Genomic DNA, 51,077 nt, shown 5'->3' with positions numbered 1-51,077 from the left:
TTCCTCTACCCGCCCATACCCCATTCTATTCATTTCTCCTGGGGGGGGTGGGGGGGGGGGGCCCCCCCCCCCCCCCCCCCGCGGGGCCCCCCCCCCCCCCCCCCCCCCCCCCCCCCCCCCCCTTGATTTTTCAAGCTGTTGAATTAACTCCCGGCTTCGTCGGAATATTCCTACATATTCCTACATTGTCGATCTGTAGATTTCGATCTCCCCTGAATGTGCAAACTTCGCGGTACTTAAACGAGGAGGGCACATGAAACTTGAGAGGTTGAATGCTATGAGTTTTCGTCAATTATTTGCTTTTACGCCCTTGGTCCGTGCCTTGAAGTTTGCCTGCATTGTACCGGGTGCCTTGCTTGCTCACTCCGCTGTCGCAGCAGTGGTCGAGACAGAATTTACCGTCACTGACGACACGCCGCTTGATTATTATTCGGTGAACCCGGGCGCCATCTTGAACGTCATCGGCGAGGGTGCGCGCACCGAGGAAATTAGTGCAATATTTGCCAGCGTCAATATCAACGGTGGCAGTGTTATCGCGCCCACCAATATCGGTAGCACCCCCGCGCTACGCTTGGTAAACAGCACTGCCACTATCAACAATGCCAACATTACTGCGAGCAAAGGCACGGGGTTGCAGTTGGTGCGTGAAGACGACCTTGCCAGCGGTTCGACAGCGCAGGTATTCGCCAGCCAGATCAAAGGCCACGCTGTCGGTGCCTGGCTGACGCGCTACAGTGAACTCTCGCTGTTGGGCTCGCAGGTAACGGCCAGTGCCGCAAATGGCCAGGGCATCCGCTTGTTCAATGGTACGGTAGCGGCTACCGATAGCCAGATTAGCGGCGGTGAAAACGGTGTCTTCATCGCTGACGAATCGGCACAGGCCCATAGCGCAGGCGCAGTGCTGACGCTGAACAACAGTATTGTCAAAGGCGAAAGTGGCGCAGCCATCCTGGTCGACGGCGCCAACGCCCAGATCAATCTCGGCAATGCCAGTCAACTGATTGGTGGCAACGGCAATATGCTCGAGGTCATGCAGGGCGGCAGTGCGCAACTGACTGTCGACAGCAGTGCGCTGAGTGGCAATATTCTGCTCAAGGACAATAGCAGTGCGCAACTGACTGTCGACAACAGTGCGCTGAGTGGCAATATTCTGCTCAAGGACAATAGCAGTGCACAACTGACTCTCGACAGGAGTGAGCTGAGTGGCAATATTCTGCTCAATGACAACAGCAGTGCGCAGGTCAACTTGAGTCAGTCCAGCCTGATTGGTGATGTTCTTGCAGAGGCGGGCGCCGATGCCAAAGTCACCCTTGCCAATGCTTCGCAACTGACCGGTAACCTTAACAATGTGGCTCGCCTGGATATCAACAGCGGTGCCAACTGGACCTTGACCGGCAGCAACCAGGTTGATGCGCTCGCCCTTTCCGGCGGCCATGTTACTTTCGGCGCCCCGGGCGAGTTCTATCGCCTGGACGTCAACGAACTGTCCGGCAATGGCACTTTCCACATGACCGCCGACTTCGTTACTGGCGAAGGCGATCGCCTCAATGTTACCGGCGAGGCCAAGGGCGAGCACCAACTGGCCATCAGCGCCAGTGGCAACGAAGCGGCGGTCGAGCGCCTGACCGTGGTCACCACCCAGGGTGGCGATGCCCAGTTCAGCTTGCTCAATGGCCCGGTCGACCTGGGTGCGTTTTCCTATGGCCTGGTTCAGGAAGGGAATGACTGGCACCTGGATGCAGAGACTAAGACCATCAGCCCAGGTACCCGGTCGGTGATGGCATTGTTCAACACTGCCCCGACCATCTGGTATGGCGAGCTGTCGTCGTTGCGTACCCGCATGGGCGAGCTGCGCTACAACGAGGGTAAAAGCGGGGCCTGGAGCCGCGCCTACGGCAGTAAGTACAACGTCGCGGATGCCTCGGGCACCGGCTACAAGCAAACCCAGCAAGGCTTTACCCTGGGCGCCGATGCCCAGGTGGGCGACAGCCAATGGCTGGTGGGTGTGCTGGCCGGCCACAGCAGTTCCGACCTGGACCTGAGCCGTGGTACCAGCGGTACGGTCGACAGCTACTACGCCGGTGCCTACACCACCTGGCTGGACCAGGACAGCGGTTACTACTTTGATGCGGTAGCCAAGGTCAACCGCTTCGATAACAAGTCCAAGGTGGCCATGAGCGATGGCACGCAGTCCAAGGGCAACTACAAGACCAACGGCGTGGGTGCTTCGGCTGAGTTCGGTCGCCACATCAAGCTCGATGATGGCTACTTCGTTGAACCCTTCGCCCAGGTGGCGGCGGTGAGTATCCAGGGCAAGTCCTATGACCTGGACAACGGTCTGAAGGCCGAGGGTGACCGGACGATGTCGGTGCTGGGTAAGGCCGGTGCCACGGTCGGGCGTAACTTCGACCTGGGCGAGGGACGTTTTGCCCAACCGTACCTGCGTGCCGCCGCAGTGCACGAGTTCGCCAAGAACAACAAGGTCAAGGTCAACGACAACGTGTTCAACAATGACCTGTCCGGTTCGCGTGCCGAGCTCGGTGCCGGTATCGCCGTATCGCTGTCCGAGCGCCTGCAGGTGCATGCCGACCTCGACTACAGCAATGGCGACAAGATCGAGAAGCCGTTCGGTGCCAGTGTTGGCGTACGCTTCACCTGGTAAGCGGACAATGAAAAAGAGGAAGCCTAGGCTTCCTCTTTTTTTTTGCGGGCGTGGGTCAATCGCAGCGTTTGTCCCAATGCCTGAACAAGGGTTCAGCCAGAAACAGCACGAACAGCAAACGCATCACCTGCAGCGCCGTCACCAGCGGTACCGACAATTGCAGGGTTTGCGCAGTCAGGCTCATTTCGGCGATGCCGCCGGGCATCATGCCCAGGGTCAGCGAACGCAGGTCGAGGTTGGTCATCACGCTGAGCACGCAGGCGGCGATGCCGGCAATCAGCATGGTCAAGGCCGTGGCGATCAGGGTGCGGCCAAGAAACGACGGCGCACGCCGGAAGAACGCGCGGTTGAAGTGACACCCCAGGCCACTGCCGATCAACCACTGGCCGATCTGGCTGGCGCCATCGGGCAGGGCAACCTGCAGGTTGGCGCTGACACTGGCCACAGCTGCCACCAGCAACGGGCCGAACAGCCAGGGATTGGGCTGCCTCAAACGTTGCCAGCCCAGGGCCAGCACTATGCCCAGTGGACAGATCAGCAACAGCCAGCCCCAGTCGACGCTACCGGTATGGGTCAGTGGTACACCATTGCCGAGCAGGAACTTGAACAGTGCCGGTACGCACAGCACCACTGCCAGTACCCGCAAGCTCTGTGCCGCGGCCACCTGGCTGAGTACCGCGCCGTTACGCGCGCCGAGGTTGACCATCTCCCCGGAGCCACCTGGCATGCTGGAAAAGAACGCGGTCGCCCGGTCTTCACCGGTACGGCGCAGCAACCACACCCCGACCACACTGGACAGGCTGGTGATCAGCGCGCCGCAGAAGATCAAGCCGAAGTTGCTCGCCACCTGCTCGACCACCGCCGGGGTGAAATGCAAACCGATACCGATGCCGATGATCCACTGCCCGCACTTGCGCCCGCCAGGGATCTCGCTCAGTTGCCAGGGCGTCAGGCAGCGCACCAGGATGATCGCCAGCAACGAGCCGACCATCCACGGCAGCGGCCAGCCGACCTTGCTTGCGAGAAACCCGCCCGCCAGACCGACCAGCCCGGTGGCCCAGCACAGCTTCGATGGCCTGTCAGACATCGGCCAGGGCACGCCGCTGGGCACTGCGCTTGCGCCAGATGCGCAGCACCGGCAGCAGCAACATGGCAATGGTCAGGGCCCAGACGCTGGCCGTGATCGGGCTGGACCAGAGGATATCCAGGGCACCGTTGGAGATCGACAGCGCACGGCGCAGGTTCTGCTCCATCAGCCCGCCGAGGATGAAGCCGAGCAGGATCGGCGACAGCGGGAAGTCCAGCTTGCGCAGGATGTAGCCGAAGATGCCGATGCCGATCATCAGGAACAGGTCGAAGGTGGTGGCATGCACCGCATAGACGCCGATCGCGGTGATGATCGCGATGAAGGGCACCAGGGCCCAGTTCGGTACCGCCAGAATGCGGGTGAAAAGGCGGATCATCGGGATGTTGAGGATCACCAGCATGATGTTGGCGATGAACAACGAAGCGATCAGGCCCCAGACGATGTCCGGTTGCTGCTCGAACAGCATCGGCCCCGGGGTGATGTTGTACAACGACAAGGCCCCGATCATCACGGCGGTGGTGCCCGACCCCGGCACACCCAGGGTCAGCATCGGTACCAGCGCGCCGCAGGCTTCGGCGCCGATGGCGGTTTCCGGGGCGGCGAGGCCGCGTTTGTCACCCTTGCCGAAGGTGCCGCTGGGGCCGGCGATACGTTTTTCGGTCATGTAGGCCACGGCGCTGGACAGGGTCGCACCGGCTCCGGGGAGCACGCCCATGATAAAACCGAGCACACCGCAGCGAATATTCACTGCAAAGACCGAAGCGGCTTCCTTGAAGTTGAACAGCATGCGCCCGGTGGCTTTGACCGCTTCGTGACCGTGGTGGGTTTTTTCCAGCAGCAGCAGGATTTCGCTGATGGAGAACAGGCCTAGCACCAGCACCACGAACTGGATGCCGTCGGCCAGGTGCACGCTGTCACCGGTGAAACGGTAGACACCGCTGTTGGCGTCGATACCGACACAGGACAGGAACAGGCCGATCAAGGCTGCAATGAAGGTCTTGAGCGGCCGGTCGCCGGCCATGCCGCCGAGACAGACAATGGCAAACACCATGAGCACGAAATACTCGGCGGGCCCGAAGGCTATCGCCCATTTCGCCAGTAGCGGCGCGAACAGGACCATGCCGCAGGTGGCAATGAAGGCGCCAATGAACGAGCTCCAGGCCGACAGCGACAGCGCCACACCGGCCAGGCCCTGGCGCGCCATGGGGTAGCCGTCGAGGGTGGTCATGACCGTGGCGGCTTCGCCGGGAATATTGAGCAGGATCGAACTGATCCGGCCGCCGTACTCGCAACCCAGGTACACCGCCGCCAGCAGGATCAGGGCCGACTCCGGTGGCAGGCCGAGGGCGAAGGCAATCGGGATCAGCAGGGCCACGCCGTTGATCGGGCCCAGGCCGGGCAACAGGCCGACCACGGTGCCGATCAGGGTGCCGGTCAGGGCGGTGACCAGGTTGTAGGGGGTCAGGGCGACGCCGAAGCCCTGGCTCAGATAGCTGAAGGTATCCATGTCAATTCTCCAGAACGTCGAGCAGGCCGAGGGGCAGGGGGACTTCCATGACGCGGTCGAACAGCCAGTACAGGGACAGGCTGGTCAAGACGATGATCACCACACTGGGCAGCCAGCGGCCGCCATACAGGCGCGCCATGGGTACGCCGATCAGAATGCCGCTGAGAATGAAGCCCAGGGGTTCGAAGGTGGCGGCGAAGACCAGCAGCAAGGCCACGCAGATCACGATCTTGTTCAGGGTGGCGCGGTCGAGTTCCGGCTCGTCGTCCTTGCGCACGATGGGCGTCGGGCGAAAGGCCAGGTACAGCAAGCCGCTGGCCATCAGGCCGAGCATCAGCAAGGGAAAGGCGCGGGGGCCGATCGGTTCGTAGGAGAAGGCGGCCTGGTAGGGCCAGGCCATCACCATCAGGGCGGTGCAGAGCGCCAGCAGGAACAAGGCAAAGATACGTTGCAGGATCATTCGGGGAATCCTCTTTTCGCGGGACGAGCCCGCTCCTACAGGGATTTCACCTGTAGGAGCGGGCTTGCCCCGCGATGCGCTTAGGAAGGTTTAAGGCTTATTGAATCAGCCCGAATTCCCTGGCCAGGGCCTTGTAGTCCGCGACCTGCTTCTTCACGTAGGTGTCCAGCTCTTTGCCGGTCATGGCAAAGGGGAACAGTTCGCGCTGGTCACGCAACTTGGCGAACTCGTCCGACGCCAGCAGCTTGTCGAACGAATCCTTCCACCAGTTGTATTCCTCGTCCGTGACCTTCGGCCCCATGTAGAAGCCGCGCACCACCGGCCAGACGATGTCGTAACCCTGTTCCTTGGCGGTCGGGATGTCTTTCATGGTCGGCTCGTCAATGCGCTGCTCGGCGAACACCGCCAGCAGGCGCATGTCACCGCTAAGGATGTGCGGCATGGAGTCGGAAATGTCGGTACTGCCCACCTGGATGTGGCCGCCGAGCAAGGCCGTGGCGATCTCGCCGCCGCCTTCCAGGGCCACGTAGCGCAGGTCGCGCGGGTTGATCCCGGCGGCCTTGGCGATCAGCGCGGTCTGCATCCAGTCCTGGCTGCCGACGGTGCCACCGGAGCCGATGACCACCTTGCTCGGGTCTTTCTTCAAGGCCGCAACCAGGTCATCGAGCGTCTTGTAGGGGGAGTCGCTTTTCACCGCGATGGCGCCATAGCTGGTGCCGACCGCCGCCAACCAGCGCACGGCGTTCTCATCGAAACGGCCGAACTTGCCCTGGGCCAGGTTCAACAACGAGCCGCTGGACCAGGCCACCAGGGTCCCGGCGTCGGCCGGACGCTGGGCGACCACGGCGTTGTAGGCCACGGCACCGACACCGCCTGGCATGTAGGTCACGCGCATGGGTTTGCTGAGGATCTTCTCGTTGACCAGGGCGCTTTGCACCAGTTTGCACGTCAGGTCGAAGCCGCCGCCGGGGGAGGCCGGGGCGATGCATTCAGGGCGTTTGGGCTCGGCGGCCAGGACGTTGCCGGCTAGCAGCAGGCAACCGGTGGCGAGGGCAATGCGGCGCAGTGAAAAGGTCATCGTCTATCTCCGTGAGCATTATTGTTATCGGGGATTACCACAATGCAAGGCTGTAACTCACCAGCAGTCGGACTTCGTCGGCATCGCGGGCGAAGCTGGAGCGGTAGGTGGCGTTGCGCAGGCGCACGGCGACGTTTTTCAGGGCGCCACTTTGCACCACATACTTGAACTCGGTGTTGCGTTCCCACTCCTTGCCTTCGCCGCCATTGGCCAGGCTGACGTTGTCGCCATTGACGTAGCGGGTCATGAAGGTCAGGCCGGGAATGCCCAGCTTGGCGAAGTCGTAGTCGTAGCGGGCCTGCCAGGAACGCTCGTCGGCACCGGCAAAGTCGTTGATTTGCAGGAAGTTGACCAGGTACGGGTCGGAGCCGTCGACATAGGGGAAGGCGGTATCACCGGACATGTGCTGGTAGCCGGCGCTGAACTTGTGGCCCAGCAGGCCATAGCTGAGCATGCCGTTGAGCGAGGTGTTGTCGATGTCGCCGCCGCGCGCCTGGCCCTGGTCGTCGCTGAAGGCCATGCGCAGGTCGGCACCGAAGGTGCCGGGGCCCCAGGGCTGGGAGGCGATCATGCCGACGAAGTGCTGGCGGTAGACATCATCGAGCTGGGCGAAGTGGTAGCTTGCGGTAATCTTGTCGGTGAACTTGTAGTCCACACCGGCTATGTCGAAGTGGTTGCCAGCAACGGTGCCGAGGAAGCGACCGTTCTTGTTGTTCAGGGCGATGTCTTCGTTGTTGGTGTCGTCGCGGTCCTTGGCCTTTTCCAGGCGTCCGCCGGTGAAGGTCAGGTTCTTGATTTCACCGGAGGTCAGCAGGCCGCCTTCGAAGGTCTGCGGCAGGATGCGGCCGTCGTTGGGGCGCAGGGTCGGCAGTTCCGGAATCAGGGTGCCGATCTTCAGCTCGGTTTCCGAGAACTTGATCTTGCCGGTCAGGCCGAGCTTGGAGTATTCGTCGGCGGCGTATCCGTCATCGTGGGTCGGCAGCAGGCCCGTGCCGGTGCGGTCGGGGCTGGAGTCGAGCTTGATGCCGAGCATCCCCAGGGCATCGAGACCAAAACCTACGGGGCCTTCGGTATAGCCCGACTCGAAGTTGAGCATGAACCCCTGGGCCCACTCGTCGCGCTTGGATTGTTGCGCACTGGTGCCGTCGCGAAAGTCGCGGTTGAAGTACATGTTGCGGGTTTCGAAGGTCGCCTTGCTGTCATCGAAGAAGGCGGCCTGGCTCAGCGGCGCGACCCCGGCAAGGGCGAGGGCTCCGGCAACGGCGGTCTGGCGGGAAGGCGAGCGTCGGGTAGGCGCAAGCGCCTGGGGCTGTGTGGACAGCATCGTGGAGAGACTCCGTTATTGTTCTTATTAGTTCGAACCTTGAAGGCTCGGTGGTACGGCAAGCAGAGTGAGCCGTGAGTGGATGCTAGGGGCTCAACCTTTCGCTAACCTTTCAACAGCTTTTGATTGATTCGAAGGCTTCACAGGCGGGCTGTCGGCTGTACACTCCGCGCCATTGACCGCGACGCGACCTTGGAGAAATCGATGCGTGTGCTGCTCGTCGAAGACCATCTGCAGCTGGCCGAAAGCGTGGCCCAGGCCCTTAAAAGCACCGGCTTGACCGTTGATGTGCTGCACGATGGCGTGGCCGCCGACCTGGCCCTGGCCAGCGAGGAATACGCCGTGGCGGTGCTCGATGTGGGCTTGCCACGCATGGACGGTTTCGAGGTGCTGGCGCGCCTGCGGGCCCGGGGCAAGACCCTGCCGGTGCTGATGCTGACCGCGCGCAGCGACGTCAAGGACCGTGTCCATGGCCTGAACCTGGGTGCCGACGATTACCTGGCCAAACCGTTCGAACTGACCGAGCTGGAGGCCCGGGTCAAGGCCCTGCTGCGCCGCAGCGTGCTCGGCGGCGAGCGCCAGCAGCGCTGCGGTCCGCTGGTCTATGACCTGGACACCCGGCGCTTCACCCTGGGCGACGAGTTGATGACCCTTACCTCACGCGAGCAGGCCGTGCTCGAAGCCCTGATCGCCCGTCCGGGGCGGGTGATGAGCAAGGAGCAGCTGGCGGCCCAGGTGTTCGGCCTGGATGAGGAAGCCAGTGCCGATGCCATCGAGATCTACATCCACCGCCTGCGCAAGAAGCTCGATGGCCATGCGGTGGCCATCGTCACCTTCAGGGGGCTCGGCTACCTGCTCGAGCACCGCGATGCGTGACAGTGGCAGCCTGCGCGGGCGGCTGCTGTGGAACCTGGCGCTTCTGCTGGTGGTGCTGATGCTGGCCAGCGGCCTGAGTGCCTATTGGAACGGCCGTGAGGCCGCCGACACCGCCTATGACCGTACCCTGCTGGCGTCTGCGCGAACCATCGCCGCCGGCCTGTCCCAGCGCGACGGCACCCTCAGTGCCGATGTGCCGTACGTGGCCCTGGACACCTTCGCCTACGACAGTGCCGGGCGCATCTACTACCAGGTCAACGATATCCATCAACGGCTGATCTCCGGCTACGAGAACCTGCCCGCACCGCCGCCCGGCACACCACGCACCGACGACTACCCGGCCCTGGCGCGCTTCTACGATGCCCGCTACCTGGGCCAGGACGTGCGTGTGGTGAGCCTGCTCAAGGCGGTCAGCGAGCCGAACATGAACGGCATGGCCGAGATTCGCGTGGCCGAGACCGAGGAGGCGCGGGTGCGCATGGCCCGCAGCCTGATGGCCGATACCCTGTTGCGCCTGGGCATGCTGGCGCTGGGGGCGTTGATGCTGGTGTGGTTCGCGGTCAGCGCCGCGTTGCGTCCGCTGGAGCGTCTGCGCAGTGCCGTGGAGGAGCGTCAGCCCGATGACCTGCGGTCATTGCCGGTGGTCGAAGTGCAGCGTGAACTGAGCCCGCTGGTGCGGGCGTTGAACCATTTCACCGAGCGCCTGCGCGAGCAGTTCGAGCGCCAGGCGCAATTCATTGCCGAGGCCGCCCACGAACTGCGCACGCCCCTGGCGGCGCTCAAGGCCCGGGTCGAACTGGGCTTGCGTTCCAATGAGCCACAGGTCTGGCGCGACACCCTGGAGTCGGCGGCCCAGGGCACCGATCGCCTGACCCACCTGGCCAACCAGTTGCTGTCGCTGGCGCGGGTGGAAAACGGCGCGCGCGCCATCGCCGAAGGCGGCGCCCAATTGCTCGACCTCAGCCAGCTGGCCCGCGAGCTGGGCATGGCCATGGCGCCACTGGCCTATGCCCGTGGCGTGTCGTTGGCGCTTGAAGCCGAAATGCCGGTGCATGTCCGTGGCGAACCGACCTTGCTCAACGAGTTGCTCAGCAACCTGGTGGACAACGCCCTGGCCCATACGCCCAAGGGCGGTAATGTGATCCTGCGGGTCAGTGCGCCAGGAACGCTGGAGGTCGAGGACGATGGCCCGGGTATCCCCGAACATGAACGCGAACGGGTGTTCGAGCGCTTCTATCGGCGCGGTCCCCAAGGCACCGGCCTGGGCCTGGCCATCGTCGGCGAAATCTGCCGCGCCCACCTGGCGCAGATCAGCCTGCACGACGGCGAGCGTGGCGGTCTGAAGGTGCGGGTGAGCTTCAGCGTCGACTAGCGGAACAAGGCGCGGGCATTGAGCAGCTCGCAGGCTTCCAGCTCGGTGCCGGTCGGCAACCCCAGATGGCGGTAGGCCGGCAGCGCCGCCAGTGGCCGCGTCGGGCCGGTGGTGGGGCTCAGGGCGCGGGCGATCTGGACGATATCGACGTAGTCGACGCGCGCCGTGCCGCGGTCCAGGTCCTGGACCAGGCCGGGCAGCCTGACCAGTTGTTCCGGAAATTCCCAACTGCCGAGAATCTTGTCGCCCAGGGTCGGGTGGATCTGGTCGATGACGTAGTTCAGGCATACCGGGTCGGAGAGCAGTTCATTGTGCTCTTCGGCGTAGATCAGGATCGGCAGCACGCCGATCTGGTGCACCAGGCCGGCCAGGGCGCCCTGGTCGGGCTTGAGCTGGGTGTAGCGTCGGCAGAGTTCGTAGCTGATACCTGCCACTTCCAGGCTGGCGGTCCAGACTTCGCGCATCTTCTTTTCCACAACCTCCGAGCGGGCGTGGAAAATCTGCTCGATCACCAGGCCAATGGCCAGGTTGCAACTGTAGTTGATGCCCAGGCGGGTGATGGCGGTCTGCAGGTCGGTGACTTCGACCGTGGCGCGCAGCAGGGGACTGTTGACCACCTTGATCAGTCGCGCCGAGAGGGCGGCATCACGGCCGATGACCTTGCTCAGGGTGCTGACGCTGATCTCGCTGTCTTCAGCGGCCTCGCGGATGCTCAGGGCTACCTCCGGCAAGGTCGGCAGTACCAGGTCATCGTTATCGATGGCAGACAGCAACTGGGTCTGGACCATCTCGGCCAGCTTGTTCATCGGGTATCTCTAACACAATTCAAGGAGCGCCCCGGCGTTCGGTACACCGGGGCAGGGGGCTGGCTCAGCGCTGGATTTCGCGATCGCGGTCCAGTTCGTAGGGCAGATCCAGCAGGGTCAGGCCCAGGCCATCGGGGCTGCCCAGGTGCAGGTTGTTGTCCTCCACGGCGTCGGCGGTCAATACCGCCAGCAGTTCGCAACCGTTTGCGCTGCGGGCGGCCAGGACCACTTCACCCACGGAAGAACCGTGGGTCGGCGAGAAGATCTCGGTACCCGGTTCGGGCACTGTGTCGCTGGCCAGGGCCACGCGGTACTGGCGGCGCTTGAGCTTGCCCAGGTACTGCATGCGCGCGACGATTTCCTGCCCGGTGTAGCAGCCTTTCTTGAAGCTGACACCGCCAACGGCCTGCAGGTTGATCATCTGCGGAATGAACAGCTCGCGGGTCTGGGCCATGACCTGGCCGATGCCGGCCCGGATCTGCCCCAGCAGCCAGTCGTTCAGTGCGCCCAGGGGCAGGTGTGCGGCCAGTTTTTCTTGCACGGCGGCGGCCTGCTCGGCGGGCACCCACAACTCGATGCGACCGGTGGACACCAGGATGGCGATCAGTCCCTCATGGCGGGTGACGCCGTCGATCTGTGCCGGCGCTTCAAGCCCCAGTGCCGACAGGGCTGCCTGGCCCTCGCTCAGGCCAAAACGCACCCAGGCGTCGCTGTCATCGGTCAGCTTGGCCTTGGAGAACACCGCATATTTTTTCAGGTCCGCCAGCTGTGCTTCGAGCAGCTCGCGGGCCATGGCCAGCAGGAAGCCGTCGGTCTCGGGCAGGATGCGAAAGCTCGATTGCATGCGACCCTTGACCATGCAACGGGCGCCAAGGCTGCTGGTGCTGTCACCCAGGTAGTTGATGTTGCAGGTCAGCTGGCCTTGCAGGAACTTGCCGGCGTCCGAGCCGCGGACGGCGAGGACGCCTTCGTGGGAAAGGGTGCAGAAAAAAGCGGAGTCGGCCATGGGTCATCGCAGGGTAGTAAGACTGGCTGCCATGATAGAGCGCCACCGGCAAAATAGGTAGTTGAGTAAAGGCCTCTGTCATTTTTTGCGCAGATGTCCGGACCAACGTCGCGTGTCCCCCGGGCGCTGGCTCTGTATACTGGCGGCCTATTTTAGGAGGGCTTCATGGTCGAACAAACTGAACTCAACCGGCTCTTTTGGCACAGCCGCCGCGGCATGCTCGAGCTGGACGTACTGCTGGTCCCGTTCAGCGCGGAGGTCTACCCGACCCTGAGCCAGGAAGATCGTGACCTGTACAAGCGTTTGCTCAGCTGCGAAGACCAGGACATGTTCGGCTGGTTCATGGAACGCAGCGAGTCCGAAGACCCGGAGCTGCAGCGCATGGTTCGCATCATCCTGGACCGTGTCCAGCCCAAGTGACCGCTTCGAATGCCGCTGGCAAGGCTCGAACAGCCTGCTGGCGGTCTACCTGGCCAGCCTGGCGCTGGCCTTGCTTGCACTGACGCTTCTCCAAGTGCCTGGCTGGATGCGCCTGTCGGGCGTTAGCGTGTGCTTGCTGCATGCTGGCTGGATGATTCCCCGGCGTATCCTGCTCACTCATTCCCAGGCCATCAGCGGTTTGCGTCGGGATGCCGGCGGCTGGCAGTTGTTCAGCCGGGCGCAGGGTTGGCAAGCGGTGCAGCTGCGTCCCGACAGCCTGGCCTTGCCGGGCCTGGTCGTGCTGCGCTACCGCCGTCCCGGGCGTTTCTGGAGTGAGGGCCTGTGCATCGCTCATGACGCGCTGGAACCGGTACAACACCGGCGCCTGCGCGTGCGCCTGAAGTTCAGTCGACGTAGGTGGGCGGCTGCAGGATAGTGTCGCGGGCCTCGTCGAGCATGCCCGGGTAGTCCAGGGTGTAATGCAGGCCGCGGCTTTCCTTGCGCTGCATGGCTGAACGGATCATCAACTCGGCCACCTGGGCCAGGTTGCGCAACTCGATCAGGTCGCGGCTGACCTTGTAGTTGCTGTAGAACTCGTCGATTTCGTCCAGCAGCAGGCGCACCCGGTGCTCGGCGCGCTGCAGGCGCTTGCTGGTGCGCACGATACCCACGTAGTCCCACATGAAACGCCGCAACTCGTCCCAGTTGTGGGCGATGATCACGTCTTCGTCCGAATCGGTGACTTGGCTTGCGTCCCAGCAAGGCAGGGCCTTGGGCATGCTCACCTGGTCCAGGTGGGCTTCGATGTCGGCCGCTGCGGCGCGGCCATAGACGAAGCATTCGAGCAGCGAATTGCTGGCCATGCGGTTGGCACCGTGCAGGCCGGTGAAGCTGGTCTCTCCAATGGCGTACAGGCCGGGCACGTCGGTATGGCCACGGTCGTCGACCATGACCCCGCCACAGGTGTAGTGGGCGGCGGGTACCACCGGGATGGCCTGGCGGGTGATGTCGATGCCGAAGGTCAGGCAGCGCTCATACACGGTGGGGAAATGGCTTTTGATGAAGTCGGCGGGTTTATGGCTGATGTCCAGGTACACGCAGTCCACACCCAGGCGCTTCATCTCGTGGTCGATGGCGCGGGCGACGATATCGCGCGGCGCCAGTTCTTCACGGGGGTCGAAACGCGGCATGAAACGTTCGCCGTTGGGCAGGCGCAGCAGGGCGCCTTCGCCGCGCAAGGCCTCGGTGACCAGGAAGCTCTTGGCCTGGGGGTGGTACAGGCACGTCGGGTGGAACTGGTTGAACTCAAGGTTGGCCACCCGGCAGCCCGCGCGCCAGGCCATGGCGATGCCGTCGCCGCAGGCACCGTCGGGGTTGCTGGTGTACAGGTAGACCTTGGCCGCGCCGCCGGTGGCGAGCACGGTGAAGCGTGCGCCATAGGTGTCGACTTCGCCGGTGTTGCGGTTCAGGACATAGGCCCCCAGGCAGCGATCGCCATCCTTGCCCAGGCGTCGTTCGGTGATCAGGTCGACCGCAACGCGCTGTTCGAGCAGTTCGATGTTCGGCCGCTTGCGCGCCTGGGCCAGCAGGGTGGTGAAGATCGCCGCGCCCGTTGCGTCGGCGGCATGGATGATGCGCCGATGGCTGTGGCCGCCTTCACGGGTCAGATGGAACTCGAAACCACCGTCGTCGATGCCGGCGTGTTCATCGCGGGTAAAGGGTACGCCCTGGTCGATCAGCCACTGGATCGACTCGCGGCTATGCTCGACAGTGAAGCGCACGGCGTCTTCATGGCACAGGCCGCCGCCGGCATTGAGGGTGTCCTCGACGTGGGACTGCACGGTGTCGGTGTCGTCCAGCACCGCGGCAACCCCGCCCTGGGCCCAGAAGGTCGAGCCGTTGGCCAGGTCGCCCTTGCTGAGCACGGCGATACGCAGGTGATCGGGGAGGGTCAGCGCCAGGCTCAGACCAGCAGCACCGCTGCCGATCACGAGGACATCATGTTGGAATTGTTGGCTCATGTCAGGACACTAGTATCTGAAGAGGGGGATCGGCACAATAGTCAGGCGCTTATGGCAATGTGAAACTATCGTGAATCTGGATCGGCTGCCTTTATATCAGCCCCAAGGCCCTGATTTCCAATGGCGCTTGCGCAGGCTGGGGCGCTTTTTGTGGAACTTTCCACCCTGTGTGGATATCCATAGAAGGCTGTCCGCACGCCACAATGCCGCGGCGACGCACGGTAGCGGCCCATCAAAAGGCACTGCCTGCGTATTCGAGACCCGATTATCGACGCAGCCGGCCGTGACCGCGCTGCGTTTTTCGTGCGAGCCGACCAAGGGCCGCAGGAAACTTGCTTGGAGGGGAGAACTTTTGCGAAAAGCCCGAGTCTATGGTTGCAGGCCTGAACGAAGCTTGACGCAGTGCTCCTTCAAGTCCAATGAGGAGTGTTCATGCTAACCCAGGAAGAGGATCAGCAGCTTGTCGAGCGCGTGCAGCGTGGCGACAGGCGAGCGTTCGATCTGTTGGTGCTGAAGTATCAGCACAAGATTCTCGGGTTGATCGTGCGTTTCGTACACGACACCCATGAAGCCCAGGATGTGGCGCAGGAAGCTTTTATCAAAGCCTACCGGGCGCTTGGTAATTTTCGCGGTGACAGCGCTTTTTATACCTGGCTGTACCGCATTGCCATCAACACGGCAAAGAACTATCTGGTGTCCCGCGGTCGGCGGCCACCGGACAGCGATGTGAGTTCCGAGGATGCGGAATTTTACGACGGCGATCATGGCCTCAAGGATCTGGAGTCCCCCGAGCGTGCGTTGTTGCGAGATGAGATCGAAGGTACCGTCCATCGGACCATCCAGCAACTGCCAGAAGATTTGCGTACGGCGTTAACTTTACGCGAATTCGATGGTCTGAGTTACGAGGACATTGCAAGCGTCATGCAGTGTCCGGTAGGTACCGTGCGCTCTCGAATCTTCCGCGCTCGGGAGGCCATAGACAAAGCCCTGCAGCCGTTGTTGCAGGAAACCTGAGACAGCGGCGACAGCCAAGAGAGGAACCGCCATGAGTCGTGAAGCTTTGCAGGAATCGCTGTCCGCGGTGATGGATAACGAAGCGGACGAACTGGAATTACGTCGGGTGTTGAACGCCGTCGACGACGCCGAAACCCGTGCCACCTGGTCGCGCTATCAGGTTGCCCGTGCGGCCATGCACAAGGAACTGGTGCTGCCCCGCCTGGATATCGCCTCTGCCGTGTCCGCCGCCCTGGCCGACGAAGCCGCACCCGTCAAGGTCAACCGTGGTCCATGGCGCAGCCTGGGTCGTCTGGCCGTGGCCGCCTCGGTCACCGTGGCCGTGCTGGCCGGTGTGCGCCTGTACAACCAGGATGAGATCAGTGGCGTTCAGCTGGCTGCCCAGCAACCTGCCCAGCAGGGTGTGACCGTGCCACAAGTTCAAGGCCCCGCCGTGCTGGCAGGCTATAGTGAAAGTGCAGAACAGCCTGGCCCGATGGCCAATGGCGTGCTGCAAGGGCAATCCGGCTGGCATGACCAGCGTCTGCCCGGCTATCTGCGCCAGCATGCTCAGGAAGCGGCCCTCAAAGGCACCGAGAGCGCCCTGCCATACGCCCGCGCGGCCAGCCTGGAAAATCGCTAAGTAGGGAGGATCATGCGCGCGCTACCTCTTGTACCGCTGTTGCTGGGCGGCTGGCTGACACTGCCGGCCCATGCGGCCAACTCGTCTCCCGAGGCGGGTGACTGGCTCAAGAAGCTGGCCCAGGCCGAGCAACAGCAGAGCTATCAGGGTATTTTCGTTTACGAACGTAACGGCAGCTTCTCCACCCACAACATCTGGCACCGTGTCCAGGACGGCAAGGTCAGCGAGCGACTCCTGCAGCTCGATGGCCCGGCCCAGGAAGTTGTGCGTGTCGACGGGCATACCCAGTGCGTCAGCGGAACCCTGGTTTCGGGCGTGGACAACACGCCGGACTCGGCGGCGCGAGTGCTTGATCCCCTGAAACTGATGAGCTGGTACGACCTCGGGGTTGCCGGCAAGTCGCGGGTCGCGGGCCGTGGTGCGGTCGTTGTGACCCTCACACCTCGTGACCAGCACCGCTACGCGTTCGAATTGCACCTTGATCGTGAAACCGGCCTGCCGCTCAAATCGTTGATGCTCGACGACAAGGGCCGCCTGCTGGAGCGTTTCCAGTTCGCCCGCCTGGACACCGCCCAGGCCCCCAGCGACGACGAGCTCAAGGCGGGTGGGCAGTGCAAGCCCGTTGCCCAGGCAGCGGCGCAGGCCGCGCAACCGGCCACTGGCTGGCGCTCGGACTGGCTGCCGCCAGGGTTCGAGCTGATCGACAGTTCGGTACGCAAGGATTCTCAAGGCAAGGGTGCCGTCAGCAGCCTGATGTACGACGATGGCCTGGCACGCTTCTCGGTGTTCCTCGAATCCCTGGAGAGTGGCTCGGCAGCGGATATCCGCACCCAGTTGGGGCCTACCGTGGCCGTTTCCCGACGCCTGACCACACCCAAGGGTGAAGTGATGGTCACCGTGGTCGGTGAAATCCCGATTGGTACGGCCGAACGAATTGCCCTGTCGATGCGTGCCCAGGACGGCCAGGCGCAGCAATGAGAATGCATGGATCAGAGCAGTCGAGGGCGTCTTGGCTGACATGATTGGCAAGCTTTGCAGTTTGCAAAAAACTCAAAACTTTTCTATAGGTCAGTCCTTTCGGGGACTGGCCTTTCCTGCTTCTGCAGGACCCTACTGCTAACCACGCTCGTTGTGACGGGAGCCGTATGTCAATACCACGCTTGAAAACCTACCTATCGTTGTTCGCCGCCGTGCTCATGCTCGGTCAGGTGGTCACCGCCCAGGCCGAAGCCCTGCCGGACTTCACCACCCTGGTCGAGCAGGCGTCGCCTGCGGTGGTGAACATCAGTACCAAGCAGAAACTGCCGGATCGCAAGTACGCCACCGGCCAGGTGCCGGACCTGGAAGGCCTGCCGCCGATGTTCCGCGAGTTCTTCGAGCGCAACATGCCCCAGGCCCCGCGTTCGCCGCGTGGTGACCGCCAGCGTGAAGCACAGTCGCTGGGCTCGGGCTTCATCATCTCCAGCGATGGCTACGTACTGACCAACAACCATGTGGTCGCCGACGCCGATGAAATCATCGTCCGCCTGTCGGACCGCAGCGAGCTGCAGGCCAAGCTGGTCGGCACCGACCCACGCACCGACGTGGCCCTGCTCAAGGTCGAAGGCAAGGACCTGCCGACCGTCAAGCTGGGGGATTCCGAGAAACTCAAGGTCGGTGAGTGGGTGCTGGCCATCGGCTCGCCATTCGGCTTCGACCATTCGGTGACCAAGGGTATCGTCAGCGCCAAGGGCCGTACCTTGCCCAACGACACCTACGTGCCGTTCATCCAGACCGACGTGGCCATCAACCCGGGTAACTCCGGCGGCCCGCTGTTCAACATGAACGGTGAAGTGGTGGGTATCAACTCGCAGATCTTCACCCGCTCCGGCGGCTTCATGGGCCTGTCGTTCGCCATTCCGATCGATGTGGCACTGGACGTCTCCAATCAGCTGAAGAAAGACGGCAAGGTCAGCCGCGGCTGGCTCGGCGTGGTGATCCAGGAGGTCAACAAGGACCTGGCTGAGTCCTTCGGCCTCGACAAGCCGGCCGGTGCCCTGGTAGCCCAGGTCCTGGAAGACGGCCCGGCCGCCAAGGGTGGCCTGCAGGTGGGCGACGTGATCCTGAGCCTGAACGGCCAGCCGATCGTCATGTCCGCCGACCTGCCGCACCTGGTCGGTGGCCTGAAAGATGGCGCCAAGGCCAAGCTGGACATCATCCGTAACGGCAAGCGTCAGAACCTGGACATCACCATTGGCGCACTGCCCGACGACGATGCCGAAGTCGTTTCCAGCCTCAACGGCGGCGTCGAGCGCAGCAGCAACCGCCTGGGTGTGTCGGTGTCGGACCTGACCGCCGAGCAGAAAAAAGCCCTGGAACTCAAGGGTGGCGTGGTCATCAAGGAAGTCCAGGAAGGCCCTGCGGCCATGATCGGCCTGCGTCCGGGTGACGTCATCAGTCACCTGAACAACCAGGCGATCCTGTCGGCCAAGCAGTTCACCGAAATTGCCAAGGAACTGCCGAAGAACCGCTCGGTGTCCATGCGCGTGCTGCGTCAGGGGCGCGCCAGTTTCATCACCTTCAAGCTGGCTGAATAAGCCGGATTGAGCGGAGGAGGGCGGCCTGGGCCGCCCTTTTTCGTCCACGGTGCGTCAATCGCGGGGCAAGCCCGCTCCCACCTGCGGGAGCGGGCTTGCCCCGCGATTGACGATACGGAATCTCCCATAACCTTTAAGCTTCAGGTACAATTCCCGGCTATTTTTCGGTGGGCGTTCGTCCCGCAGCCTTTTTGAGTGTTGACCCGTGAGTGATTTGAGTCATATCCGCAATTTCTCCATCATCGCCCACATTGACCATGGCAAGTCGACCCTGGCGGACCGTTTCATCCAGATGTGCGGTGGCCTGTCCGCGCGTGAAATGGAAGCTCAGGTACTCGATTCCATGGACCTGGAGCGTGAGCGCGGTATCACCATCAAGGCCCACAGCGTCACCCTGCACTACAAGGCGCAGGACGGCAAAACCTACCAGCTGAACTTCATCGACACCCCCGGTCACGTCGACTTCACCTACGAAGTCAGCCGTTCCCTGGCCGCCTGCGAAGGTGCGCTGCTGGTGGTCGATGCCGGCCAGGGCGTCGAGGCCCAGTCGGTTGCCAACTGCTACACCGCCATCGAGCAGGGCCTTGAGGTCATGCCGGTACTGAACAAGATGGACCTGCCCCAGGCCGATCCGGACAAGGTCAAGGACGAGATCGAGAAGATCATCGGTATCGATGCCGCCGACGCCGTGGCCTGCAGCGCCAAGAGCGGCATGGGCGTGGACGAGGTGCTCGAGCGCCTGGTGCAGACCATCCCGGCGCCGACCGGTGACATCGAAGCGCCCCTGCAGGCACTGATCATCGACTCCTGGTTCGACAACTACCTGGGCGTGGTCTCCCTGGTGCGTGTGCGTCAGGGCCGGGTGAAGAAAGGCGACAAGATCCTGGTCAAGTCCACCGGCAAGGTGCACCTGGTCGACAGCGTCGGTGTATTCACGCCGAAACACACCCAGACCGCCGATCTGAAAGCGGGCGAGGTAGGCTTCATCATCGCCAGCATCAAGGACATTCACGGCGCGCCGGTGGGTGATACCCTGACGCTGTCGTCGACGCCTGAAGTCGAAGTGCTGCCCGGCTTCAAGAAAATCCAGCCGCAGGTCTACGCCGGCCTGTTCCCGGTCAGCTCCGACGACTTCGAAGACTTCCGCGATGCCCTGCAGAAGCTGACGCTCAACGACTCCTCGCTGCAGTACATGCCGGAAAGTTCCGATGCGCTGGGCTTTGGCTTCCGTTGCGGCTTCCTCGGCATGCTGCACATGGAGATCATCCAGGAGCGCCTGGAGCGCGAATACGACCTGGACCTGATCACCACGGCGCCAAGCGTGATCTACGAGCTCGAACTCAAGACCGGTGAAACCATCACCGTCGACAACCCGTCGAAGCTGCCAGACGCCGCGGCGGTCGCCGATTTCCGCGAGCCGATCGTTACCGCGACCATCCTGGTGCCACAGGAGCACCTGGGCAACGTCATCACCCTGTGCATCGAGAAGCGTGGCGTGCAGCGCGACATGCAGTTCCTCGGCAGCCAGGTGCAGGTGCGCTATGACCTGCCGATGAACGAAGTGGTCCTGGACTTCTTCGACCGCCTCAAGTCGACCAGCCGCGGCTACGCGTCGCTGGACTATCATTTCGATCGCTACCAGTCGGCCAACCTGGTCAAGCTGGACGTGCTGATCAACGGCGACAAGGTCGATGCCCTGGCCTTGATCGTGCACCGCGACAACGCGGCCTACAAAGGCCGTGCGCTGACCGAAAAAATGAAGGAACTGATTCCTCGGCAGATGTTCGACGTGGCGATCCAGGCGGCTATCGGCGGCCAGATCATCGCGCGGACCACCGTCAAGGCGCTCAGAAAGAACGTACTGGCCAAGTGCTACGGTGGTGACGTCAGCCGTAAGAAAAAGCTGCTGGAAAAGCAGAAGGCCGGTAAGAAACGCATGAAACAGGTCGGCAACGTGGAAATTCCACAAGAAGCCTTCCTCGCCGTGCTCAGGTTGGATAGTTAGGTCCTATGTCGCTAAATTTCCCGCTGTTGCTAGTCATCGCCGTTGCCGTCTGCGGTCTGTTGGCCTTGATCGATCTGCTGTTCCTGGCCCCGCGCCGGCGTGCGGCGATCGCCAACTATCAAGGCAGCGTCAGCCAGCCTGAGATGGGCGTGGTCGAGCAGTTGAACAAGGAGCCGTTGCTGGTCGAGTACGGCAAGTCGTTCTTCCCGGTGCTGTTCATCGTGCTGGTGCTGCGTTCGTTCCTGGTCGAGCCGTTCCAGATCCCGTCGGGATCGATGAAGCCGACCCTGGAAGTGGGCGATTTCATCCTGGTGAACAAGTTTTCCTACGGGATCCGCCTGCCGGTGATCGACAAGAAGGTCATCGAGGTAGGTGACCCGCAACGCGGCGATGTGATGGTGTTCCGCTATCCGAGCGACCCGAACGTCAACTACATCAAGCGTGTAGTGGGCCTTCCGGGTGATCAGATCAGCTACACCCGCGACAAGAAGCTGTTCGTCAACGGCCAGCCGATTGCCGAGCAACTGGTGGGCACCGAGCCAGGCACCCTGGGCAGCGCCGAGCTGTACAAGGAAAAACTGGGCGCGGCCGAGCACCTGATCCGCAAGGAAATGAGCCGCTACCGCATGCCGCCTGACCAGCAATGGACTGTCCCGGCCGGCCATTACTTCATGATGGGCGACAACCGTGACAACTCCAACGACAGCCGCTACTGGGATGACCCCAACATTCCCAAGGCGCTGCACGGCATGGTCCCGGACCAGAATATCGTCGGCAAGGCCTTCGCGGTCTGGATGAGCTGGCCAGAGCCCAAGCTCAGCCATTTCCCGAGCCTGTCGCGAGTGGGCCTGATCCAGTAACACGACAACGGCGCTGTCCTGGGACAGCGCCGAATGCATTTCTGGCATAGGCTGTGTCCAGAGGGTCCGCGGATCCACCTGGGCCGCCGATGCCGGTGGGCATGAGCCAAACAGTCTTTCAGGATGTTGATTTGAACAAAGCGTTGAATATCGACCACGAACTGCGCGTGGGTACACTGTGAGCGTTTCCTTGAGCCGCCTCGAGCGCCAGCTCGGCTACACCTTCAAGAACCAGGAGCTGATGCTGCTGGCCCTGACGCACCGCAGTTTTGCCGGGCGCAACAACGAACGCCTCGAGTTTCTCGGCGATGCGATCCTCAACTTCGTCGCCGGCGAAGCGCTGTTCGAGCGCTTCCCCCAGGCCCGCGAAGGCCAGCTGTCGCGCTTGCGGGCACGACTGGTCAAGGGCGAGACCCTGGCCGTGCTGGCCCGTGGCTTCGACCTGGGCGAGTACCTGCGCCTGGGCTCCGGTGAGCTGAAAAGCGGTGGTTTCCGCCGCGAATCGATCCTGGCCGACGCCCTGGAGGCGTTGATTGGCGCGATCTACCTCGATTCGGACATGCAGACCGCCCGCGAGCGCGTGCTGGCCTGGCTGACCGGCGAGTTCGAGAGCCTGACCCTGGTCGATACCAACAAGGATCCGAAAACCCGCCTGCAGGAATTCCTGCAGTCGCGGGCCTGTGAGCTGCCGCGCTATGAAGTGGTGGATATCCAAGGTGAACCCCATTGCCGGACGTTTTTCGTCGAATGTGAAGTGACCCTTTTGACTGAAAAAAGCCGAGGGCAAGGCGTCAGCCGGCGTATCGCCGAGCAGGTCGCGGCTGCCGCAGCACTGATCGCCCTGGGCGTGGAGAATGGCAATGACTGATACCAACACAACCCGCTGCGGCTATGTCGCCATTGTCGGCCGCCCCAACGTCGGCAAGTCGACGTTGCTCAACCATATCCTCGGCCAGAAGCTGGCGATTACCTCGCGCAAGCCCCAGACCACCCGGCACAACATGCTCGGGATCAAGACCGAGGGTGATGTCCAGGCGATCTACGTCGATACCCCAGGCATGCACAAGAGCAACGAAAAGGCGCTCAACCGCTACATGAACAAGACCGCCTCGGCCGCCCTCAAGGACGTCGACGTGGTGATCTTCGTGGTTGACCGCACCAAGTGGACCGATGAAGACCAGTTGGTGCTCGAACGCGTGCAGTACGTGCAGGGCCCGGTGATCCTGGCGATCAACAAGACCGACCGGATCGAAGAGAAAGCCGAGCTGATCCCGCACCTGCAATGGCTGCAGGAGCAACTGCCGAACGCCGAGATCGTGCCGATTTCCGCGCAGCAGGGTCACAACCTCGACGCCCTGGAAGGCCTGATCGCCAAGCACTTGCCGGAAAACGACCACTTCTTCCCGGAAGACCAGATCACCGACCGCAGCAGCCGCTTCCTGGCCGCGGAACTGGTGCGCGAGAAGATCATGCGCCAGCTGGGCGCCGAGTTGCCGTACCAGATCACCGTAGAAATCGAAGAGTTCAAGCAGCAGGGCAAGATCCTGCACATCCACGCCCTGATCCTGGTCGAGCGTGACGGCCAGAAGAAGATCATCATTGGCGACAAGGGCGAGCGGATCAAGCGCATCGGTTCCGAAGCGCGCAAGGACATGGAAGTACTGTTCGACGCCAAGGTCATGCTCAACCTCTGGGTCAAGGTCAAAGGCGGCTGGTCCGACGACGAGCGCGCCCTGCGCTCGCTGGGCTACGGCGACCTCTGATCGCACCACGCCCGGCGGCAGCGGCTGCCGGGCCCAACCTCTGTCGAAGCGCCACTCATGGATCTGCCAGTCGGCCAACCGGCGTTCGTGCTGCACAGCCGGGCCTACCGTGAAACCAGTGCGCTGGTGGATTTCCTCACCCCGCAAGGGCGCCTGCGCGCGGTATTGCGTCGTGCTCGGGGCAAGGGTGGCAGCCAGGCGCGCCCCTTCGTACCCCTTGAAGTCGAATTTCGCGGTCGCGGCGAGCTCAAGACGGTCGGTCGCCTGGACAGTGTCGGTGTGGCCGCCTGGATGCATGGCGATGCCTTGTTCAGCGGTCTGTACCTCAACGAGTTGCTGATTCGCCTGTTGCCGGCCGAAGATCCCCAGCCTGTGCTGTTCGAGCACTACGCCGCGACCTTGCAGGCCCTGGCGGCCGGTCGGCCGCTGGAGCCGCTGTTGCGCGCCTTCGAATGGCGCCTGCTGGACGAGCTTGGCTACGCCTTCGCCCTGGACCAGGACGTCAACGGCGAGCCCCTGGTCGTCGATGGCTGGTACCGCTTGCAGGTCGATGCCGGACTTGAGCGCGTCTACCTGCTGCAACCCGGCCTGTTCAGCGGTGCCGAGCTGCTTGCCATGGCCGAAGCGGACTGGAATGCCCCCGGCGCCTTGAGTGCGGCCAAGCGCCTGATGCGCCAGGCACTGGCCGTGCACCTGGGCGGACGGCCACTGGTCAGTCGCGAACTGTTTCGCAAGCGCTGAGCACGTCGTATGCTGTGAGGCTCAATTTTCAGGAGAGCCTCTTCGTGACTCAAAGCAACCGCATGCTGCTCGGCGTGAACATCGACCACGTGGCGACCCTGCGCCAGGCGCGTGGCACGCGCTACCCCGACCCGGTCAAGGCCGCGCTGGACGCCGAAGAGGCGGGGGCCGACGGCATCACCGTGCACCTGCGCGAAGACCGTCGGCATATCCAGGAGCGCGACGTGCTGGTGCTCAAGGACGTGCTGCAGACGCGCATGAACTTCGAGATGGGCGTCACCGAAGAGATGATGGCCTTTGCCGAGCGCATTCGCCCGGCGCACATCTGCCTGGTGCCGGAAACCCGCCAGGAGCTGACCACCGAAGGCGGCCTGGACGTGGCTGGCCAGGAAGCGCGGATCAAGGCGGCGGTCGAGCGCCTGTCGCGCCTGGGTTCGGAAGTGTCCCTGTTCATCGACGCCGACGAGCGTCAGATCGAGGCCTCGCGCCGCGTGGGTGCGCCGGCGATCGAATTGCACACCGGTCGCTATGCCGACGCCGAAACCCCGACCGAGGTGGCCGAAGAGCTCAAGCGTGTGGCCGACGGCGTTGCCTTTGGCCTGGCGCAGGGCCTGATCGTCAATGCCGGTCACGGCCTGCACTACCACAACGTCGAAGCGGTTGCCGCGATCAAGGGTATCAACGAGCTGAACATCGGCCACGCCCTGGTGGCCCATGCGCTGTTCGTCGGCTTCAAGTCGGCGGTGGCGGAGATGAAGGCGCTGATCATGGCGGCCAGCCGGCATTGAGTTCGGCTGCTGGCCCGATCGCCGGCTTCGCCAGCTCCCACAAGTCATGAAGCTGCCTGTAGCTATTGTGGGAGCCGGCGATGGGGCCGGTACTTATTCCGCGACGTGCGGAAAAAACAGGCTGAACCGGGTCAGCCCCTCCAGCTCGCTGTTCACCTCAACCCGCCCACCATGCACCGCCATGATCGACTTCACGATCGCCAGCCCCAGCCCGGTGCCACCTTCGAGCCGCGAACGCCCTGAACCTGCGCGGTAAAAGCGCTCGAACAGATGCGGCAGGTGCTCTGCATCGATACCCGGCCCCGCGTTCTCCACCCAAAGGCAGGTGTCATCACCACAACGCTCGATACCGATATCGATGGTCTGTTCGTCCGGGCTATGGCGAATGGCGTTGCTCAACAGGTTGGACAGCGCCCGCTGCACCATCAGCCGATCTGCCATGACCGTACCCCAACCCTGCAGACGCAGGCGGATACCTTTCTGCTCAGCGCTGATCTCGAACAAATCACTGACCCGCGTCGCCTCGTCGGCCAGGGCCACCGGCTTGAGCGGAATCTGGGTCTGCGGCTGGCTGACCTGGGCCAGAAACAGCATGTCGTTGATGATCCGGTTGAGCCGGGTCAGCTCCTCGATGCTGGTTTCGAGGACCTCCTTGTACGCTTCGATGGGGCGTTCCCGGGACAGGGTGACCTGGGCCTTGCCCATCAGGTTGCCAATGGGGGTGCGCAGTTCATGGGCCAGGTCGTCGGAGAACTGTGACAGCTGCTGCACGCCGCCATCCAGTCGGTCGAGCATCACGTTCATGCCCCTGGCCAGGTCGGCCAGTTCCTGGGGCAGGTCCTGCTCCGGCAGGCGCAAGGTCAGTTGCTGTGCCGAGACCTGTTCGGCGATCTGGCGAAACCGGTGCAACGGGGTCAGGCTGCGCTGTACCAGTTTCCAGGCGCCGAAGCCGATCAGCAGCAGGAGCAGGGGCAGGGCCAGCAGCGTCGAGCGCAGGTAGGCCTGCAGCAGGGCGGCGTCGTCGGCGCGGTTGACCGTGAGCAGCACCCGCACGTCGGTACCGTCCTGCAGGCGCATCAGCCGCGAGGCAGTCAGCAGGTGTTCGTTGTCACTGTCACGCCAGTGGCTGAAGGACAGGTGCCTGTCGCTGGGAATCTGCAGCAGGGCATCGGCATCCAGCCCCGGGCCGAGGGTCAGGAGCGCAGAGTGCCGGCCGGTCAGGGCGATTACGCTCAGGCTCAGGTTGTCATGGCCGACCACGACATCCAGCAACGGATGGGCGCGGGGTTGGAGGGTGCCGGCTTCGAGGTCGAGCTTCAGGCTGTGTTCGATCTGCGGCATTTTGGCCGCGAGGTTCTTGCGTGCACGGCTGTCCAGTTCATGGTCCAGGGCGAACACCGACAGGCAGGCCAGCAGCAACACCAGGGCGGCGCCCATCAGGCTGACGCTGAGGCCCAGGCGCAGGGAAAGGCGGGCCGGTTTCATTCGCGCGACTCGAGCACGTAGCCGACGCCGCGCAGGGTATGGATGAGTTTGTCGTCAAAGGGGTCGTCGATCTTGGCCCGCAGGCGGCGGATCGAGACTTCGACCACGTTGGTGTCGCAGTCGAAGTTCATGTCCCAGACCAGCGAAATGATCTGGGTGCGCGACAGCACTTCACCACTCTGGCGCATCAGCAGGTGCAGCAGGGCGAATTCCTTGGCGGTCAGGTCGATGCGCTGGCCGCCACGGTAGGCACGGTGCCGGCCCGGGTCCAGTTCCAGGTCGGCGACTTTCAGGGTATTGGGCTGCAAGGCCTGGTCGTTGCGTCGCAGCAGGCTGCGGATGCGTGCCAGCAGTTCGGGGAACTCGAAGGGCTTGAGCAGGTAGTCGTCGGCGCCCAGGTCCAGGCCCTTGACCCGGTCCGAGAGCCGGCCGTGGGCGGTGAGCATCATGATGCGGGTGCTTGAGTCGGCGCGCAGGCGCTGCAGCACGGTCCAGCCATCGAGCCCGGGCAGGTTGACGTCGAGGATGATCAGATCGTAGGGCTGCTGGCGGGCCAGGTGCAGGCCGTCGGCACCGCTGTGGGCGCAATCGACGATGTAGCCGTTTTCGCTCAAGCCCTGCTGCAGGTACTCGGCGGTACGAAGCTCGTCCTCGATAATCAGTAAACGCATGAAATGACCCGGTGAAGTAAAAAACGGTGATTCTCAACCCTGAAGTAGCTGCAAGGTCAAGCGCTGCAATGGCATTGAGCGGCGGATACTAAGGCATCTTCTCCACGACTTCGGCTGGATTACAGATTTGTAATTTTCGAGTCATCTTGGGGATAAACCCCGCTACCTACAGTGCGAACTCCGAAAAAGGCGCAGGAGTTCGCCATGTTTTGCACCCTGGACCGTCCCGGCAAAGGCCGTGGCCGCATATTGCTGATGCTGGCGTTGCTGGCCGTGCCGTCACTGGCGCTGGCCGAAGGTGGCGCGCTGACGCTCGACAACGCCCTGCGGGCCGCCCGGGACAACAATCCTGAGCTTGCGGCGGTGCGCTGGGGCATCGATATCGCCGAAGGCGAGCGGCGCCAGGCCGGTGTGCTGCCCAATCCGGAACTGGGCTGGGAAGTCGAAGACACCCGTAACGGCAAGCAAACCACCACGGTCAGCGTCAGCCAGATGTTCGAGCTGGGCGGCAAGCGCGGGGCGCGCCTGGGCGTTGCCGGACGCGATGCCGATATCGCCGCGCTGGAGCTGGAGCGTCAGGGCAACGTCCTGCGTGCCGATGTGATCGCCGCCTTCCAGGCCGCCGTGCAGGCTCAGGAAGGCCTGCAACTGGCCGAGCAATCGCTGCAACTGAGTGAGCGTGGCCTGCAGGTGGTACAGGGGCGGGTCAAGGCTGGCAGTGCATCGCCGGTGGAGGCGACGCGGGCCCAGGTACAGGTGTCGGAAGTGCGCCTGGAGCGGGGGCGTGCCGAGCAGGCGTTGACGGTTGCCTACCAGCAACTGGCGGCGGTCACCGGCGCACCCATGGCCCGTTTCAGCCGGGTCGAAGGTCGCAACGCTGACGCCGCCGTGCCCAGCCGAACCGCACTGCTCGAGCGTCTTGAACAGACCGCCGACATGCGTCTGGCACGCCTGCAGATCGACCAACGCGAAGCGGCCCTGGCACTGGCCCGCACCCAGCGCATTCCCGACCTGACGGTGAGTGTCGGCAGCCAGTACAGCGAAACCGATCGCGAGCGCGTCAATGTGGTCGGGCTGTCCTTGCCGATTCCGTTGTTCGACCGCAACCAGGGCAACATCCTCGCCGCCGCCCGCCGTGCCGACCAGGCCCGCGACCAGCGCAACGGCGCCGAGTTGCGCCTGCGCAGTGAAGTGATCCAGGCCCTGGCCCAGTGGGGCACGGCCAACCAGGAAGTACGCGCCTTCGAAAGCGCCATCCTGCCTTCGGCGCAACAGGCGCAAGACACCGCCACCCGTGGCTTCGAACGCGGCAAGTTCGCCTTCCTGGATGTCCTCGATGCCCAGCGCACCCTGGTCGCGGCGCGCCTGCAATACCTCCAGTCCCAGGCCCAGCGCAATGAAGCGCGGATGCGCCTGGAACGGATCTTCGGCGACCTGGACCTGGCCAGCCGCTGAACCCGGCCTCTTCCCACTTTTGATCGACGCCACCCCTGTGCGGTGGGTGCTAAGGAGTCTGCATGAACAAGAAGTCCACAACGCTGCTGATCGCGGCCTTGTTGCTGGGCCTGGGACTGGGTGTGCTGCTGGCGCGCCAGACCGGCCTTGCGCAGGGCCCGGCAACGCCGGCGGCGGCCCAGGGTCACGCCGAAGGTGATCATGATGAGGAGGAACAAGGCGAGCACGGACACGAGGCGTCCGGCGAGGGGCATGAGGAGGAGGGGGCGATCCGCCTCAGCCAGGAGCAGATCGACCTGGCCGGCATCGAACTGGCCGCCGCCGAGCCCCGGCAACTGCAGCGCAGCCTGTCGCTGCCCGGTGAGATCCGCTTCGATGAAGACCGCACCGCACACATGGTGCCCAGGGCGGCCGGGGTGGTCGAGTCGGTCGCCGTGGTGCTCGGCCAGCAGGTCAAGGCCGGCGACCTGCTGGCGGTGATCGCCAGCCTGCAGATTTCCGAGCAGCGCAGTGAACTGGCGGCGAGCCAGCGGCGCCTGGAGCTGGCGCGCAGCACCTATCAGCGGGAGAAGGACCTGTGGCAGGAAGGCATTTCCGCCGAACAGGACTACCTGCAAGCCCGCCAGGCCCTGCAGGAGGCTGAAATCGCCCAGGCCAATGCCCGGCAGAAGATCAGCGCCCTGAGTGGTTCGACAGTGTTGGCCGGTGGCAACCGCTACGAGCTGCGCGCCCCCTTCGCCGGACAGATCGTGGAGAAGCACCTGGTGCCGGGCGAGGTGGTCAACGAGACCAGCGCGGCCTTCACCTTGTCGGACCTGTCGAAGGTCTGGGCCACCTTCGGCGTGGCACCACGCGACCTGGGCAAGGTCCGCGCCGGCATGCAGGTTTCCATCGTCGCCAGCGAGCTGGGCGACCAGGTTGCCGGGACCATCAGTCATGTCGGCAGCCTGCTCGGTGAGCAGACCCGTACCGCCACTGTCCGTGTGACCCTGGACAACCCGCGGGGTGCCTGGCGCCCAGGCCTGTTTGTGGCGGTACAGGTACCGAGCGAGCAGGCGCCGACCGCCCTGAGTGTGCCGGACCAGTCTATCCAGACCCTCGAAGAGCGCCCGACGGTGTTCGTGCGTACCGCCGACGGCTTTGTCGCCCAGGCGGTAGAGCTGGGCACCAGTGCCAACGGTTTCGTCGAGATCCGCAAGGGCCTGCAAGCCGGCCAGCAGGTGGCGGCGGCGGGCAGCTTCGTCCTCAAGTCGGAGCTTGGCAAGGCCAGCGCCGAGCACGTCCACTGACCTGCGCGAGTACTCTTCATGTTCGAACGCCTTATTCAATTTGCCATCGAGCAGCGCCTGGTGGTGCTGCTGGCGATACTGCTGATGGCCGGGCTGGGTGTGGCCAGCTACCAGAAGCTGCCCATCGATGCGGTCCCGGACATCACCAACGTCCAGGTACAGATCAACACCCAGGCAGCGGGCTTCTCGCCGCTGGAAACCGAGCAGCGCATCACTTTTGCCATCGAGACGGCCATGGCCGGCTTGCCGGGCTTGGCGCAGACCCGTTCGCTGTCGCGTTCGGGGCTGTCCCAGGTGACGGTGATCTTCGAGGAAGGCACTGACCTGTTCTTCGCCCGCCAGCTGGTCAACGAGCGCCTGCAGCAGGCCCGCGGGCAGTTGCCCGATGGCGTCGAGGCGACCATGGGGCCGATCTCCACCGGCCTTGGCGAGATCTTCCTGTGGACGGTGGAAGCCGCCGAGGATGCGCGCAAGGCCGATGGCAGCCCCTACACGCCCACCGACCTGCGCGAGATCCAGGACTGGATCATCAAGCCGCAGCTGCGCAATGTGCGCGGTGTGGCGGAGATCAACACCATCGGAGGTTTTGCCAAGGAGTACCAGATCGCCCCCGATCCCAAGCGCCTGGCCGCCTACAAGCTGACCCTGGGCGATCTGCTCACGGCCCTTGAACGCAACAACGCCAACGTCGGCGCCGGTTATATCGAGCGCCGTGGCGAGCAGTTGCTGATCCGGGCGCCGGGGCAACTGGCGGGGATCGACGACATCGCCAACATCGTCCTGGCCAACGTCGATGGCACGCCGATCAGGGTGCGCAACGTCGCCGAGGTCGGTATCGGCCGTGAGCTGCGCAGTGGCGCGGCCACCGAGAATGGCCGCGAAGTGGTGCTGGGCACGGTGTTCATGCTGATCGGCGAGAACAGCCGCACCGTGTCCCAGGCCGTGGCGCAGAAGCTGGTGGAGATCAATCGCTCGCTGCCGGCCGGGGTCAGCGCGGTGACGGTGTACGACCGCACCAACCTGGTCGACAAGGCCATTGCCACGGTGAAGAAGAACCTGATCGAAGGCGCGATCCTGGTGATCGTGATCCTGTTCCTGTTCCTGGGCAATATCCGCGCAGCGCTGATCACGGCGATGATCATCCCGCTGTCGATGCTGTTCACCTTCACCGGCATGTTCAGCAACAAGGTCAGCGCCAACCTGATGAGCCTAGGCGCCCTGGACTTCGGCATCATTGTCGATGGCGCGGTGGTGATCGTCGAGAACGCGATCCGGCGCCTGGCCCACGCCCAGCAGCACCATGGCCGACTGCTCACGCGTTCCGAGCGCTTCCATGAAGTCTTCAATGCCGCTCGCGAGGCGCGCCGGCCGCTGATCTACGGGCAGTTGATCATCATGGTGGTGTACCTGCCGATCTTTGCCCTGAGCGGGGTCGAGGGCAAGATGTTCCACCCCATGGCCTTCACTGTGGTGATCGCCTTGCTCGGCGCCATGCTGTTGTCGGTGACCTTCGTGCCGGCGGCCATCGCCCTGTTCGTCACCGGCAAGGTCAAGGAAGACGAGAACCTGCTGATGCGCAGCGCCAAGCGCGGCTACGCTCCGCTGTTGCAGTGGGTCATGGGCCACCGCACCCTGGCGTTCAGCCTGGCCTGGGTGATGGTGTTGCTGTCCGGGGTCCTGGCCAGCCGAATGGGCAGCGAATTCGTGCCGAGCCTGAGCGAAGGGGATTTCGCCCTGCAGGCGCTGCGGGTGCCCGGCACCAGCCTGAGCCAGTCGGTGACCATGCAGCAGCAACTGGAGCAGAGTGTGCTGAGCCAGGTGCCGGAAGTGGAGCGGGTGTTCGCCCGTACCGGCACCGCCGAAATCGCCTCCGACCCGATGCCGCCGAACATCTCCGACAGCTATGTGATGCTCAAGCCCAAGGAGCAGTGGCCGGACCCGGGCAAGAGTCGCGAGCAACTGATCGCCGATATCCAGCGCGCCAGTGCCCGGGTGCCGGGCAGCAACTACGAGTTGTCGCAACCTATCCAGCTGCGTTTCAACGAGTTGATCTCCGGGGTGCGCAGTGACGTTGCGGTGAAGGTCTTCGGCGACGACATGGAGCAGCTCAACCGCACCGCGGCGCAGATCGCCTCGACGCTGCAGGCGGTGCCGGGGGCTTCGGAGGTCAAGGTCGAGCAGACCACGGGGCTACCGGTGCTGACCATCGAAGTCGATCGCGACAGGGCGGCGCGCTACGGTCTCAATGTCGGCGACGTGCAGGACACCATCGCCGTGGCCGTCGGTGGTCGCCAGGCCGGCACCCTGTACCAGGGCGACCGGCGCTTCGACATGGTGGTGCGCCTGTCGGACAACTTGCGAACCGATATCGACGGCCTGTCACAACTACTGGTTCCCGTACCGGCCAGTGCGGCGGGCAACGGCCAGATCGGCTTTATCAGCCTGGCCGACGTGGCCCGCCTGGAACTGGTCCAGGGCCCGAACCAGATCAGCCGTGAAGACGGCAAGCGCCTGGTGGTGGTCAGCGCCAACGTACGCGGTCGCGACATAGGCTCCTTCGTCGAGGAGGCGGGTGAGCGCATTACCGCTCAGGTGAGCATTCCGGCCGGCTACTGGATTCGCTGGGGCGGCCAGTTCGAGCAGTTGCAGTCGGCGGCGCAGCGCCTGCAGGTGGTGGTGCCGGTGGCCTTGCTGCTGGTCTTCGGCCTGCTGTTCATGATGTTCAACAACCTCAAGGACGGTCTGCTGGTGTTCACCGGCATTCCCTTTGCCCTCACTGGCGGCGTGGTGGCTCTATGGCTGCGGGACATTCCCCTGTCGATTTCAGCGGGGGTCGGCTTCATTGCCCTGTCCGGTGTCGCGGTGCTCAACGGCCTGGTGATGATCGCCTTCATCCGTGGCCTGCGCGAGCAGGGGCGCAGCCTGCGCCAGGCCATCGATGAAGGGGCGCTGACGCGCCTGCGCCCGGTGCTGATGACCGCACTGGTGGCCTCCCTGGGGTTCATCCCTATGGCCCTGGCCACCGGCACCGGTGCCGAGGTGCAGCGACCGCTGGCGACGGTGGTGATCGGCGGCATCCTGTCCTCCACCGCGCTGACCCTGCTGGTGTTGCCGGCGCTCTACTACCGGGCGCACCGCAAGGATGAGGAGCAGGGTATCGCCGAGGTGACGAAACTGTAATTTCGCGCTCATCTTCGAGTTATTCAGCCCTTGTCAGGATACCCATGGCGGCCGCATCAGCGGCCGCCATGCGTTTTCTGCCAATAATCAGGAGTTGAAGATGGTGAATAAAACCACAGCCTGTGTTACCGGCGTCCTGGCCCTGGCCAGTTGTACGGTAAGCAATGCAGCTACCGAGTCGAACGGGTTCGTCGAAGACAGCAGTCTTTCTGTGCTCAGCCGCAACTTCTATTTCAACCGCGATTACCGCAAAGGGGGCGAATCACCCACCGGCAAGGCCGGCTACGCCGAGGCCTGGGCCCAGGGCTTTATCGCCCGCTTCGAGTCGGGCTACACCCAGGGTACGGTCGGTTTCGGCCTGGATGCCTATGCCATGCTGGGGCTCAAGCTCGATACCGGCGATGGCCGCAACGGCGGTCGTAGCTCATTCGACATGTTGCCGGTCGACAGCGACGGCCATGCGGCAAGCAACTTCAGCAAGCTGGGAGGCGCGCTCAAGGCGCGGCTGTTCGACACGGACATCAAGGTTGGCGACGTCTTCCCCACGACCCCGGTGGTGCACTATGGCGATTCGCGCCTGCTCCCCGAGAGCTTTACTGGGTGGACGCTGGAAAACACCACGCTTGAAGGGCTGAAAGTGCAGGGCGGACGCTTGCATGCGATGAGCCAGCCGCTGTCGAGCAACAACCGTGACGGCTTCGTGAGCTTTTATGGCGGCCCTGTCGACTCACCCTGGCTGGGCTATATTGGCGGCGACTACCAGTTCACCGACCACCTCAGACTGAGCCTCTACAGCAGCCGCTTGAAGGACGCCTGGGACCAGTACTACGGCGGTGCCAGTTACAACTACCCGATCAGCGACCTGCTCAGCACCTTCGCCAGTTTCAATTACTACAAGGCCAAGGATCAGGGCCAGCAACTGTTGGGTGCCTTCGACAACAACATCTGGAGCGTGCGGGCCGGGTTCACCTATGGTGCCCATACCCTGGCCTTGTCTCACCAGCGCAATCAGGGCGACGACGACTTCGACTACCTGCGCCAGTCCGACTCGATCTTCCTCGACAACTCGATCCAGTACAGCGATTTCAACGCGCCCAAGGAGCGCTCCTGGATGCTGCGCTACGACCTGGACATGGCCAGCTACGGCGTGCCCGGGCTGAGCTTCATGACCCGCTACGGCCGAGGCAGCGGCATCGACTATTCCGACGCCAACAGCGTGTACATGCGCCGCGATGCCGACGGCAACCCGCTGACCGACCAGAAACGCTGGGAGCGGGATATCGAGGCGCGCTACGTGGTGCAGACGGGCAGTCTCAAGGACCTGTCGCTGCGGCTGCGTCAGGCCACCACGCGGGCCACGGCCTTCGAGTCGGACCTGGACGAGGTGCGCCTGATCGTCGAGTACCCGCTGTCTGTGCTGTAGGGCCTTTCTTGCAACACTGTAATGTCTGGCTCACCTTGCCGTTAGCTTGCGCTCCGTAAGATTGAACTGTCCCGACATTCAATCACGAGGTGAGCAACATGAGCCTGACCAAGTATGTGCTGGTAGGCATTCTGGCCCTGGGCAGCAGCGCCGCCCTGGCCGAAGGCGGCGCGGAGCGTTCGAAGCAGTTCTGGGAGAACTTTCGCCTGACCCAGGAACAGATCCACGGCAAGAAGGACCAGGCGTTCGCCGCTGCCGATGTACAGAAGGAGGACGAGGCCCGGCAGCAGGTGGTCAAGGAATAGCTGCATTCACCTTTGACGCTCCGCTCCTTTGGAAAAGGTGAACTTTGGCGCCCGCTCGGGCGCCTGTTTTATTTGCGCGCCACCATCACCGCGCGGCGCGGCGCAGGCAAGCCTTCGATGGTGCGGCTGTGGTCGGCCGGGTCGAGGAAGTCGCTGAGCGACTGGTAACGCATCCACTCGGTGCTGCGCTGTTCCTCGATGCTGGTGACACTGACATCGACGCAGCGCACCTCGCTGAAGCCGGCGCGGCGCAGCCAGCGCTCCAGGGCCTGCACCGAGGGCAGGAACCAGACGTTGCGCATTTGTGCGTAGCGGTCCTCGGGCACCAGTACCTGGTGTTCGTCACCTTCGATCACCAGGGTTTCGAGCACCAGCTCGCCCCCCTTGACCAGGCAGTCCTTGAGCGCCAGCAGGTGCTCGATGGGCGAACGGCGGTGGTAGAACACCCCCATGGAGAACACGGTGTCGAACCCTTCGAGGTTGGCCGGCAGGTCTTCCAGGGCGAAGGGCAGGTGCCAGGCGGGCAGTTCCGGCAGGTAGCGCTGCACGGCCTGGAACTGGCAGAAGAACAGCCAGTTGGGGTCGACGCCGATCACGCTGTCGGCGCCGGCACCGAGCATGCGCCACTGGTAGTAGCCATTGCCGCAACCGACATCCAGCACGCGCTTGCCCTTGAGATCCAGGTGCGGGGCGACCCGCGACCATTTCCAGTCCGAACGCCACTCGGTATCCACGTGCACGCCGAACAGGTCGAAAGGCCCCTTGCGCCAGGGCGCCAGGCCCATCAGCGCCTGGCGCATGCGTTCGCGGGTTTGGCTGTCGCAGTCGCAATCGAGGTTCAGCCCGTTGACCAGGTCGACCTCGCTCGGCACCAGCGCCGGCAAGGCGTCCAGAGCATTCTGCCAACGTTCCAGGTCGCCGTGACCTTTCTCCATCTTGGCGTCGAGTTGCGCTTGCAGGCCTTGGGACCATTGCGCCAGGGGGGTGCCCGCCAGACGGCGAACCAGGGGAGTCAGATCAATCATGGCAGGGCAATCAACGAGGCAAAGTTAAGGCATTGGAACCAGGGCACGACCTTGGAGAAACCGGCGGCCAGCAGGCGCTCGCGGTGTTCTTCGAGGCTGTCGGGTTTCATCACGTTCTCGATGGCGCTGCGCTTCTGGGCAATTTCCAGTTCGCTGTAGCCATTGGAACGCTTGAAGGCCACATGCAGGTCGGTGAGCAGCGCGTGTTCCTCGGCATCAACGAAGCGCAGCTTCTCCGAGAGGATCAGCGCGCCGCCCGGCAGCAGCGCCCGGCGGATGTTGCCGAGCAAGGCCAGGCGCTGCTCGGGGGCGATGAATTGCAGGGTGAAGTTCATCGCCACTACCGAGGCCGGCTGGAAGTCCAGGGCGAGAATATCGCCTTCGATCACTTCAACCGGCAGCAGCTCCTGGAACATCGAGTCCTGGGCGGTGAGGTACTGGCGGCAGCGCTCGACCATGGCGGCGGAGTTGTCCACGGCAATGACCCGGCAACCTTCGCTGCGCACATGGCGGCGCAGGGCCTGGGTCACGGCGCCGAGGGAACTGCCCAGGTCATACAGCGCGGTGCCGGGCTGGGCGAACTGGGCCGCGAGCACGCCCAGGTTCTCGACAATGGTCGGGTAACCGGGCACCGAGCGCTTGATCATGTCCGGGAATACCCGCACCACGTCTTCGTTGAAAGCGAAGTCGGGCACCTGGCCAAGCGGCTGGGCGAATAGGCGGTCGGGTTCTTTGCTCACGGGTCGATCCAGGCGTTGGGCGTTAAAAGGCGGGCATTTTAGCCAAACTGTCCGGCAGATGCATGGCCTGGGTGACCAGCGCCGCTACTTCACCGTGATGACGCAGTCGAAGGTCTGTGCCGGACGTACTTCCGGTGCCCAGGGCTGCTGGTAGACCAGCAGCAGATGACCTTCCCCTGCTGCCTGGGCTTGGAAGCGCCACATCGATTGCCCGGCACTGCCGACTACGCCGGCGTCTTCCGGATGGCTGTAGACCTCGGGGCCGAGGCTGCGCAGGATGCTGGCGGCCGGGTTCTGCACCAGCCAGCGATAGCCGGTGCTGGGATTGCTGGGCAGGGTCAGGGTGAGGGTCTGGCCGGTCTGCAGGTGCACAGGGCACTGGCTCGCTTTTTCCAACACGACGTTGTCGTGTTTGCTCGGCGTTTGTGAACAGGCTGTCAGGAGTGACAGGCCAAGGACCAACAGCTTGTAATTGATGTTCATCGACAATCCTGACTGTCAGGCTGGCATTGGCTTTCTGGAAAGCCTGCCCTCTGCAGGGCACTTCGCAGCAGTATTAGTTTGAAGGTCCCCGCCGGGTTGGCGTTTTAACAGGGACGTGGTTATGAGCACTACACAGTTCAATTTTGACACATTGCAGAGTGAGGCTGAGCAACTACCTGGAAATCTTATTCAAGCAATGGCGGAGCGTGATGGTCCCGACGAGGGGGGGTTGACGCTGACGCGAGAGCATATTGTCACCCTTAACAAGTATGCCAACTATACCTTCCAGCTTCCTGTTGCCCAGGATGCGGTAATTCGCTGGTTGGGCTATTCCACCATCAATGAACCGGATCTGATGCCGAGCAAGATGGAGGCGATGCACAAGCAGTTGCAGAAGCACGGGCGCAGTTGGACGGTACTTGCCGACAATAGCAAGAAACTGGGCTTCGAGTTGGCCGCCAGTGCCAATGGCATCAATACCACCGGCGACGAGATATTGGGCATTCTCGAAAACAGCCGTGCGCTGGGCAGGCGCAGGGATGCCTGGGAAACCATCAAGTTCGACAAAGCGCTCAACCTGGGGCTGGACGACAGGCGCAGGGTCCTGGACCTGGTTGACTATATGGAGGTATTGCGTGAAGACGTGGACCTTTTTGCTCGGCGCGTGAGCGCTGTACGTGAAGAAACCGAACAGTTTCGTGATACCGCGCGTGAACAACTGATCCCCTTGGTTGCGGTAAAAAACCAGGCGATCAAGCGGCAGAAGGCGAGCGGGACAGTACAGCAGCATCGCGAAGATCTGGCAGCGCTGGACAATGAAATCAAACGGCTTGAAGCCGAGTATGACCAGTATGTCAAAGCAGCGCTCAGTGGCCTGGCTGCAGGGGCGCTGGGCGCGGCAATAACCGGCGGTATCTATGGCAGCAAGGCGGCGAAAGTACGCAAGGAGCGTAACAAGCTGCAGGGCCAGCGCGCAGAGCTCAGCCAGAAAATCAAGGCGTCGGTTCGGTTGGAGGGGCTGGTGGAAGAGCTCGGTACTCAAATGGGACAGCTGGATACTCGACTCAGGGACGTGGTGACCGCCTCCTCCCACCTGCAATCGGCCTGGCAGTTGATTGGCGTTTACATCGATACATCGATTGAACACCTGCAGCGTATTGAGACCAATCAGGCTCTGTTCAAGTTCGCGATATTTTTCAAGCGCTTCATTGGCCAGTGGAAAGACATAGAGACGTTTGCCCAGCATATGAACCGTGTCTTTGATGACGCTGCAGCCGCCAAGTAAGGATATACCCTCATGAATGACAATGTTGTTACTTTGAATACTGGGCTTAAAGCCCCGAACATCGATGTGCTCTTGGCGGCGGTGTCTGCCTATTCAACGCTATGGGAGCAGCGTGCGCTCGCGTTTTTGCCGTTGTTGCATGAATCGGTTGAACGGCACTGCAAGGGATTTAGGCACTATGTTGACAGTTTGGCCAAAAACGCGGAAGTGCTTGCGGTCACCATCAGGTCACACCGAATTGATGAGCTGCTTGAAGAGATTCGAGATAGCCAGGAAGACCCTGAAGAACAGGAATTTTTCCTTGAGGAATTGCAGACCTCAAAAAACAAGATCGCTACAGCACTTGATGTCGTTGTTTCTGGGGTGACGACGGCGTCGAAGGCCATCGCCAGCCTGCCGGTCTATGACGCGAGCCGTGACCAGGCAAGTTACCTGGAAACTCAGGAGCGGCTGGCCAGCAAGTTGCAAGCGCTAACCGATACGCTCAACGGTAAACGCGAAAACCTTGCCGAGCTTGAAAAGGCCATTGGTGTGTTTGAGGCCAATGGAATTGAACAGCTGTTCCAAGGCAAATTACCAACGGTTGAACAGCTTCAGGGCCTGGTCGCTCAGGGCGCCACAACGGCTGGTGCCGCCGTAGCGATCGAGCAGGCATTGGAGGCGCTGGGCAAACTGATGGAGGGCGTGCAGCAAGGCATCCAATATTCGCGGCTTCAAGACCAGCGCCGGGCGCTACGCGCTGAAGTGAGCGAGTTGATCGTCGAACTACGTGAAACGGAACAACGGGCGAAACAGGTACAGGCCAATCTGCAGGCGCTCTCGGAGTATTCAGCGCTGAGTCCAATGCGCCAGGAATGGCTGGCTGAAATGCGCAAGATCCGTGTGCAGTTGGAGACGTTGGGTAATGAGTTGCGCCGGATGAAGTTGAACAGCTTCGAACAGGGACAGTCGTTTAACCAGCGGCTGAGTGAACTGGTTGGTTATGTGCAAGACATTGTCGTGAAGATTCGCCAGGCCTTTTAACCACCGTTGCGTTTCATCTTGCGACCTGCCCCTTTGTATAGGGAGGGGCAGGCGCAGGGGCTGGATGTGCAGGAGTGACGAGCGAATGACTACAAATGCAGCGCTGGATAAAACCTGGCAAACGCAAGCTTCGAGTCTTCCTGAGGCGTTGCTGAGCGCAATGGCATCAGGGCTGGACACAGGCGCCCTGAGTTTGTCGCCAGCACACGTTCGCAGCCTCAATGCCTATGTCGCCTATGCGGGGGCCTTGCCGGGCTCGCCCGCTGGTATTTCCCAGTGGATTGGTGCAGGGGGAGGGGCATTGGACTCCAGGATACTGGACGTTTATTTCTCGGCGTTGAGTCCTGAACTTAGCAACAACAGCATGGTGACATTCTTTCGCCAGGTGAAAAGCCACGCGACCAGCTGGGAAGTGTTGTTCGAAAAGAACCTGCAGTTGGCAGACATCTTGGCAACGGTCGCCGGTAACATCAATCGTTCAGGGGCTGTCATTCTGGATGTGTGTGCACACACCAAGGCATTGGGCAAGCAACGTGAAGCCTGGGACGCCTTGCTGGACGGAAAGTTGCTCCCGCTCAGCGCGGCCGACCGGACGATTGTGACGTCCTTGCCGAACCAGATGACTAAACTCAAGGGGCAATTGAAGGAATACACCCGGCAGCTCGAGCGTGTCCGCGTCGAGAGCAATCGGTTTCGCGACGAAGCCAGGCTGCAGATCATTCCTGCGGTCACGAGAAAGGTCAATGCATTTGGCCGATCCAATCAACCAACGACCCCATTCCTCATCGGGGCCAAGTTGGCACTGGCGAGGATGCAGACGCGGACCCGGGAGCTCTCGGAAAAACTGCAGAACATGGAGCAATTGCTCAGGGACGTGCTGACCGCTTCTTCTCATGTTCATTCCGCCTGGCAAAGCCTCACAGCCTACATCGATGCGTCGAATGATCAGCTTCAGCGCATTACCACGGGCCAGCAACTGGCACGCTTCGCAATCTACTTCGGTCGGTTTGTGGGGCTGTGGAAGACGATCGAACAAAGCGCGTCGCAGATGGGCCGCACGTTGGCCCAGTATCAGCGGTGAGCGCGACTCAAGCGCCGTCAAGCAGGGGCGCGGGCCTTCAACGCCCGCGCCTGCTTTGAGGAAGACTTCAGTTGAACAACACCTTTGCCACATCGCTGAAGCGCTTGGCAAAGTGCACGGTCAAGGCCTCCTTGAGGTAGTCGGGCAGCTCTTCGAAATCCCCTCGGTTGGCTTCCGGCAGGATCAATTCGTAGATTTTCTGCCGCCGTGCGGCAATGACCTTCTCGCGCACCCCGCCAATGGCCAGCACCTTGCCGGTCAGGGTCAGCTCGCCGGTCATGGCCACGCCTTTCTTCGGCGCCTGGTCGCGGGCCAGCGATAGCAGGGCACTGGCCATGGTCACCCCGGCGCTCGGTCCGTCCTTGGGTGTAGCGCCCTCCGGCACGTGCAGGTGAATGAAGGCCTGGTCGAAGAAGGTCGGATCACCGCCGTACTGCTTGAGGTTGGCGCTGACGTAGCTGTAGGCGATTTCGGCTGACTCTTTCATTACCTCGCCCAGCTGGCCGGTCAGCTTGAAGCCGCGGTTGAGGGTGTGGATGCGTGTCGCCTCGATCGGCAGGGTGGCGCCGCCCATGCTGGTCCAGGCAAGGCCGGTGATCACGCCTTTACCTGAGAGCACCTGTTCGCTGCGGAACACCGGCATGCCCAGCGAGGCTTCGAGGTCCTTGGGAGCAATCTTGATCTTTTTCCCGGGGTCTTCCAGCAGCTGTACCACAGCCTTGCGTACCAGCTTGCCCAGTTGCTTTTCCAACTGGCGAACGCCGGCCTCGCGGGCATAGCCTTCGATCACGGTGCGCAGGGCGCTGTCGCTGATGCTCAGGCTGGTCTTGGCCACGCCGGCCTTGTCCAGCTGCTTGGGCCACAGGTGGCGCTTGGCGATCGCCAGTTTTTCTTCGGTGATGTAGCCGGACAGGCGGATCACTTCCATGCGGTCGAGCAGCGGGCCCGGGATTGCGTCCAGGGTGTTGGCGGTGCACACGAACAGCACCTTGGACAGGTCCAGGCGCAGGTCCAGGTAGTGATCGAGGAAGTCGACATTCTGTTCCGGATCCAGGGTTTCCAGCAGGGCCGACGCCGGGTCGCCCTGGTAGCTCTGGCCCATCTTGTCGATCTCGTCGAGCATGATCACCGGGTTCATCACCTCGACGTCCTTGAGCGCCTGTACCAGTTTGCCCGGCTGGGCGCCGATGTAGGTACGGCGATGGCCCTTGATCTCGGCCTCGTCGCGCATGCCACCGACACTGAAGCGATAGAACGGCCGCCCCAGGGACTCGGCGATGGATTTGCCGATGCTGGTCTTGCCCACCCCGGGTGGGCCGACCAGCAGGACGATGGAGCCGCTGATTTCGCCTTTCCAGGCGCCGACGGCGAGAAACTCGAGGATCCGTTCCTTGATGTCGTCGAGCCCGGCATGGTGCTGGTCGAGGACCTTGCGTGCATGCTTGAGGTCGAGCTTGTCCTTGCCGTATACGCCCCAGGGCAGGGCGGTGGCCCATTCCAGGTAGTTGCGGGTGACGGCGTATTCCGGCGAGCCGGTTTCCAGGATCGCCAGCTTGCCCATTTCTTCATCGATGCGCTTTTGCGTCGCGGGCGGCAGGGTCTTGCCCTTCAGGCGCTGTTCGAACTGCTCAAGGTCAGCGCTGCGGTCGTCCTTGGTCAGGCCCAGTTCCTGCTGGATGACCTTGAGCTGCTCTTTCAAGAAGAACTCACGCTGGTGCTCGCCGATCTGCCGGTTCACTTCGGCGGAGATCTCGTTCTGCAGACGGGCGACCTCGACCTCCTTGCGCAGCATCGGCAGGACCTTCTCCATGCGCTTGAGCATGGGCACGCAGTCGAGCACTTCCTGCAACTGGTTGCCGGTGGCCGAGGTCAGGGCGGCGGCGAAGTCGGTCAGGGGCGAGGGGTCATTGGGGCTGAAGCGGTTGAGGTAGTTCTTCAGCTCTTCGCTGTACAGCGGATTGAGCGGCAGCAGCTCCTTGATCGCATTGATCAGGGCCATGCCGTAGGCCTTGACCTCGTCGGTCGGCTCGCTTGGCTGATGCGGGTATTCGACCTCGACCAGGTAGGGCGGGCGATGGTGCTTGAGCCAGGTGCGGATGCGTACTCGGGTCAGGCCCTGGGCGACGAACTGCAGCTTGCCGTTCTCGCGGCTGGCGTGGTGAACCTTGACCAGGGTGCCGTACAGCGGCAGGGCCGAGGTGTCGAAATGGCGGTGGTCTTCCGGCGGGGTGTCCATGTAGAACAGCGCCAGGGAGTGATGCGGGGTCTTGGCGACCAGATCCAGGGTTTCGGCCCAGGGTTCTTCATTGACCATGACCGGCAGCACCTGCGCCGGGAAGAACGGGCGATTGTGGATCGGGATGATATAGACCTTGTCGGGCAATTGCTGGCCGGGCAGGGCCAGGTGCCGCCCGCTGTGTTCGGAGGCTTCCAGATGCTCGACTTCGGCGTGGTCCTCGGGATGTTCGGGTAGATCCTGCTGATCGCTCATGGGGCACCTGCATAAATGACTATGGTGCTTAGATGGGGCGGGGAGGGGGTGGTTTCAATGGTGGGAGGGACGATCGCGGGGCAAGTCGAATCGTCGCACCGCCGCTCCTACAAGTGTAGGAGCGGGCTTGCCCCGCGAAGACTTACTCGGCCAGTTTGTAAGCGATTATGTAGTCGCCCATTTTGGTCCCCAGCGAGCCATGGCCACCGGCGGTCACCAGCACATACTGCTTGCCGTCCTTGCCGGTGTAGGTCATCGGCGTGGCCTGGCCACCGGCCGGCAGGCGCGATTTCCACAGTTCCTTGCCGGTATTGGTGTCATAGGCACGCAGGTACTGGTCCAGGGTACCGCTCAGGAAGCCCAGGCCACCGGCGGTGACGATGGAGCCGCCCATGCTCGGTACGCCGATGGGCAGGCCGATCGGGATCGGTGAGCTGTCACGGCTGGTACCGTTCTTGTGCTTCCACACCACCTTCTTGGTCAGCAGGTCGATACCGGCCACATACCCCCAGGACGGTGCCTGGCACGGTACGCCCAGCGGCGACATGAACGGGTGCATGATCACTGCGTACGGCGCCCCGGTGTTGGGCTGCACGCCGCTGGTTTCGCTTTCGCGCTTGCTGCCGGCGGCCACTTCGGCGCGTGGCACCATCTTCGACACGAAGGCCATGTAGTTGGGGCTGGTGAACAGCAGCTGGCGTACCGGGTCGACCGAGACGCTGCCCCAGTTGAACACGCCGACGTTACCCGGGTAGACCAGGCTGCCCTGGAGCGACGGCGGGGTGTACTGGCCTTCGTAGCGCAGCTCGCGGAACTGGATGCGGCACAGCATCTGGTCGAACGGGCTGGCGCCCCACATGGCCTGTTCGGTCAGGTCCGGGCCCAGCAGGTTGAGGTCCGAACGGGCCTGGGTCGGTGCGGTGTGGTCACCTTCGACCGCGCCTTGCGGGGCCGGGATTTCGCGGATCGGCACGATCGGGGTGCCGTCGCGACGGTCCAGGACGTACAGGCTGCCCTGCTTGGTCGGGGCGATCAGCGCCGGTTTCACACCGTCGTCGGTCTTCATGTCGACCAGGGTCGGCTGGCTGCCGACATCCATGTCCCACAGGTCGTGGTGGGTGAACTGGTAGTTCCAGCGGACCTTGCCGTTGGCCAGGTCAAGGGCGACGATGCCGGCGCTGAATTTCTCCGCGCCCGGGGTACGGTCGGCGCCCCACTGGTCCGGGGTCTGGTTGCCCAGGGGCAGGTAGACCATGCCGAGTTTTTCGTCGACGCTGGCCAGCGACCACATGTTGGCCGAGTTGCGGCTGTAGGTCTTGCCGGGCGCCAGGGGCGCGGTTTCATCCGGGTTGTTGCTGTCCCAGTTCCACACCAGGTGGCCGTCGTGCACGTCATAGGCGCGGATCACGCCGGAAGGCTCGTTGGTCGACTCGTTGTCGGTGACATGACCACCGATGATGACCAGGCTGCGGGTGATTGCCGCCGGCGACGTGGAGTAGTAGCCGCCCGCGGTGAACGGGCCGATGCCGGTGGTCAGGTCGATCACGCCCTGGTTGCCGAAACCTTCACAGACCTTGCCGGTGTCGGCGTTCAGGGCGATCAGGCGGGCGTCGGCGGTGGGCAGGTACAGGCGGCGCGGGCAGGCGCGAGCCACGGCCATGCCGGCATCGGTGATCTTCGGTGCGGGGCTGCCGTCCATGCTGACGTAGCTGTTCTCGTCATAGTACGAGACGCCACGGCAAGTCATATGGGCAAAGCCCTTGAAGCCCACCGGGCTCTTGATCTGCGGGTCGAAGCGCCAGATTTCGGCGCCGGTGTCCGGGTCCAGGGCCAGCACCTTGCTGTGGGCGGTGCAGGCATAGAGCATGCCGTTGACCTTGAGCGGGGTGTTCTGGTTGGTCAGCTCCACCGGGTCGTTGTCGGTCGGCAGGTCGCCGGTGCGGATGCGCCAGGCTTCTTCGAGCCGGTGCACGTTGTGCGGGGTGATCTGGCGCAGCGGCGAGTAGCGGTCGCCGTATTCGGTCCGGCCATAGGCCTGCCACTCGCCGTCGGGCATCTGCGGCGCGTTGCTGGCGAACTCGGTGGTGTCGCGGCCCAGCTCACCTTTGACCTCGCCTGGGTGGGTGAACTGGCTGGCCACGGCGGTGGCCCCCGACAGCACCACGGCCAGGCTCAGCAGGCCGGTGTTGACCTTCGACGGGTTGCCGAGCAGCGGGCGACGGGCCCAGGGCAACAACAGCACCACACCCAGGGCGAACCACAGGGCCAGGCGCGGCACCAGTTGCCACCAGTCCAGGCCGACTTCCCACAGTGCCCACAGGGTGCTGCCCAGCAGCACCAGGCCATACAGGCCCAGGGCGTTGCGTCGCAGGGCCAGCAACAGGATGCCGGCCAGGGCGAAGCCGATACCGGCGATCAGGTAATACAGCGAGCCGCCGAGCTGGCTCAGTTTGATGCCACCTGCCAGCAGGGCCAGTCCCATCAGCAGCAACAGCGCGCCAATCAGGCGCGGCAGCCAGCGGGTTCTACTCAAGGCACCTTCTGTGCTCATCGTGTGTTCTCCGTTAGGTCAAAAAAGGTCAGGGCAGGGCCCGTTCAATCAGTAAGGGTTCAGAAGCTGCTCTGGATCTTGAGTCCACCGATCAGCGCGTCATCGACCTGGTCCACGCCACCGGGGTGGCGGATGTACTGCAGGTTCGGGCGCACGGTCAGCCAGTCGGTGACGTGGATGCCGTAATACAGCTCGGCGCTGTACTCGGTGTCCTGCACCGGCCGGTAGGCGGGATTGTCGTAGTCGTCCAGGCCCAGGGCCTGGTTGATGGCCTGGGCGTTCTTGCGGTAGGCGGGGTTGACGTGCACGCGGGCGAGGGCGAAACCGATGTCGTCCCGGGCGCGGGCATCGAAGGGCCCCTTGTACACCACACCTGCCTGAACATAGTTGTCGATGGCATTGGTCTTCTTGTCGTGCAACGTGGCGTTGGCAAATACGCTCAGGCCACGGGAGTGGTCGGAGGCCAGCGACGTCAGCTGCTGCTGGGCACCCAGCCACATGCCATGCTTGCTCGAGCTGCTGCGATAGGCCTGGCCGCTCAGTGCTGCCGGTTGGTCGTTGCTGTCCTTGTAGACATCAGTTGCCTTGGCATTACTGTAGTAGTAACCGGCGCGATATTCCCCTTTCAGGCCCGCTACCCGTGGGCTCCAGACCAGTTCGACCGGGAATACGGCACCCTCGGTGCCGCTGCCGCTGAGCTTGAAGCCGTTGTCACGGTCAAGGTTCGAGGGGTTCTGCTCGTAGGCGCCGATCTGCGCATAGAGTTCGGGGGTGAGGTTGTACTTGACCCGCAGCGCCCACTGGCTGACCGGCCAGTTGTACCAGATGTCGCCGGCCCAGTTGCCCACCTGGGAGCCGCAGAACGCCAGGTTCTGGAAGTCGCAGGGGAAGCTGTTGAAGTCCTCGCCCTGGCCGAAGCGGCCGAATTTCACATCCAGGGCGCCATCGAAGTATTTCTGCTTGATCCACATCTGGGTCAGCCGCCAGGTCTGGCCGCGGCCCCAGACTTCCTGGGCGGAGGTGAACCCGCCGACCCGCGGGTCGTTGATGCGGTCGTTGCTGATGTTATTGCCGTTGCGCTCGGTCACTGTCAGTTGGAACTCGGCATCGTGCCAGTCGAGGATCTTCTGCAGGTCCAGGTGGGTGCCGAAGGTGAACTGGTCGCTGTAGCGTGCCGTCTTGTCGTCGTCATAGCCGCCATGCAGGTTGGCGCCCATCTCGCCGGTGTAGCCCAGGGTGAAGTCGTAGCCGCGTTCCGCCAGCTCCGTGCGGGTGCCGCCCCAGTCGCCGAGCATCCAGGGGGAGTCGCTGGCCAACAGCGCAGCGGCCTGGGTGCAGGGGGCAAGGCTGGCGATGGCCAGGCCGGAGAACAGTGAAAAGCGGAAACGATGAATCTGAGGCATGAGATAGCGCTATCTTTTGATTATGGAAAAAACGGCAAGTGCGCCGGGTTCTATGAACGTCGGCGATAAAGCTGAAGGGGAATGAACTGAAGCGGTTCAGCTTGCGGCGGGGAGGATATAGCTGAATTTGTAAGAAAAAAAGTCAATTCAACGAGAGGCACCGTTGCCGGATCGGTAACAGTGCCTGTGTGAACACCTGCCTTGTGGGGGTAGGAGTGGGCTTGCCCCGCGATTGCGCCGTATCAGTCGCATCGCATCGCGGGGCAAGCCCGCTCCCACAGATCAGAAGCTGGTGCGCAAGCCGAACTCGACGCTGCGTCCCGGCGCCGGGGCGATGTCGCGCAGGATAGAGCTTGCGTAGCGCACAGTCTGGTCGGTGAGGTTCTCGCCACGGACGAAGGCCAGCCACTGGCTCTGGCCGATGTCGAAGCGGTAGCCAAGGCTGGCGCCCAGTGTGGTGTAGCCATCGGTGCTGGTTTCGTTGGCCGGCTTATGGTGCTGGGCGCTGGCGTGTTGCACATCGACGCGTGCCTGCCAGCGGTCCATCTCCCACAGCAGGCCGCTGTTCAGGCGCAGCGGGGCGATGCGTGGCAGGTCTTCGCCGCTGTCCAGGTTCCTGGCCCGGGTGTAGTCGCCGGACAACTCCAGGGCGAAGCTGCCATAGCGGTTCTGCGCCAGTTGCCAGCGGTCCTGGGCCTCGATGCCGTAGAAGCGTGCGCGCACGCCTTGGTACAGGTACTCGGGCACGTCAGCGGCGTGCTCATGGTCGTGATCGTGGTCGTGGTCGTCATGGCCATGGTCATGGCCTTCGCGCAGGTTGCCGCTGGCCAGCAGGCCGATGTAGTTGCGGAAATGGCTGTAGAACACGCCGACGCTGCCTTTGTGCACGCCGTTGTCGAAGCGCAGGGCCAGATCGCTGGAGATCGCCTTCTCCTTGCCCAGCCCCGGATCGCCGACCTCGTAGGTGCCGGTGGCGACATGGACGCCATTGGCATACAGCTCGTAGAAGGTCGGGGCGCGTTCGGTGTAGCCGAGGGTAGCGGCCAGCGACCAGATCGGCGTCAGCTCAAAGACCGCCCCGGACGACAGGCTGGCGGCGGTGAAGCTGCTGGCGCTGTCAGCATGGGCGAAGCGCTCGCTGCCCAGGCTGTCGGGGTCGACCCGGGTGTGCTCCAGACGCCCGCCAAGGCTCAGGCTCAGGCGTTCACTGGCTTGCCATTGTTCAAGCATGAACAGCGCCAGGCTGTCGGTATCGGTTTGCGGTACGAAGGCTTCTTCGCCCAGGGCGGAAAACTCACTGCGGCTGACCTGGGCACCGATCACGCCTTCAACCGGCCCCAGGGGCTGGTGCCGGGCTTCGACCCGGGCTTCATAGCCCTTGTTCTTGAAGGTGGTATGCACCTCGCCGCCTTCCAGCTCGCGGTGCTGATAGTCGGTGTAGCCCACGTCGAACTTCAGTGCACTGAAGGGCCCTTCCAGATCGCGCAGTTCGGAGGCGAAGCCGTACTGGTCCTGCTGCATGTCCAGGCGCACGCCAGGCTCGGCCACCGAGCCGTAGTTGGCGTCGTAGCGGCTGTAGGAAAGGCCGGTGTAACCATGATCCCAATGGTAGGCACCGCCAATGGCTCCGCCATCCTGGCGGCCGTCGCTATTCTCCAGGCGATGCTTGCTGCCCGGCTCGTCGGCGTCGCGGACCTTGGCACTGCGGGCGTAGCCGGGAATGCGCAGATCGTTGAACTGCCGGCTGTTGGCGTCCAGGTGCAGGGCAAAGTTGCCATCGCCGGCTTCCAGCTTGCCGGCGCTGCTGCGGGTGGTGTCGGCGCCGCCATAGCGCAGTTCACCAGTGCCATGGATACCCTCGACGGGCGCGGTGGGAATGCGGTTGTCGAAGCTGTTGACCACGCCGCCAATGGCGTTGCCACCGTAGAGCAGGGCGGCAGGGCCGCGGACGATTTCGATGCGCTCGACCGTCGCCGGGTCCAGCGGTACGGCGTGGTCATAGGACAGCGACGAGGCATCCAGGGCGCCGACGCCGTTGCGCAGGATACGAATGCGGTCGCCATCCAGGCCACGAATCACCGGGCGGCTGGCGCCGGGGCCGAACCAGGTCGAGGCGACGCCGGGCTGGTTGTTCAGGGTCTGGCCGAGGCTGCCTTTTTGTTGCAGGGTCAAGTCGTCGCCTTCGAGCACGCTGGTAGGCGCGGCCAGCTCGCTGTTGCCCAGCGGGTTGGCGGTGATGACCTGGGTTTCCAGCTCCAGTGCCTGGCTCAGCGGCGAGACGAACCAGAGGGTAGCGGCGAGGGGAGAGAGTCGCAGGGGCAGGTGACGCATGGGCAGCAAGGTTCCTTGGCAGTGTTCTGATATTGATACAGTATAACATTGCACAAGTGAATTAAACGCCACCCGCTGACTAGAGCCCTTGCCCACACTAGAATGTCGGTTATCCGCGCCTTGATTGTAAAAAGTCTGAAGACTTGCAAGCCGTCCCTAGGCTAAGGTGCGCACCTTTGATTTGCTGGAGCACAGGCATGACCACCGCCAATCCCGATCCGCTGCATGGCGTGACCCTGGAGCAGATCCTCACCGCGTTGGTGGCGCACTACCAATGGGAAGGGCTGGCGCAGCGCATCGACATTCGCTGCTTCAAGAGCGACCCGAGCATCAAGTCGAGCCTGACTTTCCTGCGGCGCACGCCCTGGGCGCGGGAAAAGGTCGAGCGCCTGTACCTCAAGCTGCAGCGCGGTCGCTGAAGCGGTGATACGCCGCGCAGGCATCATTGGCCTGGCCGCCTGCCTGGGCTGGGGTGCCCTGGCGATCCAGATGTACCTGGTGTTCTGGGTGCGCTGGCAGGAGCAGGCCAGCCTGCTTGGGGGGCTGGTCAATTTCTTCAGTTATTTCACCGTGTTGAGCAACACCCTGGTGGCCGTGGTGTTGAGCCATGCGGCGTTCGGCAGGGAAGGCTGCGCACGGCGCTTCTTTCTGGCCCCGGCGACTGCGTCCGGGGTAACCGCCAGTATTGTCCTGGTCGGTCTGGCCTACAGCCTGCTGTTGCGCCACCTGTGGCAGCCAGAGGGCTGGCAGTGGCTGGCCGATGAGTTGCTGCACGATGTCATGCCGCTGGTGTTCGTCGTCTACTGGTGGTGCTGTGTGGAAAAGGGCAGCTTGCGGCTCAGGCACCTGCTGACCTGGCTGCTGTATCCGCTGGTGTATTTCGCCTATGTGCTGCTGCGCGGGCACACGATAGGGGTCTATCCCTATCCGTTCATCGATGTGGCAAATCTGGGCTTTACCCAGGTGCTGGTCAATGCCCTGGCGATCCTGTTGGGTTTCATCGCCATCGGCCTGCTGTTGCTTGGTCTGGATCATTGGCAGGGCGGGCGCCTGGCCAAGGCCAGGACGCAACCCTGAAGGTGACGGATCAGGCGTCGTCGTTGGGGTCGAGGCGCCAGTAGGCGGCGGCCTTGATCAGATCCTCCGGCACGCCCTTTTCCTCGATCAGCAGGCGCTTGGCCTTGCGAGTCAGGGCTTTTTCCAGGGCGACCCAGGTGTAGAGCCGGCCCGCTGGCAGTGGTAGCGCCTTGAGTACCTCAAGCAGATCCTGCCGATGCCGCTGCACCCAGATCACCTCCAGTTGCGCCAGGGTCTGCAACTGTTGTTGTTCCTGCGCATCTTCGACCTCGATGACCGCCACCACCTTGCGCGTGGCCGGCAGCTCTTCCAGGCGCCGGGCAATGGCCGGAATCGCCGTTTCATCACCGACCAGCAGGTAGCTGTCGAAGCTATCGGGAACCACCATCGAACTGCGCGGGCCGGCAATGTTCAGCACCTGGCCGACCTGTGCCTGGGCCGCCCAGGTGGAGGCAGGGCCGTCGCCGTGCAGGACGAAATCGATATCCAGTTCGCCGGCCACAAGGTCGATTCGCCGTGGTGTGTATTCGCGCAGGGTCGGGCGAGGGCCGTCGCGGCTGAAGTCGAGGTTGTCCAGTGCGGCCTGTTCTTCTGCCGAGCAGGCGAACATCAGTTTGACGTGGTCATCGCTGCCGATGCTGGTGAAGCCCTGCAGTTGCGGCCCGCCCAAGGTGATGCGGCGCATGCGCGGGGTCAGGTCGGTGACCCGCAGCACGTCCAGGCGGCGGTGTTTGATTTCGTGGTTGACGCGATGAATCGCGCTGGTTTCGCTGGCACTCATTCGGGTTTCT

At 63.1% G+C, this 51,077-nt stretch carries 44 protein-coding genes (1 of these 44 cut by a window edge); 25 read left to right on the top strand and 19 right to left on the bottom strand.

Annotated features, from left to right (window positions below; all coding sequences use genetic code 11):
• Positions 1–277: 277 nt before the first annotated feature.
• A complete protein-coding gene (locus tag ACIQUS_RS19260; protein WP_403049843.1) occupies positions 278–2,662 on the top strand; it encodes an autotransporter outer membrane beta-barrel domain-containing protein in 2,385 nt (794 codons plus the stop codon).
• 55 nt (positions 2,663–2,717) lie between these two features.
• Here the strand turns inward: ACIQUS_RS19260 and ACIQUS_RS19255 are convergent, their stop codons facing one another.
• From ACIQUS_RS19255 to ACIQUS_RS19235, 5 genes are all read right to left on the bottom strand, one after another.
• Positions 2,718–3,749: an AbrB family transcriptional regulator gene (locus ACIQUS_RS19255; RefSeq protein WP_403049840.1), complete on the bottom strand. Its 1,032-nt coding sequence runs from the start codon at positions 3,747–3,749 to the stop codon at positions 2,718–2,720.
• Positions 3,742–5,256 (bottom strand): tripartite tricarboxylate transporter permease, encoded by a 1,515-nt coding sequence (locus tag ACIQUS_RS19250; protein ID WP_403049837.1) that lies wholly within the window; start codon positions 5,254–5,256, stop codon positions 3,742–3,744. The genes ACIQUS_RS19255 and ACIQUS_RS19250 overlap by 8 nt, the downstream gene beginning before the upstream one ends.
• A 1-nt stretch (position 5,257) precedes the next feature.
• A complete protein-coding gene (locus ACIQUS_RS19245) occupies positions 5,258–5,716 on the bottom strand; it encodes a tripartite tricarboxylate transporter TctB family protein (protein WP_403049834.1) in 459 nt (152 codons plus the stop codon).
• 97 nt (positions 5,717–5,813) lie between these two features.
• Entirely contained in the window at positions 5,814–6,794 is a 981-nt protein-coding gene (locus ACIQUS_RS19240) for a Bug family tripartite tricarboxylate transporter substrate binding protein (protein ID WP_403049831.1), read from the bottom strand.
• 34 nt (positions 6,795–6,828) lie between these two features.
• Positions 6,829–8,118, bottom strand: a complete 1,290-nt coding sequence (locus ACIQUS_RS19235; RefSeq protein ID WP_403049828.1) for an OprD family porin — start codon at positions 8,116–8,118, stop codon at positions 6,829–6,831.
• A gap of 204 nt (positions 8,119–8,322) precedes the next feature.
• Between ACIQUS_RS19235 and ACIQUS_RS19230 the strand changes: the two genes are divergently transcribed.
• Positions 8,323–8,994 (top strand): response regulator, encoded by a 672-nt coding sequence (locus tag ACIQUS_RS19230; RefSeq protein WP_285864959.1) that lies wholly within the window; start codon positions 8,323–8,325, stop codon positions 8,992–8,994.
• On the top strand, positions 8,987–10,366 hold the full coding sequence (locus ACIQUS_RS19225; RefSeq protein WP_403049823.1) for a sensor histidine kinase: 1,380 nt from the start codon (positions 8,987–8,989) through the stop codon (positions 10,364–10,366). Before ACIQUS_RS19230 ends, ACIQUS_RS19225 begins: the two co-directional genes overlap by 8 nt.
• On the opposite strand, the gene ACIQUS_RS19220 is transcribed toward ACIQUS_RS19225, so the two are convergent.
• Positions 10,363–11,172: an HDOD domain-containing protein gene (locus ACIQUS_RS19220; RefSeq protein WP_403049820.1), complete on the bottom strand. Its 810-nt coding sequence runs from the start codon at positions 11,170–11,172 to the stop codon at positions 10,363–10,365. The two genes, ACIQUS_RS19225 and ACIQUS_RS19220, sit on opposite strands and share 4 nt — an antisense overlap.
• A 64-nt stretch (positions 11,173–11,236) precedes the next feature.
• On the bottom strand, positions 11,237–12,178 hold the full coding sequence (locus tag ACIQUS_RS19215; protein ID WP_403049817.1) for a YgfZ/GcvT domain-containing protein: 942 nt from the start codon (positions 12,176–12,178) through the stop codon (positions 11,237–11,239).
• Between the two features lie 165 nt (positions 12,179–12,343).
• Between ACIQUS_RS19215 and ACIQUS_RS19210 the strand changes: the two genes are divergently transcribed.
• Together ACIQUS_RS19210 and ACIQUS_RS19205 are read left to right on the top strand one after the other, a co-directional pair.
• Complete coding sequence (locus ACIQUS_RS19210; RefSeq protein WP_136474820.1) at positions 12,344–12,598, top strand: succinate dehydrogenase assembly factor 2; 255 nt, start codon at positions 12,344–12,346, stop codon at positions 12,596–12,598.
• Positions 12,582–13,034 (top strand): protein YgfX, encoded by a 453-nt coding sequence (locus tag ACIQUS_RS19205; protein ID WP_403049813.1) that lies wholly within the window; start codon positions 12,582–12,584, stop codon positions 13,032–13,034. Before ACIQUS_RS19210 ends, ACIQUS_RS19205 begins: the two co-directional genes overlap by 17 nt.
• Here ACIQUS_RS19205 and nadB read toward each other — a convergent pair.
• Positions 13,003–14,619, bottom strand: a complete 1,617-nt coding sequence (gene nadB / locus ACIQUS_RS19200; protein ID WP_403049810.1) for an L-aspartate oxidase — start codon at positions 14,617–14,619, stop codon at positions 13,003–13,005. The genes ACIQUS_RS19205 and nadB overlap by 32 nt on opposite strands.
• A 432-nt stretch (positions 14,620–15,051) precedes the next feature.
• On the opposite strand from nadB, the gene rpoE reads away from it, so the two are divergent.
• From rpoE to pdxJ, 10 genes are all read left to right on the top strand, one after another.
• Positions 15,052–15,633 (top strand): RNA polymerase sigma factor RpoE, encoded by a 582-nt coding sequence (gene rpoE / locus ACIQUS_RS19195; protein ID WP_010220971.1) that lies wholly within the window; start codon positions 15,052–15,054, stop codon positions 15,631–15,633.
• A gap of 31 nt (positions 15,634–15,664) precedes the next feature.
• Positions 15,665–16,255 (top strand): sigma-E factor negative regulatory protein, encoded by a 591-nt coding sequence (locus ACIQUS_RS19190; RefSeq protein ID WP_403049807.1) that lies wholly within the window; start codon positions 15,665–15,667, stop codon positions 16,253–16,255.
• Positions 16,256–16,267: 12 nt separating this feature from the next.
• Positions 16,268–17,233 (top strand): MucB/RseB C-terminal domain-containing protein, encoded by a 966-nt coding sequence (locus tag ACIQUS_RS19185; RefSeq protein WP_403049804.1) that lies wholly within the window; start codon positions 16,268–16,270, stop codon positions 17,231–17,233.
• A gap of 218 nt (positions 17,234–17,451) precedes the next feature.
• Positions 17,452–18,831, top strand: coding sequence for a DegQ family serine endoprotease (locus ACIQUS_RS19180; RefSeq protein ID WP_403049862.1), 1,380 nt, complete (start codon positions 17,452–17,454; stop codon positions 18,829–18,831).
• 205 nt (positions 18,832–19,036) lie between these two features.
• Positions 19,037–20,836 carry a translation elongation factor 4 gene (lepA, locus tag ACIQUS_RS19175; RefSeq protein ID WP_403049801.1) on the top strand — a complete coding sequence of 600 codons (1,800 nt, stop codon included), beginning with the start codon at positions 19,037–19,039 and terminating at the stop codon, positions 20,834–20,836.
• A 5-nt stretch (positions 20,837–20,841) separates the two neighbouring features.
• Positions 20,842–21,696: a signal peptidase I gene (gene lepB, locus ACIQUS_RS19170; protein WP_403049799.1), complete on the top strand. Its 855-nt coding sequence runs from the start codon at positions 20,842–20,844 to the stop codon at positions 21,694–21,696.
• A 178-nt stretch (positions 21,697–21,874) separates the two neighbouring features.
• On the top strand, positions 21,875–22,564 hold the full coding sequence (rnc, locus tag ACIQUS_RS19165) for a ribonuclease III (RefSeq protein WP_028943430.1): 690 nt from the start codon (positions 21,875–21,877) through the stop codon (positions 22,562–22,564).
• Positions 22,557–23,459 (top strand): GTPase Era, encoded by a 903-nt coding sequence (gene era, locus ACIQUS_RS19160; RefSeq protein WP_285864975.1) that lies wholly within the window; start codon positions 22,557–22,559, stop codon positions 23,457–23,459. The genes rnc and era overlap by 8 nt, the downstream gene beginning before the upstream one ends.
• 57 nt (positions 23,460–23,516) lie before the next feature.
• Complete coding sequence (gene recO, locus ACIQUS_RS19155) at positions 23,517–24,200, top strand: DNA repair protein RecO (protein ID WP_403049794.1); 684 nt, start codon at positions 23,517–23,519, stop codon at positions 24,198–24,200.
• A 62-nt stretch (positions 24,201–24,262) separates the two neighbouring features.
• Positions 24,263–24,988: a pyridoxine 5'-phosphate synthase gene (gene pdxJ / locus ACIQUS_RS19150; protein ID WP_403049859.1), complete on the top strand. Its 726-nt coding sequence runs from the start codon at positions 24,263–24,265 to the stop codon at positions 24,986–24,988.
• A 93-nt stretch (positions 24,989–25,081) separates the two neighbouring features.
• Here pdxJ and ACIQUS_RS19145 read toward each other — a convergent pair whose 3' ends face one another.
• Both ACIQUS_RS19145 and ACIQUS_RS19140 read right to left on the bottom strand, forming a co-directional pair.
• Positions 25,082–26,473 carry a heavy metal sensor histidine kinase gene (locus ACIQUS_RS19145; RefSeq protein ID WP_403049791.1) on the bottom strand — a complete coding sequence of 464 codons (1,392 nt, stop codon included), beginning with the start codon at positions 26,471–26,473 and terminating at the stop codon, positions 25,082–25,084.
• Positions 26,470–27,144, bottom strand: coding sequence for a heavy metal response regulator transcription factor (locus ACIQUS_RS19140; protein ID WP_403049788.1), 675 nt, complete (start codon positions 27,142–27,144; stop codon positions 26,470–26,472). Before ACIQUS_RS19140 ends, ACIQUS_RS19145 begins: the two co-directional genes overlap by 4 nt.
• Positions 27,145–27,348: 204 nt before the next feature.
• Between ACIQUS_RS19140 and ACIQUS_RS19135 the strand changes: the two genes are divergently transcribed.
• The 5 genes from ACIQUS_RS19135 to ACIQUS_RS19115 all read left to right on the top strand — a co-directional run bounded on the left by ACIQUS_RS19135 (position 27,349) and on the right by ACIQUS_RS19115 (position 34,796).
• The gene (locus ACIQUS_RS19135; RefSeq protein WP_403049785.1) at positions 27,349–28,599 is read left to right on the top strand and encodes a TolC family protein; all 1,251 of its coding nucleotides are present in this window, start codon (positions 27,349–27,351) and stop codon (positions 28,597–28,599) included.
• Positions 28,600–28,661: 62 nt separating this feature from the next.
• Entirely contained in the window at positions 28,662–29,888 is a 1,227-nt protein-coding gene (locus ACIQUS_RS19130) for an efflux RND transporter periplasmic adaptor subunit (protein WP_403049782.1), read from the top strand.
• 18 nt (positions 29,889–29,906) lie between these two features.
• Positions 29,907–33,068 carry a CusA/CzcA family heavy metal efflux RND transporter gene (locus tag ACIQUS_RS19125; protein ID WP_403049779.1) on the top strand — a complete coding sequence of 1,054 codons (3,162 nt, stop codon included), beginning with the start codon at positions 29,907–29,909 and terminating at the stop codon, positions 33,066–33,068.
• Positions 33,069–33,168: 100 nt separating this feature from the next.
• The gene (locus tag ACIQUS_RS19120; RefSeq protein WP_403049776.1) at positions 33,169–34,491 is read left to right on the top strand and encodes an OprD family porin; all 1,323 of its coding nucleotides are present in this window, start codon (positions 33,169–33,171) and stop codon (positions 34,489–34,491) included.
• Positions 34,492–34,589: 98 nt separating this feature from the next.
• A complete protein-coding gene (locus ACIQUS_RS19115; RefSeq protein ID WP_403049773.1) occupies positions 34,590–34,796 on the top strand; it encodes a hypothetical protein in 207 nt (68 codons plus the stop codon).
• A 68-nt stretch (positions 34,797–34,864) separates the two neighbouring features.
• On the opposite strand, the gene cmoB is transcribed toward ACIQUS_RS19115, so the two are convergent.
• The 3 genes from cmoB to ACIQUS_RS19100 form a co-directional block, all read right to left on the bottom strand.
• On the bottom strand, positions 34,865–35,821 hold the full coding sequence (cmoB, locus tag ACIQUS_RS19110) for a tRNA 5-methoxyuridine(34)/uridine 5-oxyacetic acid(34) synthase CmoB (RefSeq protein WP_403049770.1): 957 nt from the start codon (positions 35,819–35,821) through the stop codon (positions 34,865–34,867).
• Positions 35,818–36,561 (bottom strand): carboxy-S-adenosyl-L-methionine synthase CmoA, encoded by a 744-nt coding sequence (gene cmoA / locus ACIQUS_RS19105; RefSeq protein ID WP_403049767.1) that lies wholly within the window; start codon positions 36,559–36,561, stop codon positions 35,818–35,820. The genes cmoB and cmoA overlap by 4 nt, the downstream gene beginning before the upstream one ends.
• Positions 36,562–36,645: 84 nt before the next feature.
• Positions 36,646–37,044: a protease inhibitor I42 family protein gene (locus tag ACIQUS_RS19100; RefSeq protein ID WP_403049764.1), complete on the bottom strand. Its 399-nt coding sequence runs from the start codon at positions 37,042–37,044 to the stop codon at positions 36,646–36,648.
• Positions 37,045–37,165: 121 nt separating this feature from the next.
• On the opposite strand from ACIQUS_RS19100, the gene ACIQUS_RS19095 reads away from it, so the two are divergent.
• From ACIQUS_RS19095 to ACIQUS_RS19085, 3 genes are all read left to right on the top strand, one after another.
• Complete coding sequence (locus tag ACIQUS_RS19095) at positions 37,166–38,329, top strand: alpha-xenorhabdolysin family binary toxin subunit A (RefSeq protein WP_403049761.1); 1,164 nt, start codon at positions 37,166–37,168, stop codon at positions 38,327–38,329.
• A 12-nt stretch (positions 38,330–38,341) separates the two neighbouring features.
• Positions 38,342–39,352 carry an alpha-xenorhabdolysin family binary toxin subunit B gene (locus tag ACIQUS_RS19090; protein ID WP_403049758.1) on the top strand — a complete coding sequence of 337 codons (1,011 nt, stop codon included), beginning with the start codon at positions 38,342–38,344 and terminating at the stop codon, positions 39,350–39,352.
• A gap of 85 nt (positions 39,353–39,437) precedes the next feature.
• Positions 39,438–40,433, top strand: coding sequence for a hypothetical protein (locus ACIQUS_RS19085; protein WP_403049755.1), 996 nt, complete (start codon positions 39,438–39,440; stop codon positions 40,431–40,433).
• A gap of 67 nt (positions 40,434–40,500) precedes the next feature.
• Here the strand turns inward: ACIQUS_RS19085 and lon are convergent, their stop codons facing one another.
• From lon to ACIQUS_RS19065, 4 genes are all read right to left on the bottom strand, one after another.
• Positions 40,501–42,924 carry an endopeptidase La gene (gene lon / locus ACIQUS_RS19080; RefSeq protein ID WP_403049752.1) on the bottom strand — a complete coding sequence of 808 codons (2,424 nt, stop codon included), beginning with the start codon at positions 42,922–42,924 and terminating at the stop codon, positions 40,501–40,503.
• Positions 42,925–43,066: 142 nt separating this feature from the next.
• Positions 43,067–45,475: a glucose/quinate/shikimate family membrane-bound PQQ-dependent dehydrogenase gene (locus ACIQUS_RS19075; RefSeq protein ID WP_403049749.1), complete on the bottom strand. Its 2,409-nt coding sequence runs from the start codon at positions 45,473–45,475 to the stop codon at positions 43,067–43,069.
• Between the two features lie 59 nt (positions 45,476–45,534).
• The gene (locus ACIQUS_RS19070) at positions 45,535–46,878 is read right to left on the bottom strand and encodes a carbohydrate porin (RefSeq protein ID WP_403049746.1); all 1,344 of its coding nucleotides are present in this window, start codon (positions 46,876–46,878) and stop codon (positions 45,535–45,537) included.
• Positions 46,879–47,160: 282 nt separating this feature from the next.
• Positions 47,161–49,209, bottom strand: coding sequence for a TonB-dependent receptor (locus ACIQUS_RS19065; protein WP_403049743.1), 2,049 nt, complete (start codon positions 49,207–49,209; stop codon positions 47,161–47,163).
• Positions 49,210–49,406: 197 nt separating this feature from the next.
• Here ACIQUS_RS19065 and ACIQUS_RS19060 point away from each other — a divergent pair, with 197 nt between their 5' ends.
• Entirely contained in the window at positions 49,407–49,628 is a 222-nt protein-coding gene (locus tag ACIQUS_RS19060) for a VF530 family DNA-binding protein (RefSeq protein ID WP_403049740.1), read from the top strand.
• 70 nt (positions 49,629–49,698) lie between these two features.
• Complete coding sequence (locus ACIQUS_RS19055) at positions 49,699–50,286, top strand: Pr6Pr family membrane protein (RefSeq protein WP_403049856.1); 588 nt, start codon at positions 49,699–49,701, stop codon at positions 50,284–50,286.
• A 10-nt stretch (positions 50,287–50,296) separates the two neighbouring features.
• Here ACIQUS_RS19055 and ACIQUS_RS19050 read toward each other — a convergent pair whose 3' ends face one another.
• Positions 50,297–51,067, bottom strand: coding sequence for a siderophore-interacting protein (locus ACIQUS_RS19050; protein WP_403049737.1), 771 nt, complete (start codon positions 51,065–51,067; stop codon positions 50,297–50,299).
• A protein-coding gene (locus tag ACIQUS_RS19045; RefSeq protein WP_403049734.1) for a PadR family transcriptional regulator crosses the window boundary here: on the bottom strand, positions 51,064–51,077 show its end. It continues 556 nt past the right edge of the window; only the last 14 of its 570 coding nucleotides appear in the window; its start codon lies beyond the right edge, outside the window — the gene reads right to left on this strand; it ends in the stop codon at positions 51,064–51,066. Before ACIQUS_RS19045 ends, ACIQUS_RS19050 begins: the two co-directional genes overlap by 4 nt.

This window comes from Pseudomonas sp. NPDC090755 (assembly GCF_044769005.1).
GTDB lineage: Bacteria > Pseudomonadota > Gammaproteobacteria > Pseudomonadales > Pseudomonadaceae > Aquipseudomonas.
The sequence above is the reverse complement of the archived record's forward strand: the minus strand, read 5'-3'. Positions and strand labels throughout refer to the sequence as shown.

Bases quoted from the DNA above. Each gene is read 5' to 3' on its own strand.
- ACIQUS_RS19245 (WP_403049834.1), bottom strand. From the start codon at position 5,716: ATGATCCTGCAACGTATCTTTGCCTTGTTCCTGCTGGCGCTCTGCACC.
- ACIQUS_RS19070 (WP_403049746.1), bottom strand. From the start codon at position 46,878: ATGCCTCAGATTCATCGTTTCCGCTTTTCACTGTTCTCCGGCCTGGCC.
- ACIQUS_RS19090 (WP_403049758.1), top strand. From the start codon at position 38,342: ATGAATGACAATGTTGTTACTTTGAATACTGGGCTTAAAGCCCCGAAC.
- ACIQUS_RS19220 (WP_403049820.1), bottom strand. From the start codon at position 11,172: ATGAACAAGCTGGCCGAGATGGTCCAGACCCAGTTGCTGTCTGCCATC.
- rpoE (WP_010220971.1), top strand. From the start codon at position 15,052: ATGCTAACCCAGGAAGAGGATCAGCAGCTTGTCGAGCGCGTGCAGCGT.
- ACIQUS_RS19125 (WP_403049779.1), top strand. From the start codon at position 29,907: ATGTTCGAACGCCTTATTCAATTTGCCATCGAGCAGCGCCTGGTGGTG.
- ACIQUS_RS19140 (WP_403049788.1), bottom strand. From the start codon at position 27,144: ATGCGTTTACTGATTATCGAGGACGAGCTTCGTACCGCCGAGTACCTG.
- cmoB (WP_403049770.1), bottom strand. From the start codon at position 35,821: ATGATTGATCTGACTCCCCTGGTTCGCCGTCTGGCGGGCACCCCCCTG.
- nadB (WP_403049810.1), bottom strand. From the start codon at position 14,619: ATGAGCCAACAATTCCAACATGATGTCCTCGTGATCGGCAGCGGTGCT.
- ACIQUS_RS19180 (WP_403049862.1), top strand. From the start codon at position 17,452: ATGCTCGGTCAGGTGGTCACCGCCCAGGCCGAAGCCCTGCCGGACTTC.
- recO (WP_403049794.1), top strand. From the start codon at position 23,517: ATGGATCTGCCAGTCGGCCAACCGGCGTTCGTGCTGCACAGCCGGGCC.
- ACIQUS_RS19235 (WP_403049828.1), bottom strand. From the start codon at position 8,118: ATGCTGTCCACACAGCCCCAGGCGCTTGCGCCTACCCGACGCTCGCCT.
- ACIQUS_RS19075 (WP_403049749.1), bottom strand. From the start codon at position 45,475: ATGAGCACAGAAGGTGCCTTGAGTAGAACCCGCTGGCTGCCGCGCCTG.
- ACIQUS_RS19240 (WP_403049831.1), bottom strand. From the start codon at position 6,794: ATGACCTTTTCACTGCGCCGCATTGCCCTCGCCACCGGTTGCCTGCTG.
- ACIQUS_RS19100 (WP_403049764.1), bottom strand. From the start codon at position 37,044: ATGAACATCAATTACAAGCTGTTGGTCCTTGGCCTGTCACTCCTGACA.
- lon (WP_403049752.1), bottom strand. From the start codon at position 42,924: ATGAGCGATCAGCAGGATCTACCCGAACATCCCGAGGACCACGCCGAA.
- ACIQUS_RS19135 (WP_403049785.1), top strand. From the start codon at position 27,349: ATGTTTTGCACCCTGGACCGTCCCGGCAAAGGCCGTGGCCGCATATTG.
- ACIQUS_RS19250 (WP_403049837.1), bottom strand. From the start codon at position 5,256: ATGGATACCTTCAGCTATCTGAGCCAGGGCTTCGGCGTCGCCCTGACC.
- lepB (WP_403049799.1), top strand. From the start codon at position 20,842: ATGTCGCTAAATTTCCCGCTGTTGCTAGTCATCGCCGTTGCCGTCTGC.
- ACIQUS_RS19255 (WP_403049840.1), bottom strand. From the start codon at position 3,749: ATGTCTGACAGGCCATCGAAGCTGTGCTGGGCCACCGGGCTGGTCGGT.
- ACIQUS_RS19145 (WP_403049791.1), bottom strand. From the start codon at position 26,473: ATGAAACCGGCCCGCCTTTCCCTGCGCCTGGGCCTCAGCGTCAGCCTG.
- ACIQUS_RS19085 (WP_403049755.1), top strand. From the start codon at position 39,438: ATGACTACAAATGCAGCGCTGGATAAAACCTGGCAAACGCAAGCTTCG.
- ACIQUS_RS19120 (WP_403049776.1), top strand. From the start codon at position 33,169: ATGGTGAATAAAACCACAGCCTGTGTTACCGGCGTCCTGGCCCTGGCC.
- ACIQUS_RS19130 (WP_403049782.1), top strand. From the start codon at position 28,662: ATGAACAAGAAGTCCACAACGCTGCTGATCGCGGCCTTGTTGCTGGGC.
- ACIQUS_RS19095 (WP_403049761.1), top strand. From the start codon at position 37,166: ATGAGCACTACACAGTTCAATTTTGACACATTGCAGAGTGAGGCTGAG.
- ACIQUS_RS19215 (WP_403049817.1), bottom strand. From the start codon at position 12,178: ATGGCCGACTCCGCTTTTTTCTGCACCCTTTCCCACGAAGGCGTCCTC.
- pdxJ (WP_403049859.1), top strand. From the start codon at position 24,263: ATGCTGCTCGGCGTGAACATCGACCACGTGGCGACCCTGCGCCAGGCG.
- ACIQUS_RS19225 (WP_403049823.1), top strand. From the start codon at position 8,987: ATGCGTGACAGTGGCAGCCTGCGCGGGCGGCTGCTGTGGAACCTGGCG.
- ACIQUS_RS19185 (WP_403049804.1), top strand. From the start codon at position 16,268: ATGCGCGCGCTACCTCTTGTACCGCTGTTGCTGGGCGGCTGGCTGACA.
- ACIQUS_RS19210 (WP_136474820.1), top strand. From the start codon at position 12,344: ATGGTCGAACAAACTGAACTCAACCGGCTCTTTTGGCACAGCCGCCGC.
- ACIQUS_RS19060 (WP_403049740.1), top strand. From the start codon at position 49,407: ATGACCACCGCCAATCCCGATCCGCTGCATGGCGTGACCCTGGAGCAG.
- ACIQUS_RS19260 (WP_403049843.1), top strand. From the start codon at position 278: ATGAGTTTTCGTCAATTATTTGCTTTTACGCCCTTGGTCCGTGCCTTG.
- ACIQUS_RS19065 (WP_403049743.1), bottom strand. From the start codon at position 49,209: ATGCGTCACCTGCCCCTGCGACTCTCTCCCCTCGCCGCTACCCTCTGG.
- ACIQUS_RS19055 (WP_403049856.1), top strand. From the start codon at position 49,699: ATGTACCTGGTGTTCTGGGTGCGCTGGCAGGAGCAGGCCAGCCTGCTT.
- era (WP_285864975.1), top strand. From the start codon at position 22,557: ATGACTGATACCAACACAACCCGCTGCGGCTATGTCGCCATTGTCGGC.
- ACIQUS_RS19230 (WP_285864959.1), top strand. From the start codon at position 8,323: ATGCGTGTGCTGCTCGTCGAAGACCATCTGCAGCTGGCCGAAAGCGTG.
- ACIQUS_RS19115 (WP_403049773.1), top strand. From the start codon at position 34,590: ATGAGCCTGACCAAGTATGTGCTGGTAGGCATTCTGGCCCTGGGCAGC.
- ACIQUS_RS19190 (WP_403049807.1), top strand. From the start codon at position 15,665: ATGAGTCGTGAAGCTTTGCAGGAATCGCTGTCCGCGGTGATGGATAAC.
- ACIQUS_RS19050 (WP_403049737.1), bottom strand. From the start codon at position 51,067: ATGAGTGCCAGCGAAACCAGCGCGATTCATCGCGTCAACCACGAAATC.